General features: G+C 62.6%; 49 protein-coding genes and 3 pseudogenes. 29 read left to right on the top strand and 23 right to left on the bottom strand.

The genetic code is table 11. The annotated features are described in order from the left end of the window. Nucleotides 1–573: pseudogene (locus ACEW8Q_RS00360) on the bottom strand (hypothetical protein); the annotation flags it as partial. 287 nt (nucleotides 574–860) lie between these two features. Here ACEW8Q_RS00360 and ACEW8Q_RS00355 point away from each other — a divergent pair. Next, nucleotides 861–1286: a copper chaperone PCu(A)C gene (locus ACEW8Q_RS00355; protein WP_373502063.1), complete on the top strand. Its 426-nt coding sequence runs from the start codon at nucleotides 861–863 to the stop codon at nucleotides 1284–1286. 8 nt (nucleotides 1287–1294) lie between these two features. Here ACEW8Q_RS00355 and ACEW8Q_RS00350 read toward each other — a convergent pair whose 3' ends face one another. From ACEW8Q_RS00350 to ACEW8Q_RS00335, 4 genes are all read right to left on the bottom strand, one after another. Next, entirely contained in the window at nucleotides 1295–1690 is a 396-nt protein-coding gene (locus ACEW8Q_RS00350; RefSeq protein ID WP_373502062.1) for a hypothetical protein, read from the bottom strand. A gap of 105 nt (nucleotides 1691–1795) precedes the next feature. After that, the gene (locus tag ACEW8Q_RS00345; protein WP_373502061.1) at nucleotides 1796–2956 is read right to left on the bottom strand and encodes an iron-containing alcohol dehydrogenase; all 1161 of its coding nucleotides are present in this window, start codon (nucleotides 2954–2956) and stop codon (nucleotides 1796–1798) included. Nucleotides 2957–3005: 49 nt separating this feature from the next. Further along, entirely contained in the window at nucleotides 3006–4379 is a 1374-nt protein-coding gene (locus ACEW8Q_RS00340) for a glutamine synthetase family protein (RefSeq protein ID WP_373502064.1), read from the bottom strand. Nucleotides 4380–4403: 24 nt separating this feature from the next. Further along, on the bottom strand, nucleotides 4404–5153 hold the full coding sequence (locus tag ACEW8Q_RS00335; protein ID WP_373502060.1) for an N-formylglutamate amidohydrolase: 750 nt from the start codon (nucleotides 5151–5153) through the stop codon (nucleotides 4404–4406). A 105-nt stretch (nucleotides 5154–5258) separates the two neighbouring features. Here ACEW8Q_RS00335 and ACEW8Q_RS00330 point away from each other — a divergent pair, with 105 nt between their 5' ends. Both ACEW8Q_RS00330 and betA read left to right on the top strand, forming a co-directional pair. Then, nucleotides 5259–6125, top strand: a complete 867-nt coding sequence (locus ACEW8Q_RS00330; RefSeq protein WP_373502059.1) for a MurR/RpiR family transcriptional regulator — start codon at nucleotides 5259–5261, stop codon at nucleotides 6123–6125. Then, nucleotides 6122–7783, top strand: a complete 1662-nt coding sequence (gene betA / locus ACEW8Q_RS00325) for a choline dehydrogenase (protein WP_373502058.1) — start codon at nucleotides 6122–6124, stop codon at nucleotides 7781–7783. Before ACEW8Q_RS00330 ends, betA begins: the two co-directional genes overlap by 4 nt. A gap of 119 nt (nucleotides 7784–7902) precedes the next feature. On the opposite strand, the gene ACEW8Q_RS00320 is transcribed toward betA, so the two are convergent. After that, nucleotides 7903–8745 (bottom strand): D-amino-acid transaminase, encoded by an 843-nt coding sequence (locus tag ACEW8Q_RS00320; protein ID WP_373502057.1) that lies wholly within the window; start codon nucleotides 8743–8745, stop codon nucleotides 7903–7905. Between the two features lie 126 nt (nucleotides 8746–8871). Between ACEW8Q_RS00320 and ACEW8Q_RS00315 the strand changes: the two genes are divergently transcribed. Genes ACEW8Q_RS00315 through ACEW8Q_RS00300 form a run of 4 tightly spaced genes read left to right on the top strand, consistent with a single transcriptional unit; the run spans nucleotide 8872 to nucleotide 13367 of the window. Further along, a complete protein-coding gene (locus ACEW8Q_RS00315; RefSeq protein ID WP_373502056.1) occupies nucleotides 8872–10227 on the top strand; it encodes an aspartate aminotransferase family protein in 1356 nt (451 codons plus the stop codon). A gap of 15 nt (nucleotides 10228–10242) precedes the next feature. Continuing rightward, entirely contained in the window at nucleotides 10243–11619 is a 1377-nt protein-coding gene (locus tag ACEW8Q_RS00310) for a glutamine synthetase family protein (protein WP_373502055.1), read from the top strand. A gap of 15 nt (nucleotides 11620–11634) precedes the next feature. Next, nucleotides 11635–12414 (top strand): hypothetical protein, encoded by a 780-nt coding sequence (locus ACEW8Q_RS00305; protein ID WP_373502054.1) that lies wholly within the window; start codon nucleotides 11635–11637, stop codon nucleotides 12412–12414. Next, complete coding sequence (locus ACEW8Q_RS00300; RefSeq protein WP_373502053.1) at nucleotides 12411–13367, top strand: MBL fold metallo-hydrolase; 957 nt, start codon at nucleotides 12411–12413, stop codon at nucleotides 13365–13367. The genes ACEW8Q_RS00305 and ACEW8Q_RS00300 overlap by 4 nt, the downstream gene beginning before the upstream one ends. Nucleotides 13368–13421: 54 nt before the next feature. Here the strand turns inward: ACEW8Q_RS00300 and ACEW8Q_RS00295 are convergent, their stop codons facing one another. Continuing rightward, nucleotides 13422–13937: a TIGR00645 family protein gene (locus ACEW8Q_RS00295; RefSeq protein ID WP_373502052.1), complete on the bottom strand. Its 516-nt coding sequence runs from the start codon at nucleotides 13935–13937 to the stop codon at nucleotides 13422–13424. 66 nt (nucleotides 13938–14003) lie between these two features. Beyond that, on the bottom strand, nucleotides 14004–15011 hold the full coding sequence (locus ACEW8Q_RS00290; RefSeq protein WP_373502051.1) for a TerC family protein: 1008 nt from the start codon (nucleotides 15009–15011) through the stop codon (nucleotides 14004–14006). 163 nt (nucleotides 15012–15174) lie between these two features. Between ACEW8Q_RS00290 and ACEW8Q_RS00285 the strand changes: the two genes are divergently transcribed. The 9 genes from ACEW8Q_RS00285 to ACEW8Q_RS00245 all read left to right on the top strand — a co-directional run bounded on the left by ACEW8Q_RS00285 (nucleotide 15175) and on the right by ACEW8Q_RS00245 (nucleotide 22524). Then, on the top strand, nucleotides 15175–16212 hold the full coding sequence (locus ACEW8Q_RS00285; RefSeq protein WP_373502050.1) for a proline racemase family protein: 1038 nt from the start codon (nucleotides 15175–15177) through the stop codon (nucleotides 16210–16212). Next, nucleotides 16209–17120 carry an SMP-30/gluconolactonase/LRE family protein gene (locus tag ACEW8Q_RS00280; protein ID WP_373502049.1) on the top strand — a complete coding sequence of 304 codons (912 nt, stop codon included), beginning with the start codon at nucleotides 16209–16211 and terminating at the stop codon, nucleotides 17118–17120. The genes ACEW8Q_RS00285 and ACEW8Q_RS00280 overlap by 4 nt, the downstream gene beginning before the upstream one ends. A 50-nt stretch (nucleotides 17121–17170) precedes the next feature. Further along, nucleotides 17171–18169 carry an AraD1 family protein gene (gene araD1 / locus ACEW8Q_RS00275; RefSeq protein WP_373502048.1) on the top strand — a complete coding sequence of 333 codons (999 nt, stop codon included), beginning with the start codon at nucleotides 17171–17173 and terminating at the stop codon, nucleotides 18167–18169. 85 nt (nucleotides 18170–18254) lie between these two features. Beyond that, complete coding sequence (locus tag ACEW8Q_RS00270; RefSeq protein ID WP_373502047.1) at nucleotides 18255–19193, top strand: hypothetical protein; 939 nt, start codon at nucleotides 18255–18257, stop codon at nucleotides 19191–19193. A 48-nt stretch (nucleotides 19194–19241) separates the two neighbouring features. Further along, a complete protein-coding gene (locus ACEW8Q_RS00265; protein WP_373502046.1) occupies nucleotides 19242–20135 on the top strand; it encodes a 2-dehydro-3-deoxygalactonokinase in 894 nt (297 codons plus the stop codon). Next, nucleotides 20135–20764: a 2-dehydro-3-deoxy-6-phosphogalactonate aldolase gene (locus ACEW8Q_RS00260; protein ID WP_373502045.1), complete on the top strand. Its 630-nt coding sequence runs from the start codon at nucleotides 20135–20137 to the stop codon at nucleotides 20762–20764. Before ACEW8Q_RS00265 ends, ACEW8Q_RS00260 begins: the two co-directional genes overlap by 1 nt. Before the next feature lies 1 nt (nucleotide 20765). Next, nucleotides 20766–21506: an SDR family oxidoreductase gene (locus tag ACEW8Q_RS00255; RefSeq protein ID WP_373502044.1), complete on the top strand. Its 741-nt coding sequence runs from the start codon at nucleotides 20766–20768 to the stop codon at nucleotides 21504–21506. A gap of 122 nt (nucleotides 21507–21628) precedes the next feature. Further along, nucleotides 21629–21994 (top strand): ArsR/SmtB family transcription factor, encoded by a 366-nt coding sequence (locus tag ACEW8Q_RS00250; RefSeq protein ID WP_373502043.1) that lies wholly within the window; start codon nucleotides 21629–21631, stop codon nucleotides 21992–21994. Next, entirely contained in the window at nucleotides 21991–22524 is a 534-nt protein-coding gene (locus ACEW8Q_RS00245; RefSeq protein WP_373502042.1) for an SRPBCC family protein, read from the top strand. The genes ACEW8Q_RS00250 and ACEW8Q_RS00245 overlap by 4 nt, the downstream gene beginning before the upstream one ends. A gap of 59 nt (nucleotides 22525–22583) precedes the next feature. Here ACEW8Q_RS00245 and ACEW8Q_RS00240 read toward each other — a convergent pair whose 3' ends face one another. Genes ACEW8Q_RS00240 through ACEW8Q_RS00225 form a run of 4 tightly spaced genes read right to left on the bottom strand, consistent with a single transcriptional unit; the run spans nucleotide 22584 to nucleotide 24914 of the window. Continuing rightward, on the bottom strand, nucleotides 22584–23027 hold the full coding sequence (locus ACEW8Q_RS00240) for a DUF1178 family protein (RefSeq protein WP_373502041.1): 444 nt from the start codon (nucleotides 23025–23027) through the stop codon (nucleotides 22584–22586). After that, the gene (locus ACEW8Q_RS00235; RefSeq protein ID WP_373502040.1) at nucleotides 23024–23875 is read right to left on the bottom strand and encodes a carbon-nitrogen hydrolase family protein; all 852 of its coding nucleotides are present in this window, start codon (nucleotides 23873–23875) and stop codon (nucleotides 23024–23026) included. Before ACEW8Q_RS00235 ends, ACEW8Q_RS00240 begins: the two co-directional genes overlap by 4 nt. Nucleotides 23876–23878: 3 nt before the next feature. After that, complete coding sequence (gene grxC / locus ACEW8Q_RS00230; RefSeq protein WP_373502039.1) at nucleotides 23879–24145, bottom strand: glutaredoxin 3; 267 nt, start codon at nucleotides 24143–24145, stop codon at nucleotides 23879–23881. Between the two features lie 7 nt (nucleotides 24146–24152). Then, complete coding sequence (locus ACEW8Q_RS00225) at nucleotides 24153–24914, bottom strand: ComF family protein (RefSeq protein WP_373502038.1); 762 nt, start codon at nucleotides 24912–24914, stop codon at nucleotides 24153–24155. Between the two features lie 97 nt (nucleotides 24915–25011). Here ACEW8Q_RS00225 and ACEW8Q_RS00220 point away from each other — a divergent pair, with 97 nt between their 5' ends. After that, a complete protein-coding gene (locus ACEW8Q_RS00220) occupies nucleotides 25012–25836 on the top strand; it encodes an inositol monophosphatase (RefSeq protein WP_373502037.1) in 825 nt (274 codons plus the stop codon). Then, nucleotides 25836–26675 (top strand): methyltransferase domain-containing protein, encoded by an 840-nt coding sequence (locus ACEW8Q_RS00215; RefSeq protein WP_373502036.1) that lies wholly within the window; start codon nucleotides 25836–25838, stop codon nucleotides 26673–26675. Before ACEW8Q_RS00220 ends, ACEW8Q_RS00215 begins: the two co-directional genes overlap by 1 nt. Here the strand turns inward: ACEW8Q_RS00215 and mutT are convergent, their stop codons facing one another. From mutT to ACEW8Q_RS00200, 3 genes are read right to left on the bottom strand one after another with little or no spacing between them, the layout of a single operon-like run. Beyond that, nucleotides 26676–27074 (bottom strand): 8-oxo-dGTP diphosphatase MutT, encoded by a 399-nt coding sequence (gene mutT, locus ACEW8Q_RS00210; RefSeq protein ID WP_373502035.1) that lies wholly within the window; start codon nucleotides 27072–27074, stop codon nucleotides 26676–26678. Nucleotides 27075–27079: 5 nt separating this feature from the next. After that, complete coding sequence (gene argJ, locus ACEW8Q_RS00205) at nucleotides 27080–28318, bottom strand: bifunctional glutamate N-acetyltransferase/amino-acid acetyltransferase ArgJ (protein ID WP_373502034.1); 1239 nt, start codon at nucleotides 28316–28318, stop codon at nucleotides 27080–27082. Between the two features lie 41 nt (nucleotides 28319–28359). Further along, nucleotides 28360–29298 carry a peptidylprolyl isomerase gene (locus ACEW8Q_RS00200; protein WP_373502033.1) on the bottom strand — a complete coding sequence of 313 codons (939 nt, stop codon included), beginning with the start codon at nucleotides 29296–29298 and terminating at the stop codon, nucleotides 28360–28362. 361 nt (nucleotides 29299–29659) lie between these two features. Between ACEW8Q_RS00200 and secA the strand changes: the two genes are divergently transcribed. Further along, nucleotides 29660–32395, top strand: a complete 2736-nt coding sequence (secA, locus tag ACEW8Q_RS00195; RefSeq protein WP_373502032.1) for a preprotein translocase subunit SecA — start codon at nucleotides 29660–29662, stop codon at nucleotides 32393–32395. 35 nt (nucleotides 32396–32430) lie between these two features. Here the strand turns inward: secA and ACEW8Q_RS00190 are convergent, their stop codons facing one another. Then, nucleotides 32431–33879, bottom strand: a complete 1449-nt coding sequence (locus ACEW8Q_RS00190) for a multicopper oxidase family protein (protein WP_373502031.1) — start codon at nucleotides 33877–33879, stop codon at nucleotides 32431–32433. 261 nt (nucleotides 33880–34140) lie between these two features. On the opposite strand from ACEW8Q_RS00190, the gene ACEW8Q_RS00185 reads away from it, so the two are divergent. After that, entirely contained in the window at nucleotides 34141–34329 is a 189-nt protein-coding gene (locus ACEW8Q_RS00185; protein WP_373502030.1) for a Flp family type IVb pilin, read from the top strand. 12 nt (nucleotides 34330–34341) lie between these two features. Here the strand turns inward: ACEW8Q_RS00185 and ACEW8Q_RS00180 are convergent, their stop codons facing one another. The 3 genes from ACEW8Q_RS00180 to ACEW8Q_RS00170 are packed head-to-tail and all read right to left on the bottom strand — an operon-like array spanning nucleotide 34342 to nucleotide 36418. After that, nucleotides 34342–35295, bottom strand: a complete 954-nt coding sequence (locus ACEW8Q_RS00180; protein ID WP_373502029.1) for an acetyl-CoA carboxylase carboxyltransferase subunit alpha — start codon at nucleotides 35293–35295, stop codon at nucleotides 34342–34344. A gap of 54 nt (nucleotides 35296–35349) precedes the next feature. Further along, on the bottom strand, nucleotides 35350–36297 hold the full coding sequence (locus ACEW8Q_RS00175) for a site-specific tyrosine recombinase XerD (protein WP_373502028.1): 948 nt from the start codon (nucleotides 36295–36297) through the stop codon (nucleotides 35350–35352). After that, nucleotides 36275–36418, bottom strand: coding sequence for a histidine kinase (locus ACEW8Q_RS00170; RefSeq protein WP_373502027.1), 144 nt, complete (start codon nucleotides 36416–36418; stop codon nucleotides 36275–36277). Before ACEW8Q_RS00170 ends, ACEW8Q_RS00175 begins: the two co-directional genes overlap by 23 nt. 109 nt (nucleotides 36419–36527) lie before the next feature. On the opposite strand from ACEW8Q_RS00170, the gene ACEW8Q_RS00165 reads away from it, so the two are divergent. The 4 genes from ACEW8Q_RS00165 to ACEW8Q_RS00150 are packed head-to-tail and all read left to right on the top strand — an operon-like array spanning nucleotide 36528 to nucleotide 40614. Next, nucleotides 36528–37115, top strand: a complete 588-nt coding sequence (locus tag ACEW8Q_RS00165; RefSeq protein WP_373502026.1) for a shikimate kinase — start codon at nucleotides 36528–36530, stop codon at nucleotides 37113–37115. Next, nucleotides 37108–38244, top strand: coding sequence for a 3-dehydroquinate synthase (aroB, locus tag ACEW8Q_RS00160; protein ID WP_373502025.1), 1137 nt, complete (start codon nucleotides 37108–37110; stop codon nucleotides 38242–38244). Before ACEW8Q_RS00165 ends, aroB begins: the two co-directional genes overlap by 8 nt. Next, nucleotides 38241–39533 carry an HlyC/CorC family transporter gene (locus tag ACEW8Q_RS00155; RefSeq protein ID WP_373502024.1) on the top strand — a complete coding sequence of 431 codons (1293 nt, stop codon included), beginning with the start codon at nucleotides 38241–38243 and terminating at the stop codon, nucleotides 39531–39533. The genes aroB and ACEW8Q_RS00155 overlap by 4 nt, the downstream gene beginning before the upstream one ends. After that, nucleotides 39514–40614 carry an NAD(P)/FAD-dependent oxidoreductase gene (locus ACEW8Q_RS00150; protein ID WP_373502023.1) on the top strand — a complete coding sequence of 367 codons (1101 nt, stop codon included), beginning with the start codon at nucleotides 39514–39516 and terminating at the stop codon, nucleotides 40612–40614. The genes ACEW8Q_RS00155 and ACEW8Q_RS00150 overlap by 20 nt, the downstream gene beginning before the upstream one ends. Here ACEW8Q_RS00150 and ACEW8Q_RS00145 read toward each other — a convergent pair. Both ACEW8Q_RS00145 and ACEW8Q_RS00140 read right to left on the bottom strand, forming a co-directional pair. Beyond that, nucleotides 40586–40909: pseudogene (locus tag ACEW8Q_RS00145) on the bottom strand (GNAT family N-acetyltransferase); the annotation flags it as partial. The gene ACEW8Q_RS00150 and the pseudogene ACEW8Q_RS00145 sit on opposite strands and share 29 nt — an antisense overlap. Nucleotides 40910–41032: 123 nt before the next feature. Further along, nucleotides 41033–41311: pseudogene (locus tag ACEW8Q_RS00140) on the bottom strand (BolA family protein); the annotation flags it as partial. A gap of 61 nt (nucleotides 41312–41372) precedes the next feature. On the opposite strand from ACEW8Q_RS00140, the gene ACEW8Q_RS00135 reads away from it, so the two are divergent. The 4 genes from ACEW8Q_RS00135 (at nucleotide 41373) to ACEW8Q_RS00120 (ending at nucleotide 45963) form a co-directional block, all read left to right on the top strand. Next, entirely contained in the window at nucleotides 41373–41975 is a 603-nt protein-coding gene (locus ACEW8Q_RS00135; protein WP_373502022.1) for a J domain-containing protein, read from the top strand. 82 nt (nucleotides 41976–42057) lie between these two features. Beyond that, on the top strand, nucleotides 42058–43047 hold the full coding sequence (gene cobS / locus ACEW8Q_RS00130; RefSeq protein ID WP_373502021.1) for a cobaltochelatase subunit CobS: 990 nt from the start codon (nucleotides 42058–42060) through the stop codon (nucleotides 43045–43047). A 10-nt stretch (nucleotides 43048–43057) separates the two neighbouring features. Continuing rightward, nucleotides 43058–44950, top strand: a complete 1893-nt coding sequence (gene cobT / locus ACEW8Q_RS00125; protein WP_373502020.1) for a cobaltochelatase subunit CobT — start codon at nucleotides 43058–43060, stop codon at nucleotides 44948–44950. Nucleotides 44951–45027: 77 nt separating this feature from the next. Continuing rightward, a complete protein-coding gene (locus tag ACEW8Q_RS00120; RefSeq protein WP_373502019.1) occupies nucleotides 45028–45963 on the top strand; it encodes an esterase-like activity of phytase family protein in 936 nt (311 codons plus the stop codon). 4 nt (nucleotides 45964–45967) lie between these two features. Here the strand turns inward: ACEW8Q_RS00120 and ACEW8Q_RS00115 are convergent, their stop codons facing one another. Both ACEW8Q_RS00115 and rpmB read right to left on the bottom strand, forming a co-directional pair. After that, complete coding sequence (locus tag ACEW8Q_RS00115) at nucleotides 45968–46615, bottom strand: DapH/DapD/GlmU-related protein (protein WP_373502018.1); 648 nt, start codon at nucleotides 46613–46615, stop codon at nucleotides 45968–45970. A gap of 67 nt (nucleotides 46616–46682) precedes the next feature. After that, nucleotides 46683–46982: a 50S ribosomal protein L28 gene (gene rpmB / locus ACEW8Q_RS00110; protein ID WP_373502017.1), complete on the bottom strand. Its 300-nt coding sequence runs from the start codon at nucleotides 46980–46982 to the stop codon at nucleotides 46683–46685. A gap of 627 nt (nucleotides 46983–47609) precedes the next feature. On the opposite strand from rpmB, the gene ACEW8Q_RS00105 reads away from it, so the two are divergent. After that, nucleotides 47610–50526: helicase-related protein (locus ACEW8Q_RS00105; protein ID WP_373502016.1), on the top strand; the 2917-nt coding region annotated here is incomplete at its 3' end.

Below are 50526 nucleotides of genomic sequence, written 5' to 3'. Positions count from 1 at the left end.
TGCGAGCGACAGGCGCCGCGTGACGGTGAGGCCGGCGTGTGCCGCATCCGCATCGCCGATCACCATGGCGAGCGCGCCGGACTTCAGCGCCTCCTCCATGGTCCACAGCAGGGCCTGGGGCTTCTTCAGCGTGAGGGTGACGAAGCGCGGGCGCGGCAGGCCCAGGCGTTCGAGCCCATGGCCATAAAGCCTGCCATGTTCGCGCTCCTCCCTCTCCAGCCTGCACCACAGGAAGGGCCTCCGCTCCTGCGTGTCGGCAAGGCGGCGGAGTGCGAGGGCCAGCGTAAAGCCCATGGCGGCCGGCGCATCGCCATAGGCGCGCGGCGACACGTCATGCAGCCCGTTGCGCAGCAGACCCTGCTCGGGAAGATGGCGGTCGAGATCGGGCAGGCCCGTCATCCACGGCGCGCTCCGGCTTTTCTGCCGCTCGAACTGCGCCTGCGATTGCTCGATGCGCGCGATGTGCGAGCGCAGTGCCGCAATGAGCGGTGAAACGTCATCGCCGTGTCGAAAAGCGGCAGCGGCGGCACAAGTATCCCCGCCCCGCGCAAGATGTGCCGGTCCCATACGCATGACTGCAATATCCAGAATGTTCCTATTTTGTTCCATAGCGAGCCGCGAGAGTCAAGATGGGAAAATTGTCCCGAAGCGGCACATCGATTCACATCTTCGCAAATTACCCTGTGTATTGGGCTCTCGGGAGCGATATCCACAGCACGTATTTTTTGTCTCCGAACTGGAGCATGGTGCTGCTTGCGATAACATCGATTTATGGCAACGGACGGAGCATTGATCTTGCCCGGCCTGATTGCCGCAGGCTTCGCCACGCTGCGGTCACACCTTCGGGGGAAAGCGCTGACATGAGACGCAGAACACTCCTCGCCGGCCTGCTGGCCTTTCCCGCCAGCGCCCGCGCGCACTCCTACAAGCAGGGCAGCATCGCCATCGGCCATGCCTGGGCATTGCCAGCAGCATCGGGCGACGGGCAGATGTTCTTTCCGCTCGTCAACACGGGCAAGCAGACGGATGAGCTCGTGGCGGCACGCGCATCCGTCTGTACACTGATCGAACTGCGGCGGAACAACCGTTACGATGATCCGCCGCTGTCATCCTTCATTCTCGAGCCCGGCAAGCCCTTCCCGATGCGCCCTACAGCGCGGCATCTCCGCCTCATGGGGCTGCGCGGTCCGTTGGCGATCGATCAGCGCTTCACCGTCATCCTGGATTTCCTGAATGCAGGCGAAACCGAGATCGAGGTGCATGTCGAGCATGCACCGGGCGACTGACCTGGCCTCTAGACGAGTTCAGGCCGCCGTTCGCGCTTGCCTTCGATCTTCTCGTCGATCGGCAGCTTCACGGGTTCCGCAGGCACCAGTTCCATGGAGACGCCGGCTGGAATCTGCTGCAGGGAAAGCTCGACGCCATTCGAGAAGCGCAAACCATCGCGATAGGCCCCTGAGTCGAGGCGCACGAAAATCGCCTCTTCACGCTCGGTGAAACCATGGCGAGCCGCCAGTTCGGCCGGGATGTCCGAGACTGCGAGCCTGGTGTCGCATGCCATGCACACCGCCGTACCGGGCTGTCCCGGCGACGCCAGCCCCATCGATCCGCTGGAGAACCGGGTCGTTACGTAGCGTTCACCCTCACGGGCAGGACGCGAGCCATACATTTCCAGTGAGTAGTCACACATAGCTTCCTCCTGAAGCAGCCGCTTCAAAAACCACCCAGCCATTGTGTTGCCACTCGCTCTAATTCAGCTCACGCGCCTTGCGTTCCCAAGAATTTGTATTCCAGTTCAAAGATCGCCGGTGACGCACTTCTTGGCGAGCGCCTTGTACTGCTTCTCGGTGAAGGCGATCGGGTTGCCTCCTGCGGAGGGGTCCTTGATGGCCATCGCCGCCACTTCGTCCAGCCGCTTGGTGTCGATGCCGATGTCTTTCAGCGCGTGCGGAATGCCGATCTCCTTGCGCAATGCCAAAATCCATTTGAGGAAGCCGTTGAAACCGCCCTTGATGCCGAGATAGGCGGCAGCGCGCTCGATGTCCTTTTCGATCTTGCGGCGGTTGGCCTTCACCACATAAGGCATGACGATGCCGTTCAGCAGGCCGTGGTGGGCATCGTAAAGGCCGCCGAAAGGATGCGAGATGGCATGAATGGCGCCGAGGCCGCGCTGGAAGGCGGTGGCGCCCATGGTGGAGGCGACCAGCATGTTGCCGCGTGCGTCAAGGTCCTTCGGCTTCTTCACGGCCTTGGCGAGGTTCTCCTTCACCAGCCGCATGCCTTCGAGCGCAATGCCGGCGGACAACGGGTGATAGAAGGGCGCGCAATAGGCTTCGAGATTATGCGCCAGCGCATCCATTCCGGTGGCGGCCGTCAGCTTTGCCGGAAGCCCCACGGTCAATTCAGGATCGAGGATCGCCACCTTCGGCATGATGGCCGGGTGGAAGATGATCTTCTTCTCATGCGTGACGGGATGCGTGACGACGCCGGCGCGGCCGACTTCCGAGCCCGTACCAGCGGTGGTCGGCACTGCGATGATGGGAACGATCGCGGACGCATCCGCCCTCGTCCACCAGTCGCCGATGTCCTCGAGATCGAAGATCGAAATCTTCTGTCCCTGCATCAGCGCGATCATCTTGCCGACGTCGAGGCCGGAGCCGCCGCCGAAAGCGATGACGCCGTCATGCTTGCCGGCACGGAACGCCTCGCAGCCCGTGAGAACATTCTCTTCCACGGGGTTGGGGCGCACGTCGGAGAACATCTCAGCCTTGAGGCCGGCCTTCTTCAGGTCCGCCACGATCTCGACGACCATCGGCATGGAGGCCAGTCCCTTGTCGGTGACGAAGAGAGGGCGGTTGATGCCATTTGCCTTGCAATGCTCGGCCAGTTCCTTGATGCGGCCCGCGCCATACTTGATCGCGGTCGGGTAATTGATGTTGCGGTTCGGGATCGTCATGCCGTTTCTCCAGTGTCTCGGGCCGTCTTGATGACTTTCGGGCCCCGCGTCAGTATTGCTCGAAGCCGCGCTTCAGATCGAGATCCATCACGCGGCGGTCATACTCGAATTGCTCCCACTTCGCCGTGTGCACATAGTGGTCGACCACGTCGTCACCCAATGCACCGCGCAGGAAACTCGACTTGTCGAGCCGCTCGGTTGCGTCCCGCAGGGTCTTCGGAATGTCGCGCAGCTTCTTGGATGTGTCATAGGCATCGCCGGAGAACACAGGTTCCAGCGCCATCTTCTTCTCGATGCCGTCGAGGCCTGCGGCGAGCAGCGCGGCGAATGCGAGATAGGGGTTGAGGTCGGCGCCGCCCACGCGGCACTCCACGCGGATCGCCTTCGAGTCAGCACCGCAGAGGCGGAAGCCCGCGGTGCGATTGTCGAAGCTCCACACCGAGCGCGTCGGCGCGAAGGTTCCGGCGATGAAACGGCGGTATGAGTTCATGTAGGGCGCGAGGAAATAGGTGATCTCGCCCGAATGCTCCAGCTGGCCTGCCAGATAGTGCTGCATCAGTTCCGACATGCCATGGTCGCCCGTCTTGTCGAAGAACAGCGGCGTCTTGCCATCGGCCGACCACAGTGACTGGTGGATGTGGGATGAGCTTCCGGCGAGATTGTAGTTCCACTTCGCCATGAAGGTGATCGACTTGCCGAGACCGTAGGCGATTTCCTTGCAGCCATTCTTGATGATGGCGTGCCGGTCCGCCATGTCCAGCGCTTCGGCATACTTGACGTTGATCTCTTCCTGGCCTGGTGCGGCCTCGCCCTTCGAATTCTCCACCGGGATGCCCGCGCCATGAAGCCCGTTGCGGATGGCGCGCATCACGTCTTCTTCCTTGGAGGTCTGGAAGATGTGATAGTCCTCGATGTAATGCGCCGAAGTCTTGAGGTTGCGATAGCCCATCTCATGGGCATTCGCATAGCTGTCCTCGAACAGGAAGAATTCGAGTTCGGAGGCCATGTAGGCCTTCATCTTCATCGCCTCGAGGCGCTTCAATTGCTTCTTGAGTATCGCGCGCGGGCTATGCGGAACGTCCTTGTGCGTGTGGTGATCGAGAATGTCGCACAGCACGAGTGCAGTGCCCGGCAGCCAGGGAATTCGCCGCAGCGTCGCCATGTCGGGCTTCAGGACGAAATCGCCATAGCCCTTTTCCCAGCTTGAAGCCTTGTAGCCCGGCACCGGCTCCATCTCGACGTCGACGGCGAGCAGGTAGTTGCAGCCATGCGTCTCCTTATGCCCGCTCTCGACGAAGAACTTCGCATGGAAGCGCTTGCCGATCAGCCGGCCCTGCATGTCGACCAGCGCCGCGACCACGGTGTCGATGGTGCCCGCCGCCACTTCCTTCTTCAGCTGAGCGAGTGTCAGCATGCCTTCCATCATGTCGTTCTCCCCTGTGCTGTTCTATTTCGCGGCGGCCTGGATGAGCGGCACGGAAAGCCGCTGCGCCCACTCGTCCTGTCCCCGCTCGGTGTCGATCAGATCGTTGCGGATCTCGAGCATGGCATGTTGAAGGCCACGCGAGAAACCATGCATGTTGAGCGAATGGAGCACGCCGTCCTTCGGCCCATAGGGCTCGTTGAGGCGCGCATCGACATTCGGAAAGCTCTTGATCAGCCTCGATGAGAGCGAGGCGTCGCGGTCATGCAGGATGCCGAGTTCGACGCTGCGCGGCTTGTCCTTGTAGATCTTCGTGAAACTGTGAATGGAGACGACCAGCGACCGGACACCCGCCGCCGCGCGCTTGTCGAGTTGCAGCGATATCCCATCATGGAATGGCCGGTAGATCTCGCGGGCCCGCGCCAGCCTGTCGTCTGCCGAAAGCTTGCGATTGCCCGGAATGACGGTCGTCTCGCTCAACTCTGGAATTGCGTCAGCAGATTCGGGCGGACGGTTGCAGTCATACGCCAGCCGCGAATAGCGTTGGAGGAGGAGCGGCGCATCGATCAGGCGCGACAAGAGCCGCGCCACCTTCTCCGCCCCGATGTCCCAGGCGATATGCCGCTGCAGGTCGGCCTCGGACAAGCCCAGCGTCCCGAGCTTCCGCGGCATCAGCCGCGAGGCATGCTCGCAGATCAGCACATAGGGCGACCGGCCAGCTTCGTTCACGGCAATGAGAGGGCTTTCTTCGTCCTCTTGGAGCAAGGCTCCCATCAATCAAACTCCGGGGAAACAGTCGCGATATGAAGCAATGATTTCAGATTGTAACAGGGCTGTCAAATTCGTTACAATGCCCATGCACAGTTGAGGGAGAACATCATGCCGCAGCAGCGATCGACCACCGTTGCCGAACGCCTGCGCCTGATGGCGGGTGAGCTGACCGCGGCCGAGCGCAAGCTCATGGCGGCCCTGTTCTCGAACTACCCGATGGCCGGGTTGGGCAGCATCACGGATTTCGCCCGCGAGGCCGACGTCTCCACGCCCTCCGTGCTGCGCCTCGCCAAGAAACTTGGATTTTCCGGCTTCCCCTCATTCCAGGAAGAACTCCGGAGCGAACTTTCCGCCCAGCTCCAGAACCCCATTTCAAAGCACGACCGCTGGTCGGCGGATGCGCCCGACACCCATATCCTCAATACCTTTGCCAGCGCTGCCATGGAAAATCTCTCAGGCTCGCTGAAGCTCATGGACCACCGCGCCTTCGACGCGACCGTGGCGCTGCTCGCCGACCGCAAGCGGACGATCCACATCGCGGGCGGGCGCATCACCGAGGCTATCGCCTCCTATCTCGCCACCCACCTCCAGATGGCGCGCCCGGGCGTCAGCCTCATCCCCGCCACCCAGTCGTTCTGGCCGCAATACCTGCTCGACATCGGCAAGCACGACGTGATCGTCTTCTTCGATATCCGCCGATATGACGCCCGCATGCTGGAATTTGCCGTTTCTGCCAAAGAGCGGGGCGCCAAGGTCGTGCTCATTACAGACCAGTGGATTTCCCCGATAGCGAGACTGGCCGTGCACTCACTCCCCTTGCGCATTGAAGCACCTTCGAGCTGGGACTCGAACATCGTTCCGCTTTTCGTGGCCGAGGCGCTTGTCGCGGCCACCGTCAACGCGTCCTGGCATGAAACCGAGGCGCGCATCGCCGAGCTTGAGCGGCTGTCAGATTCAGGCCGCCGCGGCAAATGACAACGGAGACCTTCGACTTCATCATCGTCGGCGCCGGTTCAGCGGGTTGCGTCATGGCGAACCGCCTTTCCGAAGACGGCAAGAATTCCGTGCTGGTGCTGGAATATGGCGGCAGCGACCGCGGCCCCTTCATCCAGATGCCCTCGGCACTGTCCTACCCGATGAACATGAGCCTCTATAACTGGGGCTTCGAGACGGAGCCCGAGCCGCACTTGAACGGCCGCCGCCTCGCCACGCCGCGCGGCAAGGTGGTGGGCGGCTCGTCGTCCATCAACGGCATGGTCTATGTCAGGGGCCACGCGAAGGATTTCGACACCTGGGAAGAGATGGGCGCCAAGGGCTGGGGCTACCGCCATGTGCTGCCCTATTTCAAGCGCCAGGAAACCAGCCACGGCGGAGAGGACGGCTGGCGCGGAACCGATGGCCCCATGCACGTGAAGCGCGGCAGCCTCGACAACCCGCTCTATGCGGCCTTCATCGAGGCAGGCCGCGAGGCCGGTTATCCCGTGACACCCGACTACAATGGCTGCCAGCAGGAGGGCTTCGGCGCCATGGAGATGACCGTCCACAACGGCATCCGCTGGTCTGCCGCCAATGCCTATCTGAAGCCGGCCATGAAGCGCGGCAACATTCGGCTGGTCACCCACGCCTTCGCGCATCGCATTCTGCTCGAAGGCCGCAAGGCCGTGGGCGTCGAATATGATGTGCGCGGCAAGCTGAGGCAGGCCCACGCACGGCGCGAGGTCATCGTCGCGGCCTCATCGATCAACTCGCCGAAAATCCTGCAGATGTCAGGAATCGGCGCGCCCGAAACGCTCAAGGCCGCCGACATCGACGTGGTCCATGCGCTGCCGGGTGTTGGCGAGAACCTTCAGGATCATCTCGAAATCTATTTCCAGATCCGCTCCAAGGAGCCGATAACGCTCTATTCCCAGCTCAACCTCGTGTCGAAGGGCATGATCGGGGCTGAATGGCTGCTGATGAAGTCCGGCCTCGGCACCACCAACCATTTCGAATCCTGCGGCTTCATCCGCTCGCGCGCAGGGATCGAGTATCCCGATATCCAGTATCACTTCCTGCCCGCCGCCATGCGCTATGACGGCACCGCCGCCTTCAACGACCACGGCTTCCAGGTGCATGTTGGCCCCATGCGCTCGAAGTCGCGCGGCCATGTGCGGGTGAAGAGCAAGGACCCGCACGAGGCGCCGTCAATCCTGTTCAACTACCTCTCGCACCCGGAAGACCTGCCCGAATGGCGCGCCGCCGTGCGCCTCACGCGCGAAATCTTCCAGCAGTCCGCCATGCAGAAATACGCCGCCGAGGAAATCCAGCCGGGTGCGGCAGTCAACTCCGATGACGCCATCGACGCCTTCATCCGCGAGCATTGCGAGAGCGCCTATCACCCCTGCGGCACCTGCCGGATGGGCTCAGCGAATGACCCGATGTCCGTCGTCGATCACGAATGCCGCGTCATCGGCATCGAGAACCTGCGCGTGGCGGATTCATCGATCATGCCGCAAGTGACCAACGGCAACCTCAACGCCCCCACCCTGATGATCGGCGAAAAAGCCTCCGACCACATCCTCGGCCGCGAGCCCGTAGCGCCGTCCAATCAGGAGCCGTGGATCAACCCGGCGTGGATGACAAGCCAGCGATAAGTTCTTCACTCCGTCATGCCAGCGAAAGCTGGCATCCAGCTTCCTTCATCGGGAACTCATCGCACTCCATGAGAAGCTGGATCCCGGCTTTCGCCGGGATGACGCACCGTGGGCCGGAGCTACTTCCCCGCCTCTTCGAGGAAAATCTCCCGCAGCTTGCGGACCACTGGTCCCGGCTGTCCACCACCGATGCGCTTGCCGTCGATCTCGATGATGGGCATCACGAATTGCGAGGCAGACGTGAGGAAGGCTTCATCCGCCGCATAGGCTTCCTCGGCAGTGAACTTGCGCTCGACGATTTCGATGCCTTCTTCACTCGCCAGCCGGAACAGCGCGCGCCTGGTGCAGCCTGCGAGGATCGAGTTTGACAACTCCCGCGTGATGACCTTGCCGTCCTTCACGATATAGGCGTTGGACGAGGTGCCCTCGGTGATGAAACCGTCTTCCACCATCCAGCCTTCGGTGGCGCCCTTCTCGTAGGCTTCCTGCTTGCCGAGGACGGGCGCCAGCAGCATCACCGACTTGATGTCGCGGCGCGCCCAGCGAATGTCCGGAATGGTGACGACGCGAACACCCGTGGTGGCGTTGGGATTGTTGACGAGGTTCATCACCTGGGTGAAGGCGATGAGCGTGGGCTTGGACTCCTTGGGAAAGTTGAAGGTGCGGTCGGCAGCGCCCCGCGTCACCTGCATGTAGATGATGCCTTCCTTGAGGTCGTTGCGCTTCACCATCTCCAGATGCATGGCGAGCAATTCGTCCTTCGTGCAGGGCCAGTCGATGCGGAGTTCCTTCAGCGAACGCTCCAGCCGTTCCATGTGCGGGCCATAGTCGACGAGCTTGCCGTTTACCACGGCGGTCACTTCATAGACACCGTCAGCGAACAGGAATCCGCGGTCGAATATCGAGATTTTTCCTTCCGATTCAGGAAGATACTCGCCATTGACAAAAACCGTGCGGGCCATGCTCGAAGCTCCTTGATGCTGTGGCGCCCGGTAAATCAGATTCCCCCGCCCGAATCCATGGGGGTTGTGGAGCCACCCTGAAGGCGGCTAGGAGAGAACCTGTCGTCAATTGCCACGAAGGATATCATGGCGCGCAACGTGCCCGAAGCCAACATCAAGGCCATGCTGGCCCGCGAGGAATCCCTCTTCATCCAGCGCAACCCGAACTCGAAACGGCTTTCGGAAGACGCTGCGAAAAACTGGCTCAAGGGCGTTCCGATGCACTGGATGGTGGATTGGGGAACGCCGTTTCCGCTCTTCGTCGCCAAGGCCAATGGCGTCGACGTGACTGACGCGGACGGCAACACCTACATTGACTTCTGCCTCGGCGACACCGGCGCCATGTTCGGCCATTCACCGAAGCCCGTGGTCGACGCCCTCCAGCGCGAGGGCGCGAACGGCTTCACCACCATGATGCCTTCAACCGACGCGGCAATCGTGGGCCAACTGCTGCAAGAGCGTTTCGGCCTGCCCTTCTGGCAGGTGACGGCGACCGCGTCCGACGCCAACCGCGCCGTCATCAAGTGGTGCCGCGCCATCACCGGCCGCTCCAATATCCTCGTCTTCAATCACTGCTACCATGGCGCGGTGGACGAGACCTATGTAACGATCGACGGCGGCACGCCCCATGCCGATCCGGCACTGATCGGCGAGGTCCGCGACCTCACGCAATACACCAAGGTCATCGAATTCAACGACATCCCGGCACTCGAAGCAGCATTGGCCGACCGCGATGTGGCCTGCGTACTGGCCGAGCCAATCATGACCAATGTCGGCATGGTGCTGCCCGATGACGGCTACCACAAGGCGCTGCGCGAGATCACGCGCCGGACCGACACGCTGCTTATCCTGGACGAGACGCATTGCATGTCGTCAGGCCCCGGCGGCTACACCGGCGAGTTCGGGCTTGAACCAGATGGCTTCGTGCTCGGCAAGCCCATCGCGGGCGGCATCCCGGCCGCCGTCTATGGCTTTACAGACGGCGTCACCGCGCGCATCCGCAAGTTCCTCGAAACCCGCACGCCCGGCCATTCCGGCATCGGCACCACGCTCTCCGGATCGAAAATCCAGTTGGCGCTGATGCGCGCCGTGCTGGAAAACTACTTCACCAAGGAGGCTTTCGCGCCCCTGATCGCGCTCGCAAGGCGGCTCGAGAAGGGCATCGCGGATGTTATCATCAAACATTCAGCTCCGTGGCACGTCGTCCGTGTCGGCGCGCGTGTGGAGTTCATGTGCACTCCCCAGCGCCCCCGGAACGGCGGCGAGGCCGCGAAGGTGATCCACCGGCCCATCGACGAGGCCGTGCATCACTATCTTCTCAATCGCGGCGTGATCGTCACGCCGTTCCACAACATGATGCTCATCTGCCCGGCGACGACCGCGGCACATGTCGATCATCTGGTCGAGGGTCTCGACCGCTGCCTGACTGAATTGATGAGTTGAGACGGAGTAACTGACATGGCCCTTGTATTTCCCCGCCGCGAGGCAGAAGCCCAGGCGTTCCTCGATGCCAACCCCGACATCGATACCGTGCAGGTCGTATGGACCGACCTCTGCGGCGTCGCCCGCGGCAAGGTGCTGCGCCGCGACGAAGTGGTCCCGGCCTGGAAGGACGGCCGCTTCATGCCTATCTCGGCGCTGGTCCTCGATGTGACGGGGCAAGACGTGCCCGAGACGGGCCTCGTCTTCGATGAAGGCGACCGCGACATGCTGATGTGGCCCATCCCCGGCACCTTCGTGCGCGTGCCCTGGATGGAGAAGACCGCGCAATATACAGCAGCCGTCCATGATCTGGACGGCGTGCCGCATTACGCCGATCCGCGCAACGCGCTGGAAAAGGTGGTGACGCGGTTCAAGAAGGAACTGAACATGACGCCGGTGGGCGCGGTTGAGCTCGAGTTCTTCCTCATGGACCGGGAATCCGCCATGGCCGGCAAGCCGATGGCGCCGAAGTCGCTCATCAACGAGCACCGCCCGCAGCATTACCAGGCCTATTATCTTCAGGACACGGACGATTTCGCGCCCTTCTTCAAGGATCTCTATGCCTGGTGCGAAATCCAGGACCTGCCCGCCAAGACCCTGATCTCGGAATATGCACCTGGCCAGATGGAGATCGTTCTCCGCCACCGCGCCGACGTGCTCGATGCCTGCGACGAGGGCGTCATGCTGAAGCGCCTGATCAAGGCCTGCGCCGAGAAGCATGGCCTTGCCGCCACCTTCATGGCCAAGCCCTATTCGGAATGGACGGGCTCCGGCATGCACATCCACGTGTCGCTCGCAGACGAGGAAGGCAACAACCTCTTCGCGGCGGAAGACCCGCTGCAGAACGAACTGCTGATGCACTCGATCGGCGGCCTCAAGGCGTCGATGGCGGAATCGATGCTGATCTTCGCGCCCAACGCCAACTCCTACCGCCGCTTCCGCCGCAATTCCTATGCGCCGGTTTCGGCCTCCTGGGGCATCAACAACCGCACGGTCTCGATCCGCATTCCGGCGGGTGCTGCCAAGGCCTGTCACATCGAGCACCGGCCGAGCGGAGCGGACGCCAATCCCTACCTGGTGATGGCTGCGATTCTCGCTGGCATGCATCACGGCATTGTGGAAAAGGCCGAGCCCGGAAACCCTGTGACCGGCAACGGTTATGAAAAGCGAGCAAAGTACATCCCCGGGAACTGGCACGACGCCATCGACGCCTTCTGGCGCGCCTCGATCCTCAAGGAATATTTTGGCAAGGAATTCGTCGATACCTATTGCACGCTGAAGGAAGTTGAGGCCGACCGCTTCTATGCCGAGCCCACAGCGCGCGACTTCGAGTGGTACCTGCGAACAGTCTGAGGAACGACAAGGAACATGCCGCCCGATCTCCTCTTCACGATGCCACTGGTCGGCATGTTCTTCACCTTGCTGCTCACGGTAGGGCTGATTGCCCTTGCCCTTCATCTTCTGTTTGCATGGAAGCCAGTCCGCAGGGCCAGTGAACACCTCGCAGATCTCTCGCCGGTCACTATGACGCTGTGCGGGACCGTGTTCGGACTCTCGGTGGCCTTTCTGGCAAACTCCGTCTGGGCCATGGAGGACCGTGCCCGCGAAACGGTCAACGCCGAAGCCCGCAGCATCCGTGTCATGCAGGTCTATGTCAGCGCGATGACCGCGTCGACGCAGGACAGTTTCGCCCGCATCCTCCAGGGCTATGGCCAAGCCGTCGCTCGCGAATGGGATGACATGGCCGACATGGGGCCAAGCGCGGATGCAGAGAGCAGATTACGACATCTCTATGCGGCCGTCCTCCGTGGCTTTTCGGAGGGCGAACAGAATCGTGCCGTCCAGCAGAGGCTTCTGACCGCGCTCGACAGTCTCTCCACGGCGCGCCAGCAGCGGCTTTCCATCGCGCAGGATGTAGTGAGCATCGGGCAGTGGTTCCTTGTGACCGCACTGGGACTGTTGCTGCTGGTGGTGATTGCCATCGGCCATGCGCGCTTTCCCGTTCCGAGAACCGTGGCGCTCGCCAGCATGACCATGGCCATCACCATAGCGCTCTATGTGATCGCGGCGCATGACAGGCCTTTCATCGGACCGGCGGCCCAGTCGCCCTGGCCCATCCTCGACGCGACGGGCGTTGCATCCGAATGACGCGAGTCCTGCATGATGGACGGCGCTTCCGCATCGAGGGGCACAGGGGAGAAGCGGGCTTCCGCGACTTGTTGAAGTGGCAGATGAGCGGAAAACGCGCGCCCTGGCCAAGCCGCGTGGAGAACCGCAGCCATCCGCCGCCGCCCGCAAGGGTTCACGGTAAGGACCTGATGGCGACCTGGATCGGCCATTCGACCGTCCTCCTCCAGACTGCCAGCCTGAACATTCTCACCGATCCGTTTCTCTCCGAGCGCGCCAGCCCCTTGAGCTTCGCCGGGCCGAAGCGGGTGCGCCCGCCCGCGCTCACCGCGAAGACGCTCCCGCCGATCGACATCATCCTGGTCAGCCACAACCATTACGACCACATGGACCTCGCGGCGCTGCGCGAGATCGCGCGTCATCATGCGCCGCATGTGGTGACGCCGCACGGTAACGCCCGCTGGATCCGGCCCGCGGGCAAGAACTTCCGTGTCGATGAGTTGCACTGGGGACAGTCGCTCGAAAGCGGAGCACTCCGCATTCATCTGACGCCTGCGTTGCACTGGTCGAAGCGCGGACTGTTCGACGCCAATACCGCGCTCTGGGGCGCATTCCTGGTGGAGACGCCGGGCGGGCCTGTGTATTTCGCCGGCGACACGGGTTTTGGCGAAGGTGCAACCTTCCACCATATCCGCGAGACGTTCGGGCCGCCGCGCTTATCCCTGCTTCCCATCGGAGCGTATGAGCCGCGCTGGTTCATGCAGCCCCAGCACATGAACCCCGCCGAGGCCGTGAACGCGCACATGGCACTCGAAAGCACGACCAGCCTCGCCATCCACCACGGCACGATACAACTCACCGATGAAACCATCGACGCGCCGGCGCGGGCACTGGGTGAGGCGCTTTCCGAACGCTCAATTGACCCTGCCCGCTTCCTCGTGCCTGAGGCGGGCGAAGTGGTGACGATCGCCTGATCCTGATGCCGCTCCTCGACGTAATATCGCTGCAGTTCTTAGGGGCTTGACGGGCTACTCGCCCTTGTCCTTCTTGGTGCCCGCCATCACCCGATCGATATAGGCCAGAACCAGCGCCGAGACCACGAAGGTCAGGTGCATGATGGTGAACCACATCAGCTTGCCATCGGAGTACTGCTGGGCGTTGAGGAACACCTGCAGCAGGTGGATCGACGAGATTGCCACGATGGTGGATGCGACCTTGATCTTGAGCGAGCCGGCATCGACCTTGCCGAGCCAGGAGATTTCCTGGCCATCCGCATTGTCGAAACGGCTGACGAAGTTCTCGTAACCGGAGATGATCACCATCACCACAAGGCTGGCGACTAGGGCCGCATCGATCAGCGACAGCATCTTCAGGATCGTGTCGGTTTCTGCAAGGGTGAAGAGCTTGATGGAGAAATCAAGAAGCTTGCCGCCGAAAGACACCGCATAGAGCATGAGGGCAAGGGCAAGGCCGAGGTAGAAGACCACCAGCAGCCAGCGCGAGGCAAGAATGATGCCCTCGATGAAATGTTCGAGCTTCTTCATGAGAAAGGGACCCGCCGTTAGACGGGTCCCCTGATAGCGCATCCGCAATTCAAGGCAAGAGGGTGATCAGGACACTGCCTTGGGGCCGGGTGCCGGCTCCGGCATGTCGTTGCGGGTTTTCCACAGTGACCACAGGATGCCGGAGGCGAGCACACTGATGGTGACGGCCAGCGAGATCGTGGTATCGATCTTGATGCCCATGGGCACAAGGAATATCTTGATGCCGACCAGCACGAGGATCGTCGCCAGCGAGAACTGGAGATACTTGAACCGGTGCATCGCCGCAGCCAGCGCGAAGTAAAGCGCGCGGAGCCCAAGGATCGCGAAGATGTTCGAGGTATAGACGATGAACGGGTCCTGAGTGACGGCGAAGATCGCCGGAACAGAGTCGACCGCGAAGACCAGGTCCACGAACTCGACGATGATCAGCGCCACGAAGAGCGGCGTGATGAAGGTGGCGAGCTTGCCCGTCTTGGGGTCGATCTGCTTCACGGTGAACTTCTCGCCATGCAGCGTCTCGGTGACGCGGAAATTCTTCTTGATGAGGCGCAGCATCCAGTTGTCGTCGACCGACGGCTTCTCATGCGACGTCTTGAACATCTTGAGGCCGGTGAACACCAGGAAGGCGCCGAACACGAACAGGATCCACGAGAAGGACATGACCAGCGCAGCGCCGAGGCCGATGAGGATGGCGCGGAACACGATGACGCCCAGGATGCCCCAGAACAGCACCCGGTGCTGGTAGATGCGGGGAATGCCCAGAAACGCGAAGACCGTGGCGATGACGAAGATATTGTCCATAGCCAGCGACTGCTCGATCAGGTAGCCGGTGAAGAACTCAAGGCCCGACTGGGCGCCGCGCGCGTACCAGACCCAGGCGCCGAAGGCGAAGGCGATCGCCATGTAGCCGGCATAGAGGATGAAGCTTTCCTTCGCCTCGATCTCCTTCTGCCCCTTGTGCAGGAAGCCGAGGTCGAGGACGAGGAGGCCAATGACGATCGAGATGAAGATGAACCAGAAATAGGCGGGAGTGCCGAGAAAATCGGAAAATAGTACTGCCTGGATGAATTCCATTGCCGGACCCTTGTTGTCAGTTGAAGACTTGCAGCTCCGACATCGCGAGGTATGACCTCACCAGAGGGGCCCGGCGCCACTCTGGCGAAGTAAGGCGAATTGCGGCGAATTCAAGTGACCGCCAGATGACAAATCCGTAAGAAACTGGCGAGCGAGGGATGAAATGCGAAGCTTGAAGTCCGTGCAGATCGTCGGCTGCCAGGCCGAGGGGGAAGTGGGCGACGTGATCGTAGGCGGCGTGGCCCCGCCGCCGGGCGCCACACTGTGGGAGCAATCGCGCTTCATCGCATCTGACGGAAAGCTCCGGTCCTTCGTGCTGAACGAGCCGCGCGGCGGCGTCTTCCGCCATGTGAACCTGCTGGTCCCCCCTAAAAATCCCTCCGCCCAGATGGGCTTCATCATCATGGAGCCCGAGGACACCCCGCCGATGTCGGGCTCGAACTGCATCTGTGTGGCGACCGTGCTGCTCGACACCGGCATCATTCCCATGACGGAACCCGTGACGCACATGGTGCTTGAGGCGCCCGCCGGGCTGGTCGAGGTGGTGGCCCAGTGCAGCGGCGGCAAGGCGCAGTCGATCACACTGAAGAATGTCCCCGCCTTCGCCGACCGCATCGGCGTGCCACTCGACGTCGAAGGGCTGGGCACCATCATGGTCGACACAGCCTTCGGCGGCGACAGCTTCGTGATGGCGGATGCAGCATCGCTCGGCTTTGCGGTCACACCCGATGAAGCCCGCGACATCGCCGTCATGGGCCGCAAGATCGTCAAGGCCGGGAACGAACAGCTGGGCTTCACCCATCCGGAGCTTCCCGGCTGGACTCACTTTTCCTTCGCATTTCTCACCGGACCTCTTGAAACGGTGGATGGCGCGCTGTCGAGCCGCAATGCCTGCGTCGTGAAGCCGGGCAAGATCGACCGCTCGCCCACCGGCACCGGCTGCTCGGCGCTGATGGCGGTGCTCCACGCCAAGGGAATGCTCAGCCAGGGCCAGCGCTACATCGGCCGGTCCATCATCGAAAGCCGCTTCATCGGCGAGATCGTGGGCCTGACGACCGTCGGCAACCACGCCGCCGTCATCCCCACCATCACCGGCCGCGCCTGGATCACCGGGCAGTCGACCTTGATGCTTGACCCCGCCGACCCGTGGCCCGATGGCTACAAGATCTCCGATACTTGGCCGATGGATGTGAAAGAATGAACGTGACCGAAATCCCCGTCACCTGCCTTGTCGATTCGCGCGACAAGCTTGGCGAAGGCTGCTTCTGGGATGCCGATGCGCAGTGCCTGTGGTGGCTCGATGCCATCGTTCCCTCCGCCATCCACCGTCTGCATGTGGCAAGCGGTGCCTATCGCAGATGGCAGTTCGACGAGATGGTCACCGCCATGGCCAAGCGCACGGATGGCACGCTGGTTGTCGGCTCCTTCAAGGGTGTCAACTTTTTCAACCCCGAGACTGGCGCCCTCACGCCATGGACCCGCCTCGACTCGGACAAGCCTTTCAATCGCGGCAATGACGGCGCCTGCGATGCAAGGGGCCGTTTGTGGTTCGGCACTATGATGAACAATGTCGGAACCTACGGCGCCGACATGCCCATCACCGCCTCGACCGGAACGCTCTACCGCATCGATGTTGACGGAACCGCGACTGCCATGGAGCAGAACATCGGCGTCTCCAACGGCCCCTGCTGGTCGCCCGACAACAAGACCTTCTATTTCACCGACTCGATGGCGCAGATCATCTGGGCCTATGACTTCGACCTCGACGCCGGCACGATATCCAATCGCCGCGTGTTGAACGGCACGAAGGACTACGGCTACCCGGACGGCGCCACGGTAGATAGGGATGGATTCATCTGGAGCGCCCGTTGGGAAGGCTCCTGCGTGCTGCGGATCGACCCCAAGGGCCGCATCGACCGCATCATCCCCATGCCCGCGAAGCGCGTCACCAATGTCTGCTTCGGGGGATCGAAGCTCGACACACTTTATGTCACGACCTCGCGGCTGCATGTGCCGGAGGACCACCTCCGCCGCCATTCGCTGCAGGGTGGGTTGTTCTGCTTCGATCCGGGCGTCTCAGGCTTTGAAAAACACGCTTTCGCCGGCTGAGCGAAAGCGCTAATTGTCATACAAATAACAGTTCAATGGGAGATGCCGGCATGAACCTCGTCCAGATCGTCGATTCCAAGGGCAAGCGCCGTGTCGGCCTTGTCGGTGGCGGCAGCATCGTGCTGCTGAAGAAGGTGGCAACCACCCTCGACCTTGCCCGGATGGCGCTGAAGGAGGGCAAGAAGCTCGCGGCCATGGCCTCTTCGCTCGCCACGTCCTCAACCGAGGACTACGCGCAGGCGCTGAAGGAAAGGCGCGTCCTCACCCCCGTCGACCACCCGGACCCGGCCCATTGCATCATTACCGGAACCGGCCTCACGCATCTGGGCTCGGCCTCGGCGCGTGACGGCATGCACAAGAAGCTCTCGGGCGCCGCGGAAGAACTCACCGACAGCCTCAAGATGTTCAAGATGGGCCTCGAGGGCGGCAAGCCGAAGGCCAAGGGCGAGGCGGGCGTGCAGCCTGAATGGTTCTACAAGGGCGATGGCTCATGGCTTGTGGGGCCGGGCCAGCCGCTTCCCAAGCCCTCCTTCGCGCTCGATGGCGGCGAGGAGCCGGAACTTGCTGGTCTCTACATGATCGATGACAAGGGCAAGCCAGTGCGCCTTGGCTTTGCGCTCGGCAATGAATATTCGGACCATGTCACGGAGCGCCAGAACTATCTCTACCTTGCGCACTCAAAGCTCCGTCATTCCTCGATCGGGCCTGAGATGGTGATGGGAAAGATCCCCGGCTCCATCGAAGGCATGAGCCGCATCCTGCGCGGCGGCAAGGTGATCTGGGAAAAGCCCTTCCTGACGGGCGAGGCAAACATGAGCCACACGCTCGCCAATCTCGAATACCACCACTTCAAGTATGACGGCTTCCGCCGTCCGGGCGACCTGCACATCCACTATTTCGGCACAGCCACACTTTCGATTGCCGATGGCGTCAACACCGAGGATGGCGATGTGTTCGAGATCGTGGCGGACCCGTTCGGAGCACCGTTGCGCAATCCGCTGAAGGCCATGAAGCCCGGCTTCAAGCCGGAAGGTGTCAAGGCGCTCTGAGCGCGGGCTTAACGGGATATTCAGCCGACTGCGCTAATCTCCGGGTTTCCGTGGGAACTCCGGAGGACCGATTATGCCTGCTGCCATGCCCGAATCCTTGTCGAAGATCGCCGCCGCCGGCCGCATCGGCCCGGAGGACGTAATGGCAATCCGGCGTGCTATCTATCATCCGGACGGCCATGTCGGGGCGGACGAGGCCGAATGGCTCTTCGCGCTCGATACCGCCGTCCGCGAACGCGACCGCAGCTGGGAGGTGCTTTTCGTCGAGGCGCTGACCGACTACACCGTTCACCAGATGCAGCCCGATGGCTATGTGAGCGAGGCGAATGCCCAATGGCTGATGGCGCGCATCGGCCATGACGGCCATGTCGAAACCCGCAGCGAACTTGAACTTCTCGTCAACATACTCGAGGAGGCGACGTCCTGCCCGAACAGCCTCGCCAGCTTCGCCCTTGGGGAAATCAAGGCCTCGGTCCTGAGCGAGGTCCGCGTCTCCGCCGCCAACGCGGTGCTGCTGCGCCGGGCGCTCTATGCCATGGGTGGACAGCAGAACATCGCGATCACGCGCGCCGAGGCCGAAGTCCTGTTCGACATTCACGATGCCGTAGCAAATGCTGCCAATGATCCCGCGTGGGACGACCTCTTCGTCAAGGCCATCGCCAATCACATGATGTTTGCTTCGGGCTATCAGGTACCGGCCCGCGAGGAAGCGCTCCGCCGCGACGCATGGCTGGACGACGCGAACACGAATGTCGGCGGCTTCTTCGCCCGCATGGCCTCAGGCCTCAGCGATGTCTTCAGGCTCTATTCCGCCCCCGGAGCCCAATCGGCACAGGACCGTTCGCGCCACATTGACGAGGCCATCGCGGAGCGAGTCACCGAGGACGAGGCCCGCTGGCTTGCGGCACGCATTCTGAAGAACGGTGTGGTCGACGGGCCGGAAGCAGCGCTCCTCGCCTTCATCCGTGCGGAATCGCCCGAGATTCATCCCGCCCTGAAGGCCGCCCTGGACAAGGCGGCCTGAGCCCACTTCACCCGTGCAATCGCCGTGGCCCCGCGCTATTGAAGGGCCATGACGACCGCATTCATAGCCCTTGACTGGGGAACGACCTCCTTCCGCGCCTACAAGGTGGGAGTGGATGGCGTGGTGCGTGACACGATCTCGGCGCCCCACGGTATTCTCTCGGTCACCGATGGCGATTTCGAATCGGCGCTGGAAAGCCACATCGGAGCGTGGGAGACCTCGCTCCCCGTGATGGCGGCCGGCATGATCACCTCGCGCCAGGGCTGGATCGAACTTCCCTACCTCCCCTGCCCGGCCTCGGCCGCCGATCTGGCCAAGGCGCTGCATCGCCACGAGACGAAGTCTGGCCGGAACATCGCCTTTGCGACGGGCCTCAGCTACCGCGCGCCCAATGGCATGCCTGACGTGATGCGGAGCGAGGAGGTTCAGGTCTTCGGCTCGCTCGATCTGGGCATCAACCACTTCGTGACGCCCGGCACACATTCCAAATGGATCACGACGAAAGGCGACCAGCTTGTCCGCTATTCGACCTATGTCACGGGCGAGGTCTATGCGGCGCTGAAGAACCACACCATCCTGGGCCGTCTCATGAAGGACGGTCCCGACGACGAGGAAGCCTTCGCCATGGGTGTGAGGGCAGCACTCGAAGACCCGGCGGGATTCCTTCATCGCATCTTCTCGGCCCGCTCCCTGGGGCTGTTTGGCGAACTGGCCCCTGAAGCCATCGCGTCCTATCTGTCGGGACAGGTCATCGGAACGGAAGTGGCCCATGCCATCCGAGACAATCCGAAGAATGCCGAATATGCCGTGCTAGCCTCTCCGGGCATCGGCGGCCGCTACGTGAAGGCGATCGAGATTGCCGGGCTGAAGGTCCGCTACGGCGATCCGCAAGCCATCGTGAAGGGACTGGCCATCATCGCAAGACAGGCGGGGATCATCTGATGAAGTTCGAAGACGCGGCAGATGAATGCGGCATCGTCGCCATCCTGCGCGGCGTGAAGCCTTCCGAAGTGTTGGACATCGGCAACGCTCTTCATGCGGCGGGAATCCGTGTGGTGGAGGTGCCGCTCAATTCGCCCGATCCCTTCGTCTCGATCGCCGCACTCGCCGACCATTTCAAGGGCCGCATGGTGGTTGGCGCCGGCACGGTGCTCGACGTTGCGAGCGTCGACAACCTCAAGGCGGCCGGCGGCGAGATATCGGTCTCGCCCGACTGCAACGGGCAAGTCATCGCACGCGCGGTGGAGCTTGGCATGGTGCCGCTTCCCGGCGTCTTCACGCCGACAGAGGCTTTCACAGCCGTTCGCGCCGGTGCAACGCATCTCAAGCTATTCCCGGCGGAAGCTGCCAGCCCCGCTACAGTAAAGGCCTGGAAGGCCGTCCTGCCGAAGCATGTGAAAGTTTATGCGGTGGGCGGCGTGACACCTTCGAACATGAAATCATGGGCCGATGCAGGCTGCGCAGGCTTCGGCATCGGGTCGAACATTTACAAACCGGGCGCAAGTCCCGATGATGTGGCAAAAGCCGCGGCGGAATTCGTTGCGGCATGGAATGGATTGAAGGGGAGATAGCATGAAGGTCGCGGTCGTAACGGGTGCCGGTTCGGGAATCGGCAAGGCAGTGGCGCAAGCCTTCGGGCGCGAGGGTTATGCCGTCGTGCTGGCAGGCCGCCGCGCCGACCTCTTGAACGACGTGGCAAAGCTGATTGGCCCCAATGCGCTTCCCGTGCCGACGGATGTGGCGGACGCCAATTCGGTGAAAGCGCTGTTTGCCGCCGCGAAGGAAAAATTCGGCCGCGTCGATGTCGTCTTCAACAACGCTGGCACCGGCGCTCCGGGCACCATCATGCTCGAGGATATCTCGATCGAGATGTGGCAGAACGTCGTGAGCGTGAACCTGTCGGGCGTGTTCTACTGCATGCAGGAAGCCTTCCGCGTGATGAAGGACCAGAACCCGCGCGGCGGCCGCATCATCAACAACGGTTCGATCTCGGCCCACGCCCCGCGTCCCAACTCGGCACCCTATACCTCGACCAAGCACGCGGTGACGGGCCTCACCAAGTCGGGTTCGCTCGATGGCCGGAAGTACGACATCGCCGTATGCCAGATCGACATCGGCAATGCCGGCACCGACATGACGGAAAAGATGAAGACCGGCATGCCGCAGGCCAATGGCACGATGGCGCCGGAACCGACCATGGATGTCGAGAACGTCGCCCGCACGGTCATCTACATGGCGTCGCTGCCGCTCGAGGCCAATGCGCAGTTCGTAACCGTGATGGCGACGAAGATGCCCTACGTCGGGCGGGGCTGACCGGAAGACATCTCACTGCGGCGATTCTGACCGGCCGGGCCCCGAAAGCCCGGCCGAATCTTTTCACAGATATATTCAACCAATCGGTTGACAATCAGTCGGAGTCGGATACGTTCAACTGTATGGTTGAATATCAGACACAACAGCTCGACACCGTCTTCCACGCCCTGGGCGATGGCACCCGCCGCCGCATGCTGCGCGAGCTTTCGCAAGGCGAACGCACCGTCGGACAGCTGGCGGAACCGTTTGCAATCTCGCTGGCCGCTGCCTCCAAGCACATCAAGGCGCTGGAACATGCGGGCCTCATCCGCCGCGAGGTGAGGGGGCGCACCCATGTCTGCCGCCTCGAACCCGGCCCTCTCGCCAGCGCCCATGACTGGCTGACCTTCTACGAACGCTTTTGGACCGGACGGCTGGATGCCCTCGAACGGCTCCTCAGCGAGGAAGATTCGAAACCCGCCCCCAAACCCAAAGGAGACAGGACATGAACGACATTGCCATGGAACAGGGCTACGGCGTGCTGACGGAACCGGCCACTGTGAAGATCGAGCGGCTGCTGCCCGGCCCCGCCGAGCGCATCTGGTCTTATCTCACCGACAGCGAGCTGCGCCGCAAATGGCTGGCCTCCGGCCTCATGGAGGCAAAGCTGGGCTCAAGCGTCGAGCTCGTCTGGCACAACGATGACCTCACCGATCCGCCCGGCAAGCGCCCGCCCAACTTCCCGGCCGATCACCGCATGGAGGTGACAATCACGGCATGCGAGCCCAACCGCAAGCTCGCCATCTCCTGGGGCCGCAGTGGCGGCGTCACCTTCGAGCTTGAGCCGAGAGGCAAGGACGTGCTGCTCACGGTGATCCACAGCCGCCTGCCGGACCGGGAATCGCTCCTGAACGTCAGCGCTGGCTGGCACGCGCATCTCGACATTCTGGTGGATGTGCTGACCGGAGCCAAGTCCGGCCCGTTTTGGGATGACTGGGCGGCCTTGAAGGAAAGCTACGAGGCCCGCATCCCGGGCTGATGACCGCACCCAGCATGGCCGGGCCCGTCCCGGCCATGCGCTGATCCGGTGAGCTGGTATCAGTTCCCGTCTTCCGGCAATCGCGGCAACGCATGAACGGCGATGCCTTCCTCGATCAGGGCCTTCGCCTCGTCAGGCGAGGCTTCGCCATAGATGCCGCGGTGCTCAGCCTCTTCGTAATGGATCTTGCGGGCTTCCTCGGCGAACTTGTCGCCGACATAGTCGGCGTTCTCCTCCACCGTCTTTCGCATCTCACGCACCATCTGCATCATCATGGCAAGGCGCGGATCGACCGGGCCGGCAACCATCTTCTGCGGCCCGCTGTCCTTCGCGTTCGACTTCATGGGGATGCCCGGAGACATCAACTGCTTCTCGACCCTCGCCGATCCGCACACCGCGCAGGACACAAGTCCTTGCGCGGCTTGCGCGTCATAGGCGGCGCTGTCGCGGAACCAGCCGTCGAAGCAGTGGCCCTTGTCGCATATGAGGTCATAGTGGATCATCTAACAGACGTAGCAACGCCAGCGGGTGGATTCAAGATTTCCAGATCGAAGCTGCAGTCATGTGTCAGCACCGGGATGCGCCGCCGCGCATGATGGACTGTGGAGAGGTCGAGGTCCGCCACCACCACCTGCGGCTCTGTTCCCGCCTCTGCAAGCACCTCGCCCCAGGGTGAGGCGATGAGCGAATGGCCAAAGGTCTGGCGCCCCGACTCATGCGTTCCGCCTTGCGCGGCGGCGAGAACGAAGCCGCCCGTCTCGATGGCCCGCGCCCGCAGCAGCACCTCCCAATGGGCCTGGCCCGTTGGAACGGTGAAGGCCGATGGCACTGTAAAGAGGGTGGCGCCAGCCTGCGCGAGCGAGCGATATAGCTTCGGAAACCGCATGTCGTAGCAAATGGTAAGGCCCAGCTTGCCGAAAGGCGTGTCCGCCAGCACGGCAGCATGGCCCCCTTCATAAGCATGCGACTCGCGCAAGGTCTCGCCAGTCGGAAGGTTTACGTCGAACAGGTGAATCTTGTCGTACCGGGCGGCAACCGTGCCATCGGGCCGGAACAGGAGCGAGCGGTTCAGCAGCTTCTCTCCCGGCCCCTTGAGGGCCAGCGAGCCGATGTTGAGCCACAGACCAAGCTCCGCCGCCAGCTCCGAAAAAGCCTGGACACTCGCATCTTCGTCTTCCGTCCTCGCAAGCGACTTCAAGCGAGGACGGTCGGGTTCAAGGATATTGGTCATCTCCGGCGTGGAAACGAAATCGGCGCCGTCGGCTTTCGCAGCACGAATCATCGTCGCTGCATCAGCGATGTTTCGGGCCATGTCGCGGCCCGAACGCATCTGTATGAGAGCGGCGCGCAAGCCTCAGGCCGGTTGAAGCAGCGTGTCGAGTTCGCCGCGACGGTCAAGCTCGTGAATGTCGTCGGAGCCGCCAACGTGCCTGTCGCCGATGAAGATCTGCGGCACGGTGCGTCGGCCACTGGCCCGCAGCATCATCTGCTGGCGGCGCGTGTGGTCCTGCACATCGATTTCATCATAGGCAACGCCCTTCCTCTTCAGCAGCGCCTTGGCTGCGTGGCAGTAGGGACAATAGGGCGTGGTGTAGATCGTGACTTTCGGAGCTGAGTTCATGGTGATTTCAAATATGTAGCTTCGCAGGCGCCGGGACAAGTGCGAAACTGAGCAGACTGACCGACCGGGCACCGGCAGCCTTCAGCACCACGGCACACGCCTCCGCCGTGGCCCCCGTGGTCCGCACATCGTCCACCAGCAACACGGACTTGCCCGCAATCGAGACGGTGCTCGCTTCCGATATCAGGAAAGCACCCTTCACATTTTTCCGCCGCTCGGCGTGGTCGAGCCCGACCTGGCTGCGGGTCCGCCGCCCGCGCATGAGAAAGCCTGGCTCCCACGCTTTGCCCGAGAGGCGCGAGAGTTGCTGGGCCAGATAGGCCGACTGGTTGAAGCGCCGCCGCCACAGGCGCCAGCGGAAGAGCGGTACCGGAAGGATGACATCGGCATCGCGCAGTATCTGGCGTCCAGCCCGCGCCATCATCCGCGCCATCAGCTTTCCCGCCTCCTGCCGGTCCTGGTATTTCAAGGCATGGACAAGCCCGCGCGAGGCCTCGTCAAAGATCACGGCGGCGCGCGACCTGTCCCACACCGGTAGATCGGCAATTGCGGCAGCGCTCAGCGTGCCTGGGCCCTGCTCATAGGCAAAGGGCGTTCCCAGCATGTCGCAGACCGGTTCGTCGATGTGCTGGAGCTTTCCCCAGCACGGCACGCAGAGGCTGGCAGGTTCGCCCACCGGTACGCCGCAGCCGAGGCATTGGCTGGGTGTCACCAGATCGACGAAACCCCGCCAGGCGAGTTGCGGCAGGCGTGTCAAAGGCAGTTCCATGACGCAACGGTAGCACAGTTGCCGGAAGGAGGTGGAATCGTGGATTCGGGAAGCGAATTCGTTTAACAGCGGCGCCGAACACCTGACTGGAGCCCAAATGTCCTTCACCCGTGCCGATCTCGACCGCTTGTCGTCCATCATGGCAGAAGCCGCCGAAACCGAAATCATGCCGCGTTTCCGCGGACTGGAACTGGGTGGCATCCGCGAGAAGACCGGCGCGCTCGACCTCGTGACGGACGCTGACGAACAGGCCGAATGGCGCATCCGCGATGCCTGCAGGGACGCCTTCCCGCACGCCCTCTTCGTGGGCGAGGAATCGGTCGCGCGCGATCCGTCTCTGCTCGCGAAGATCAAGGATGCCGATTTGTGCATCATTGTCGATCCGGTGGATGGCACGTCCAATTTTGCCTGGGGCCTGCCGCTGTTCGGCGTCATGGCGGGCGTCGTCTCGAAGGGGCAGACGGTCGCGGGCCTCATTCTCGATCCCGTGGGCCGCGACTGGCACAAGGGCCTGAAGGGCTATGGCGCCTGGGCCGAGAGCGCAGCGGGCAAGACGCGCGACCTTGCCGTTGCAAAGCCCGACAAGCTCTCCGAAATGACGGGCCTCTCCTCCTGGTACCTGATGCCGGAACCGCAGCGCTCGAAGACGGTGGCAAGCCTCGCCAAGACCAAGGCTTGCTTCAACTATCGCTGTGCGGCTTATGAGTATCGCCTGATTTCCGAAGGCCTCGTTCATTTCTCGCTGCACTACAAGCTGATGCCGTGGGATCATGCAGCGGGTGTCCTCATCCATGCCGAGGCCGGTGGCTTTTCCGCGCTGCTCGATGGCACGTCCTATGACGCGACAAAGCATGAAGGCGGCATCGTCTCGGCTCCCGACCGCGAGACCTATGACCTGATCCTGCGCGAGCTGGTGGGCTGATGACGGACGGCGCGCCGCTGTTCGACCGTCGCCTGTTGGCCGAGCGGGCAAGGCGCAAGCGCAAGCCCGAAGCCAATATAATGACCACCACGATTGCGGAGGAGCTTGCCGAACGGCTGGGCTTCGTCAATCGCAGTTTCGAAAACGCCTGCCTCATCGCTTCGGAGCCGGAGGCAATCGCGGCGCGGCTGAAACAAGCGGGGCAGGTTAAGAACGTCGAATGCCGCACGCCTTCAACGAGTGACGATCTGGCGCTCCCGCCTGAACGCTATGACGCCCTGTTCAGCATCCTTGACCTGCAAGCCTTCAACGATGTTCCGGGCGCGTTGATCCAGATGCGCCGCGCCCTGAAGCCCGATGGCTTGCTGCTCGCCTGCCTCTTCGCGGGCGACACACTGGCCGAGCTCCGCCAGTCATGGCTTGCGGCTGAAACCGTGGTGGCGGGCGGTGTCTCGCCGCGCGTGGCTCCCATGGTCGGCATGCGCGAACTGGGGGGCCTGTTGCAGCGCGCGGGCCTTGCATTGCCCGTGGCCGATCTCGACCGCACCATCGTGCGCTATGCCGATGCCATCGGATTGATCCACGAGATCCGCGAGCTGGGATTGTCCAACAACCTGCACGGCCGCTCGCGCAAGCCCGTCACGCGCGGGCTGCTTGGTGCCGCCGTCAACACCTATCAGAACAATTTCGCCGATGCCGATGGCCGAATCCGTGCCACCGTCGAAGTCGCCTGGCTCACCGGCTGGGCGCCGCATGAAAGCCAGCAGCAGCCCCTGAAGCCCGGCAGCGCCAAGGCAAGGCTGGCGGATGCGCTGAAGGTGGACGAGAAGAAGCTCTGATCAGAGCAACTCGACGAGATGCGGAATCAAGGGAACATCCGCCGGCGGCATCGGGTAGTCGCGGAGCTTCAACGGCTTGATCCATGCCAGCGCCTGCCCCTCGGCCCCGATCACCTGCCCCTTCCAGCGGCGGCAGACATAAAGCGGCATGAGCAGGTGAAAGTCCGGATAGGCATGGCTCGCGAAGGTGAGCGGTGCGAGGCATGACTCGGCAACGTCGATTGCCAGTTCTTCCTTCAGTTCACGGATCAATGCGGTCTCCGGCCGCTCGCCGGCCTCGACCTTGCCGCCCGGAAACTCCCACAAGCCGCCCAGCTGCTTGTCCATCGGCCGCTGCGACAGAAGCACGCGCCCATCGGAATCGATGAGCGCCACGGCAGCCACCAAAACGATCTTCATGCGATCTAGCTGCGGTACGAGCCGTTGATGTCGATATAGCGATGCGTGAGGTCGCAGGTCCAGACCGTCGCCTTGCCCTTGGCAACGCCTACGTCCGCTTCGATCACGATATGCCGGCCCTTCATGTGCGGCATGATCTCGGCTTCCTTGTAGGTTGGGTCGCGCATGCCATTCTTCGCAACCGTCACACCGCCGATCCTGATCTTCAGCTTGTCGCGGATGGCCTTCTCTCCGGCCTTGCCGATGGCCATGACGACACGACCCCAGTTGGCGTCCTCGCCCGCGATCGCGGTCTTCACCAGCGGTGAATTGGCAACCGACATGGCGATCCTGTGAGCCGCCTTGTCATTCTCGGCTCCGGTGATTGCGATTTCGATGAATTTCTCGGCCCCCTCGCCATCCTTCGCCACCTGGTGCGCCAGGTCCATGCACAAGGTGTCGAGCGCTTTCGCGAAGCCCTTGAGGCGCACATCATCCGGCGAACGCAATCCGGCGAGAGCGTTGCCAGCGGCACCCGTGGCGAACATCAGCACCGTATCCGACGTCGAGGTATCGCCATCGACCGTGATGCAGTTGAAGCTGGGATTGACGCTCCGCGTGAGGAGCTTCTGCAGGATCTTCGCAGGCACCGCCGCATCGGTGAAGATGAAGACCAGCATCGTCGCCATGTCGGGCGCGATCATGCCCGACCCCTTGGCAATGCCATTGATGGTGATTGTCTTGCCGCCGAGTTTCACCTTCACCGTCGAGGCCTTGGGGAACGTGTCGGTGGTCATGATGGCGCGCGCCGCCGCCGGCCAGCGATCGGGATCCGCCTCGGCATTGAGGCCTGCGAGCGCCCCGGTGATGAAATCCGGGTTCAGGGGCTCGCCGATCACGCCCGTCGAGGCCTGGAAGATTTCACCAGGCCTGCACTTCAGGAGCTTGGCTGCCGACTTTGCGACCGCCGTGACGGTGGCAACCCCCGCCTTGCCGGTGAAGGCGTTGGCGTTGCCCGCATTGATCACGGCCGCGCGGGCTGTACCACCCGACAGGCTGTTGACGCACCAGTCGACGGGCGCGGAGCGGGATTTAGACTTGGTGAAGCAGCCGGCAACGGTGGTGCCCGGTTCCATGACCGCGAGCAGCACGTCGGGGCGGTTCTTGTAGCGGATGCCGGTCTCGGCCGCCGCCAGCCTCACGCCTGCAACCGGCGGAAGCTCCGGGAACGCCGCTGGTGCCAGCGGCGAAACCTCATGTGCCATGAACAGCCCCCCTCAAGGATGTCTGGACGTGCTTGTCCGTTTTATTGCTGCGGAAGAAGCAGGTCGCCCTTGCCGCTGGTGTCGCCGCCGGTTCCGGCATCGGCAGCGCCGCCCTGCTCCAGCGCCTTCTGCTGCTTTTCCTGGAAGGCCTTGGCGGCCTTGGCAGCGTCGTCGGCATATTTCTTGAGATCCTCGTCGACGATCTCGACTTTCGATGCGGCGCGGATCTTTTCCATCGTGTCCGCCACCTTCTTGCGCAGCAGCACGTTGCGGATCGCCGACTTCACCTGGTCGAATGGCTGGGCCACGCCCTGCTTGCGGTCTTCCAGGCGGATGATATGCCACCCAAAGTCGGTCTTTACCGGCTGTGAGGTCTCGCCCGCCTTGAGCGCAAAAGTGGCCTTGGAGAACTCCGGCACCATTTCAGGCGCCGTGAAATAGCCGAGGTCGCCGCCGTAGTCCTTGGAGCCGTCGAGGCTGAACTGCTTTGCGAGGTCCTCGAACTTCTCGCCCTTGGCGAGGCGGGCAAGGATGTCTTTCGCCTCTTGCTCGGTGCCAACCAGGATATGGCGGGCCCGCACACGCTCGGTCTGCTGCAGCTTGGCAGCTTCCCCGTCATAGACTGCCTTCATTTCCTCTTCCGTCACCTGCGGGCGGATCTTCTGGAAAAAATAGGCGTCACGGAGCGCCTTGGCCTGGTAGAGGGCGAGGCGGCGCTTGTATTCATCCGTGTCGGCAATGCCCTCCTTGACGGCATATTGAGCCAGCAGGTGGCGCTCGACGAGATACTCGACCACGAAGGGAAAACGGAGCTTGGGCGGGAGATCGGGCAGCTGGCCGATGATGTCGTCGGTTGCCATCTGTACTTCGGAAACCCGGATCTCGTGGCCGTTCACGATGGCGACAACCTTGTCCTCCTTGGGCTCTTCTTGCGCCGCAGCGGGAAGCGCAAGCGCCAGCCCCAGAAGCCCGGCAGCCATGGACGTATTCAGCAAACGACGAGAGAACGACATCAAATCCACCGTTTCAAAGTTCCTTCGACCGGCCCGCATGAACGTTGCTCTTTGACGTCCAAAGAAGGCAAGAATAAGCCTCTCGCGATCATGAAGAGGGCCGCAAATCGAGGCGCACATTGGTCCGGTTGCAACCCTGTGGCAAGGGGAGCGGCAGAGATTGAGGGCCCTGTTGCGCGGAAGCAACACATTGAAATCGCGCGATCTTGGCCCCATCTCACCGCCGGGCCACCGATTTAATTGACGGGTGCTGATTGCCCCCGCCCCATAACTTGACTAGAAAGCGCCTCGACGCCGGGGCCATTGCCTCCCTGAAGGATCGAATCATATGTTCGGATTGCGCGGTATTGCCGCAAAGATTTTCGGCTCCAGCAACGAGCGCAAGGTTGCGAAGTACCGCGGCCGGGTCGCCGAAATCAACGCGCTGGAGCCCGAAATCTCCGCACTCTCCGATGTGGCGTTGCGCGGACAGACCGCCATGTTCCGCGAGCAGCTGGCTGCCGGCAAGAGCCTCGACGACATCCTGGTGCCCGCCTTCGCCACCGTGCGCGAGGCTGCCAAGCGTACCCTGGGCCAGCGCCACTTCGACGTCCAGCTGATTGGCGGCATGGTGCTCCATGAAGGCCAGATCGCCGAAATGAAGACCGGTGAAGGCAAGACGCTGGTTGCCACTCTTCCCGTCTATCTCAACGCGCTCGCGGGCAAGGGAGTCCATGTCGTCACCGTCAACGACTACCTCGCCAGCCGTGACGCTGGCTGGATGGGTCAGATCTACGGTTTCCTCGGCCTCACCACCGGCGTCATCGTTCACGGCCTGACCGACGAGCAGCGCCGCGCGGCCTATGCCTGCGACGTGACATATGCCACCAACAACGAACTTGGCTTCGACTATCTCCGCGACAACATGAAGTATCATCTCGAGGAGATGGTGCAGCGCAGCCACAATTTTGCGATCGTCGACGAAGTCGATTCGATCCTGATCGACGAAGCGCGCACCCCGCTCATCATCTCCGGCCCCGTCGACGACAAGTCCGACCTCTACAATGCAGTGGACCAGTTTATTCCCGCGCTGACGGCCGAGGACTATGATCTCGACGAGAAGCAGCGCTCCTGCACGCTGACCGAGAAGGGCAACGTACACTTGGAGCAGGTGCTTGGCGAAGCCGGGCTGCTGCGCGGCACCAACCTCTACGATGCCGAGAACGTGACGATCGTGCATCACGTCCAGCAGGCGCTCCGTGCCCACAAGCTGTTCCAGCGCGACAAGGACTATATCGTCAAAGACAACGCCGTCATCATCATCGATGAGTTCACTGGCCGCATGATGCCTGGCCGGCGCTATTCCGAAGGCCTCCACCAGGCGCTGGAAGCCAAGGAGCAAGTGCAGATCCAGCCCGAGAACGTGACGCTCGCCTCGATCACCTTCCAGAACTACTTCCGCCTCTATGGCAAGCTTGCCGGCATGACCGGAACGGCGGCTACCGAAGCCGAAGAGTTCATGGACATCTACAAGCTCGACGTGCTCGATATTCCGACCAACGTTCCCGTCGCCCGCAAGGACGAAGACGACCAGGTCTTCAGGACAGCGCGCGAGAAATACGCAGCGATCACGGACGTGATCGAGGAAGCCCGCGTGCGCGGCCAGCCGGTGCTGGTCGGCACCACCTCGATCGAGAAGTCCGAGATCCTCGACCAGATGCTGAAGGCGAAGAACATTCCGCATGCGGTGCTGAACGCCCGCTTCCACGAGCAGGAAGCAGCGATCGTTTCGCAGGCCGGCGTTCCGGGCGCCGTCACCATCGCCACCAACATGGCCGGCCGCGGCACCGACATCAAGCTTGGCGGCAATCTCGAAATGCGCGTGGCGACCGAACTCGCCGATGTTCCGCCGGGGCCCGGGCGCGATGCCCGCATCGAGGCGATCAAGGCCGAGATCGAAGCGAACAAGCAGAAGGTCCTGGCCGCAGGCGGCCTCTTCGTCATCGGCACCGAGCGCCATGAAAGCCGCCGCATCGACAACCAGCTGCGCGGCCGTTCGGGCCGTCAGGGCGACCCTGGCCGTTCGCTGTTCTATCTCTCGCTCGAAGACGACCTGATGCGGATCTTCGGGTCGGAGCGCATGGATTCGATGCTGCAGAAGCTTGGCCTCAAGGAGGGCGAGGCCATCGTCCATCCATGGATCAACAAGGCGCTTGAAAAGGCCCAGCAGAAGGTCGAGGCGCGCAATTTCGACATCCGCAAGAACCTCCTGAAGTTCGACAACGTGATGAACGACCAGCGCAAGGTGATCTTCGAGCAGCGCATCGGCATCATGAAGGGCGAGGAGGTGGCGGAGACCATCGACGACATGCGCCACCACGTGATCCACGATCTCGTGTCGAAGTTCATGCCCGAGAATGCCTATGCCGAGCAGTGGGATGCACCGGGCCTGCGCGAGCGGCTGCGCGAGGCCATCGGCATCGACTTCCCCATCGAGGACTGGGCCAGGGAAGAAGGCATCGCGGACGAGGAAATCCGCGAACGCGTCACCAGGTCGGCTGACGAACTCTATCTCGGCAAGCGCCAGAAGTATGGCCCGGACATCATGAACCAGGTGGAAAAGACCTTCCTTCTCCGCACCCTCGACCAGCTCTGGCGCGATCATATCATCACCGTCGAACAGCTGCGGCAGGTCATCCACCTGCGCGGCTACGGCCAGCGCGATCCGCTGAACGAATACAAGACCGAGGGCTACACGCTCTTCGAGGCGATGATCAACAAGCTGCGCGAGAACGTGACCGCGCAGGTCATGCGCGTCGAGATCCAGATGCGCGACGCGGCCGAGATCGACGACCTGCCCGACGAGGACGAGCTCCCCTTCATGGAGGCGCACCACATCGACGCCACGACGGGCGAGGACGATGTGGGCGAAGGCCTGCTGCTGGTCGACATGGGCGAGGACGAAGACCTCAAGACCGCCGTAGACCCGAAAGACCCCGCAACCTGGGGCCGGGTTGCCCGCAATGACGCCTGCCCTTGCGGCTCCGGCAAGAAGTACAAGCATTGCCACGGGGCCTTTGCCTGAACAGGCTGGAGCGGCCCAGGTTCTCAAGACCTCCGTTACGCGGCGCTCGAATAGTTGATCGTGCCCATCATGCCTGCATTCATGTGGTAGGCGTGATGGCAGTGGAAGGCCCAGGTGCCGGGATTGTCGGCATCGAAGGTGACGGTCACCGTCTCGCCCGCGGGCACCAGCACGACATCGCGGATGGCTCCGTCGATGGCCATATTGCCGATGGCGGTGACCTTGAAATAGTGACCGTGAAGATGCATCGGATGGGCCATGCCCGTCATGTTGTGCATCATCACCGAGATGCGTTCGCCCTGCCTGACGGTGAAGATCGTGTCATGCATCATCGATTTCCCGTTGAGGCCCCAGACATAGTCGCTGCCGCCGCCCGTGAGCATGAGCATCTCGGTGCGGGTCACGGGCTCGTCCGGCGGCCTTGCGACGGCGCGATATAGAAGCTCCTGCGCGAGATCGAGCGCCGGGGCCGTGTCGCCGGCCTCTGAAATCTTCGGGATCGCAGCGCCTTGCGTGGCGAGGACCACGCCCGTTCGCATGTCCACGCCTTCGGGCCGGAACAGCACAGGAAAGGCACCGCCTCCGCCGGGAATCCGGATGCGGAGATCGGCACGCTGGGCGATGGCCAGCGGAAACATCGAACCGCGGACAGGATAGATGGCGCTGCCATCAACCGCGATCAGTTCGCCCTCGAGCGTCCCGAGATCGATCCACATGTTGCTGGCTGCCGCTCCGTTGATGATGCGGAGCCTGATCTGGCCACCCTTCTCCACCGTGACGACTTCCGGATCGTCCAGCGTGCGGTCGTTTGCGAGATAGGCGTCATAGACAATGTCGTTCAGCATGGCGCTTGCATCAGCCGAGGGCATTTCGCCCGTGCTGGAATGGTCCATCTGCGAGTGGTCCATCTGCGTTTGATCCATGGCATGACCCGCGTGAGCGCCACCCCCGCCCTGCAACTCCGACAGAATTTCCACCGGATCGCGGAACGTGAAGTCATGCAGCAGCACGACATGCTCCTGCCCGTCGAACAGCGGTTCCCTGGTCTCGCGCACGATCAAGGGGGCGGCCAGCAATTGCTGTTCCTGCAGTCCCATGTGGGAATGCATCCAGTGGGTGCCGGAGCGCGTGTTGATAAAGTCGTAGTCGTAGGACTGGCCGGGCCCGATGGGATCCTGCGAAATCATCGGCACGCCATCCTGTGCCGAGGGGGGCGTAAGGCCGTGCCAGTGGATGAGCGTCTCGGTATCGGTGTTGTTGAACAGTCTCACCCGGAATGGCTCACCCAGCAGCATGTCGAGTCCCGGCTTTCCATCCGGGCCGGTGAGGCCATAGACCGTGGCAGCCTTTCCCTTCACATCGAGCGTGCGCTTTGACACCGTGACGAGGCGCGGTGCTTCCTGGGCCCGAATCTTCCCTGGCATCAAAGGCAGGATCGCCGCCCCGGCCAGTCCGGCGACCAGTCTTCTTCTGTTCACGATCATGATGTTTCCATCCCTTGGCAGAGTTTCTTTGCCTGAACATGGGCACACCTCCCGCAAAAGCAAGATGGGCAACCCGCCACGCTGCCGGGCCCGGCGCGTAACCTTAACAGTACGAAGTGGAGCGCGCAGCGTATCAGAGTGGCGAAACTTTCAGCCAATCACTCAATCTTAGCGTTCGCCTTAACGACCCGTTCACGCGCGGCATGTTTAAGTCTCCGTCAATAACCGGCAGTGCCGCGCAGCACCTTGGAGCAAACCCCTGTGATCCACGCCCTCCACATCTGGAAGACCTTTCTCAAGGAGGACAAGGGGGCCACGGCGATCGAGTATGCGTTGATCGCCTCTATCCTGGGCATCGCACTGCTGCCGGTGCTGACCGACACCTCCACGGGTGTCGCCTCGCTCTACACCCGCGTTCAGGACTACTTCGACATCGTCAACGGCACGTAAGGCCAGAGAGCCTCAGATGCCGCGGCCGATCGACAGGAACTTCTCGCGCCGCTGCGTCCTCAGCACGTCTCCCGACACCCCTTCATAGGCCTTGAGCGCCCTCGCGATCGCCTGACCCGTGGCGTCGATGGCATCCGCCCGGCCACGATGCGCGCCGCCCTTGGGCTCGGCCACGATCTCGTCAATGACGCCAAGCTTCTTCAGGTCCTGCGCGGTGATCTTCATGGCTGCGGCGGCGTCCTTGGCGCGTGCCGCATCGCGCCACAGGATCGAAGCGGCACCCTCCGGCGAGATCACGCTGTAGATCGCGTGTTCCAGCATGAGTACCACGTTCGCCGTGGCAATCGCGATGGCCCCGCCTGATCCGCCTTCGCCGATGACCACCGAAACCGTCGGCACGCCGAGCGACAGGCAGCAATCGGTGGAGCGTGCGATGGCCTCGGCCTGGCCGCGCTCCTCCGCGTCGATGCCCGGGTAGGCGCCGGCCGTATCGACAAACGAAATGACCGGTAGCCCGAAGCGGTCGGCCATTTCCATGAGCCGCACGGCCTTGCGATATCCTTCAGGCCGCGCCATGCCGAAGTTGCGCTTGAGCCTGGACGTCGTGTCGTTGCCCTTCTCTTGGCCAATGACCATGACTGGCTGGTCCTGGAACCGGCCAAGCCCCCCCACCACGGCAAAATCCTCGGCGAACTTGCGGTCACCCGCCATCGGCGTGAACTCGGTGATGAGTGTGTCGATGTAGTCGACCGCATGGGGGCGCTCGGGGTGGCGGGCCACCTGGGCCTTCTGCCACGGATCGAGGTTGACATAGAGATCGGACAGGAGCTTGGCGGCCTTCTTCTCAAGCCCCTTCACCTCATCGGCGATCGAAACCGAATTCTCGCCGGCGGCCAGCGTGCGCAACTCGGCAATCTTGCCTTCGAGTTCGGCAAGAGGTGCTTCAAAATCGAGATATGTGGGCATTGGGCCTCAAGGGTCTGTGTCTGGCGCGGAAACTGGCCGCTGGGACGCGGGAAGTCAACTTTTCTTGGCAAGCGGATGGTGGGTCTCCACCACCTCCCGCAGCCGGTCGGCTTGCACATGGGTGTAGATTTGTGTCGTGGAGATGTCCGCATGTCCCAGCATCTGCTGGACGGCACGAAGGTCGGCGCCGCCTTCCAGCAGGTGGCTGGCGAAGCCATGCCGGAGGACGTGGGGAGACACCTTCGCAGCATCAAGGCCCGCCTCGTGGGCCAAGGCCTTGAGATCGAGCGCGAAATGCTGGCGCGTCAGGTGGCCTGCCGCCCCGAAGGAGGGGAACAGCCACTTCGATCCACCGCCATCGGCCTTGGCAAGGATGCCCAGATAGTCCTTGAGGGCGGCGCGTGCCGGGCCAGACACCGGCACCAGCCGCTCGCGCCCGCCTTTGCCCTTGACCAGGATGAACTGTTGCTCGGACGTTGCCGCCTGCACCGTGAGCCCGACGAGCTCCGACACGCGGAGGCCGGTTGCATAGAGCAATTCGAGCAGGCATAGCATGCGCCACGCTTTGAGAAGCGCCTTTCCCTCTGCCTTATCCAGCCGGGCGCGGGCTGCCGCCACGAGCCGCCCGACGTCGTCCTCCGAGATCATCTTGGGCAGCGGCCTGGCCGCCCGCGGGCTCTCGATGGCCGTTGCCGGATTGTCATGGCTGAGGCCGTCGCCATGAAGGAACCGGTGGAACTGCCGGATGGCCGACAGCTTCCGCGCAGCCGAACTCCGCGCCATGCCGGAGGCCTCGAGCCCCGCAAGGTGCCTGCGGATCTCGTCCGGCCCCGCAGCCTTGAGATCGGGCGTTTCTTCCGCATAGGATTCGAGGTCGCGGCGGTAGGCGGCAAGTGTGTTGGCCGAGGCACCGCGCTCGGCCGCCATCATCTCGAGAAACCGCTCGATGAGCCTGTGCCCGCGCGCGCCTGGCGGGGCTTCACTTTGCGCGGAGTTTTTCACTGGACAGCGGCTTCACGATTTCGGTCTGCTCCGGCGGGAAGTGCGCCAGCGCCCATGCGCCGCCATAAATGGCGCCGCCGAGGCACGCGATGACCAGAAGGAATTTGATCGTATCGGGCATGGGTCCAACCGTTGAAGCGCGAGTCTAGCGGTTAAGGCCCGCTTCGGAAAGCCTTTGCGATGCCTGGGCATGCGCGATAGAACCGGGCCAAGTCGGGAAGCAGAGCAGGATGGCACGCCGTTCGATCGCAAAGGAGGCCGAAGCCGTGCGGCAGCGCTTGGGGACGCACCCCATCGTGCTCGTGGGGCTCATGGGCGCGGGCAAGACCAGTGTCGGGCGCCGGCTTGCGGAAAAGCTGGGCATTCCCTTCATCGATGCCGATCACGAGATCGAGGCGGCGGCGGGCAAGTCGATCGCCGAAATCTTCGCCGATCATGGCGAGCCCTATTTCCGCGAAGGAGAGCGCCGGGTCATCCAGCGCCTGATCAGCAATGGCGCGCAGGTGCTTGCAACCGGTGGCGGCGCCTACATGAATGACGAGACCCGCGCGCGCATCCAGGAGCATGGCATATCGGTCTGGCTCAAGGCCTCGCTGCCTTTGCTTATGAAGCGTGTCATGAAGCGGCAGGACCGGCCCCTGCTCAAGACCGAGGACCCCGAGGCGGTGATGAGGGCGCTGATCGAGAAGCGCTACCCCGTCTATGCGCAGGCCGATGTCACGGTTGAAAGCCGCGACGTGCAGCACGGCCAGATGGTGAACGATGTGATCCGCGCGCTGGCGCAATGGAACGGCTGGGACGGCCAGAAGGATGAATGACGTGAAGGACGCCGAACGGCGCGAAACCGTGCCTGTGTCGCTGGGCGACAGAAGCTATGAAATCGAGATCGGCGAAGGCCTGCTCGCCCGCGCGGGCGACATCGTGGCGCCCCTGCTGCGGCGGCCGATGACGGCCATCGTGACCGACGAGAATGTGGCGGCAGCCCATCTGGCAACACTTGAGCGCGCGCTGGCCGCCCGCAGCATCCGCTCCACCGCCATCATCATGCCGCCCGGCGAGGGTACCAAGAGTTTCCGTCATCTGGCCGATCTCTGCGATCGCCTGCTTGGCGCCGGTGTCGAGCGGCGCGACCGCATCATCGCCTTCGGCGGCGGCGTCATCGGCGACCTCGCAGGCTTCGCGGCGGCAATCCTGCGGCGCGGCGTGGACTTTATCCAGATCCCGACGACGCTGCTCTCCCAGGTCGATTCATCAGTGGGCGGAAAGACCGGCATCAACTCGTCCCACGGCAAGAACCTGATCGGTGCCTTCCATCAGCCGCTGGCCGTCATCACCGACATTGCGCTGCTCAACACCTTGCCGAAGCGCGAGTTGGCCTCCGGCTATGCCGAAGTCGCGAAATACGGACTGCTGGGCGACGCGGGCTTCTTCGAATGGCTGGAGGGTGCGGCGCCGGCCCTCATGCGCGGCGATTCGCAGGCCCGCATCCATGCCATCCGCAAGTCCTGTGAAGCGAAGGCGAACATCGTCGCGGAGGACGAGACCGAAACAGGCGTCCGCGCCCTGCTCAACCTCGGCCACACCTTCGGCCATGCGCTTGAATCCGCAACCGGCTATTCGCAGCGCCTGCTTCACGGCGAGGGCGTATCGATCGGCATGGTGCAGGCCTTCCGTTTTTCCGAACGCCAGAAACTCTGCGCGCCGGGCACGGCAGAACGCGTGGCGAAGCATCTGAAGGGCGTGGGGCTTCCCATCCACGCCTCGCAGATTCCGGGTGAGCTTCCGCCGCCCGCGACACTTCTCGACATCATGCGCCAGGACAAGAAGGCCCAGGCGGGCCGGCTCACATTCATCCTGGCGCGCGGCATCGGCGAGGCCTTCATCGCGAAGGACGTCTCCGACCATGATGTGCTTGATTTTCTCACGGAGGATCTTCGACAGCGATGAGTCTCGATCTCGGGTTCACGATCGCAGCAATACTGTTTCTTCTGGTTCTTTCAGGTTTCTTCTCCGGCTCGGAAACGGGCTTGACCGCCGTTTCCCGCGCAAGGCTCACCGAACTCGAGCGGCGCGGGAGTGCCAGGGCGACGATGGCTCTGGCTCTCACGGCGACACGCGAACGCCTCATCGGCGCGCTGCTGCTTGGCAACAACGTCGTCAACATATCCGCCTCCGCGCTGGCAACCGTTGCGCTTGTCCGCATCTTTGGCGACTCGGGCGCCTTTGTGGCCACGATTGCCATGACCGCACTGGTCCTGATCTTCGGCGAGGTTCTGCCCAAGACCTATGCCATTGCCTATCCGGATCGCGTGGCGCTGGCCGGTGCTCCCATCATCCGTGTGCTGGTAGCTGTCTTCGGCCCCGTCGTGATGCTGGTGCAGTACATCGTCAAGATGGTTCTGCGCGTGTTCGGCGTCGACATTGACGGCGCGCAGAACGTGCTGTCGGCTCACGAGGAATTGCGCGGCGCCATCAATCTCCATCACAAGGAAGGAACGGTCGTCAAGAACGATCGCGACATGCTGGGCGGTATCCTCGCGATGCAGGATCTCGAGGTGGCGGACATCATGGTTCACCGCACGCGAATGACCATGATCGACGGCGACGAAGATCCCAAGGACATCGTCGGCATGGTGCTGAAAAGCGGCCACACCCGCATTCCCGTCTGGAAGGAAACACCCGACAACATCATTGGCGTGCTGCATGCAAAGAATCTCTTCGCCGCACTCCAGAAGCACAATGGCGACGCCACGAAGCTGAACATCGAGGACATCCTGTCGCCGCCGTGGTTCGTGCCCGACACGCGCGCCATTCCGGACCAGCTCAATGCCTTCCTCAAGCGCAAGAGCCACTTCGCCATCGTGGTCGACGAATATGGCGAGGTACAGGGCCTCATCACGCTCGAAGATATCATCGAGGAGATCGTCGGCGACATCAAGGACGAGCACGATGCCGTTGCCATGGGCGTGCGTCCGAAGCCAGACGGCTCCTATCTTGTCGATGGCGGCGTGGCGATCCGCGACCTGAACCGCGCCTTCGACTGGGCGCTGCCCGACGACGAGGCCAACACCGTCGCAGGCCTCGTCATCCACGAGGCGCGGACGATTCCAGAGGTAGGCCAGGCCTTCAGCTTTCACGGCTTCCGCTTCGAGATCCTGAAAAAGCGCCGGCATCAGGTGACGGCGATCCGCATGGCGCCTCTCAAGCGGGACATCGATGAGTCCCAGAGCGGTTGACCTCGTCATCGTCGGCGCAAGCTTTGCAGGACTGATCTGCGCACGGACGGCTGCACTGCGCGGATTGAAGACCGTCGTCATCGAGGCCAAGGAAGAGCCCGGCGCCCGCATCCACACCACGGGCATCCTGGTGAAGGAGGCCGCCGACGAAGTCGACACGCCGCCGCAATTCTCGCGCGCCATCCACGGCGTCCGGCTGTATTCGCCATCGCTCAGGCACATAGATCTCTCGTCGCGCGACTACTACTTCCTGACAACCGACACGGCCGGGCTGATCCGCTGGTTCGCCGACGAGGCGCGGCGCGCCGGAGCAGACATCATCTGTGGCCAGAAGGTGGAGCAGGCTACGCGAGTGGAGGGTGGCGTGAGCCTTCCGCAATTCAATCTCGAAACGCGCTATCTGGTCGGGGCCGACGGAACCCGTTCGACGGTGGCGAAGCTCTTCAATCTTGGACGCAACGAGCGATTCCTCACCGGACTCGAGATTGAATATCACGACCTGCCGAAAGCCGATCCCGATCTGCTGCACTGCTTTCTCGATACGAAGCTGGCGCATGGCTATCTTGCCTGGGTGGCGCCGGCACCGGGATTCTTTCAGGTCGGTCTCGCCACCAACGACCGCGTGAAGCCAGACCTGAAGGCGTTTCTCGCTCACACTGAAAATGTGTTCGGCTATTCGGCGGCCACAGTGAAGGAGCGACGCAGCGGCCTCATTCCCTGCGGCGGTCCCGTCTCGCCCTTTGCTGCGCCCAACGTGTTGCTGATCGGCGATGCCGCGGGGCACGTCTCGCCCTTGACCGGGGGCGGCATCAGGCTCGCCTTCCGCTATGGCCGCCGCGCCGGGCAGCTCATTGCGGACCACCTGACGCGCCACGGGCCGCCGCCCGGGCAAGTGCTATCGAAAGAGATGCCGGGATTCGGCAAGAAGTTGCTGCTGCGAAAGGTCATGGACATCGGCCCGCCGAACTGGCTCTACGACATGATCATCGGAACCGCCCCGATGAGCTGGTTCGCCCGGCAGGTCTATTTCCATCGCCGGAGTGAAACGCCCGTCAAACCGGCTTCAGAACCTGAACCATAGGCTGGGCGGAGGCACAAGTGGTGCCACTGAACTGGCTTGTTCCCGCGATGGGCGCGGGAACGCGCGCGCGGTCGATCTTCTGGAACCCCAGCCGCTCGAAAAACCCGGCAGCCGATTGTGTGAGCAGATAGGCCGCCTGCGCGCCGCCGTTCCGCGCTTCCGCCAGAAGCTTCAGCGTGATGGTGGAACCTAGGCCACCCTTCTGTAATGTGGGCTGCACCGCAATGGAGCGCAGCAGCACGGCATCGCCCCTCCGTTCAAGACCGCCACAGGCCAGAAGCGCTCCGGCCCCATCCACAATGCCGAGGATGGACTTGCCCGAAAGGTCGTCTGCGGGAAGCTTCGCTCCTTCGAGGAGTTCGAGCAATCGCGCGTCATCATCCTTCAGAACGGCGAATGCCAGTTGCGGCTCTGCCTGTGGTGCGGATGCCTGTATCGCCAGGGCGTGAACACGCTCGCGGAGTTCCTCCGCAAGCGCTGCATTGACCATGCGATGCTGATCGACGCGTGACTTGCCGCGGAAGGCTTCCGCTACGATCTTCACCCTGAAATGGCTTTCACCATCGGGCCGCGAGCCCGAATGGCCGGCATGCTGGTGAGACTCGTCGATGACCTCCAGCGCCGCAGGCGAAAATCTTTGCATGAGCTTTGCGGAGATTGTTTGTCCAACGGGTCCCAGTTCGGTCTCAGGCGTCATCTTGTCTTCCATTCATGCCAAGGCTTGCTTGCGGGCGCCTCTATCATCATAATCACACGCGATGAAGCTCGATTCAAAATACTTCGACAAGATCCGCGTGAAGCCCTCTGCTGAGAAGAAGGCTGCCGAATCCATTCCGCAATGCGAATGGCCGGACTGCCCGCGCCCCGGCCGCCACAAGGCCCCCATGGGCCGTGGACACGAGGGCAAGTTCTTCAACTACTGCACCGTGCATGTGCAGGAGTACAACAAGACCTACAACTACTTCTCGGGCATGAAGGACGACGAGATGCAGGATTTCCAGAAGGAATCCCGCCTCGGCCACCGCCCCACCTGGAAACTCGGCCAGAACGCCACTGCAACCGCCTCAAGCGTGCGCCGCAAGGCTGCCCAGATGCGGTCCGATCCCTTCGGCCTCAACAGCACCGCCGAAAAGCAGCCAGGCCGCCACACCTCGGGCCGCGCCCTGCGGTCGACCGAGCTGAAAGCCCTGCAAACGCTGGGTCTGGACGATGCCGCAACGGCTGATCAGGTGAAAACCCAGTACAAGACACTGGTGAAACGCCTTCACCCCGATGCCAATGGTGGCAGCCGCGCGAACGAGGACACCCTCAAGGCAGTGATCCAGGCCTATGACCATCTGCGTTCCAGTGGGTTCTGCTAGTCGGGCAGGAAGCTTGCCCTCGCCTGCCTGAACGTCTAAAACCCGCCGCCATCGAACCCCCGGAAGATGAAGATCTCATAACATGAATGCAAAGGCCAATGGCGAGGCGAACGGCATGCCCGACATCAAGGTGTCGGTGAAGCAGCTTTTCGGCTTTGAATCCAATCTCGAAGTCCCCGCCTATTCCAAGACGTCGGAACATGTTCCGGACCTTGACGAGGACTATCTTTTCAACCGCGAGACGACCCTCGCCATCCTGGCGGGCTTTGCCTACAATCGCCGCGTCATGGTGACCGGCTATCACGGCACCGGCAAGTCGACCCACATCGAGCAGGTCGCCGCCCGCCTCAACTGGCCGTGTATCCGCATCAACCTCGACAGCCACATCAGCCGCATCGACCTGATCGGCAAGGATGCGATCGTGCTGCAGGACGGCAAGCAGGTGACCGAGTTCCGCGAAGGCATCCTGCCCTGGGCCTACCAGCACAATGTGGCATTGGTGTTCGACGAATACGACGCCGGCCGCCCGGATGTGATGTTCGTGATCCAGCGCATCCTCGAGAGCTCGGGCAAGCTCACGCTGCTCGACCAGTCGAAGGTGATCCGCCCGCACGCCGCCTTCCGCCTGTTCTCGACGGCCAACACCATCGGCCTTGGCGACACGACCGGCCTTTATCACGGCACGCAGCAAATCAACCAGGCCCAGATGGACCGCTGGTCGATCGTGACGGCGCTGAACTACCTCCCGCACGCGCAGGAAGTGGGCATCGTTCTGGCGAAGTCGAAGCAGTACCAGAACGACAAGGGCCGCAAGATCATCTCGAACATGGTCCGCGTGGCCGACCTGACCCGCAATGCCTTCGTGCAGGGCGATCTTTCGACCGTGATGAGCCCGCGCACCGTCATTACCTGGGCGCAGAACGCCGAGATCTTCGACGATGTCGGGTTTGCCTTCCGCGTCACCTTCCTCAACAAATGCGACGAACTTGAGCGCAGCGTGGTGGCGGAGTTCTACCAGCGCTGCTTTGGCGAGGAACTGCCCGAGTCCTCCGCCCACGTCGCGATTGCGTGAGTGACAGGCGGTGGCCGCTGACAAGGATTCACCGTCGAACGAGTTCAAGCGCGTCCTCACCGTCGCGATGAAGACCATTGCCGAAGACCCGGAACTCTCCGTGGCCTTCGGCAACGAGCAGCCCACGATAGCGGGCAACCGGGCAAAGCTGCCGCAGATCTCGAACGAGCTGAAGGCTTCCGACATCGCCATCGTGCGAGGGCTTTCCGACAGCTTCGCGTTGCGCGTCGCCAATCACAACGACAAGGTTCACGCGCACTACCAGCCGCAGGGCAAGAACGCGCGCGCCGTATTCGAGTCCGTCGAGCAGGCCCGCATCGAGGCGCTGGGCGCCAATGCCATGCCCGGCATGAAGAACAATCTGGCAGCCATGCTGGACGACCGCTACCGCAAGAAGGACGTCGCCCGCTACACTGACCGCAAGGATGCCCCGCTGGACGAAGCCGTGGCCCTTCTGGTGCGCGAGAAGCTGACAGGTGAACTGCCGCCCGAGGGCGCCCGCACCATGGTCGACCTCTGGCGGCCATGGATCGAGGAGAAGGCGGCCCAGCAGCTCGTTCATCTCAACGAGAACATTCACGACCAGGCCTCTTTCGCCCGCATGTCGCGCGACATCATCGCGGCCCTCGACATGGCGGATGAGCTTGGCGATGACCCCGACCAGTCCGACCAGAGCGACGAGGACAACCAGCCCGACGAGGATTCTGGCGAGCGACAGGAGACACCCGAAGGCGAGGAGCAGGAAAGCTCCCAGCAGTCCATGGAGGAGATGCAGGACGCCGAGGGCGAATCCGAAGCAGCCGAAATGGACGCCCGCCAGATGGATGTCGACGAACAGCCCGATGACGAGGCTGGCGAAGAAGAATCCGAAGGCGAAGAGCCGTGGCGTCCGCAACTGCCGTTCTCGTCACTCGCGAACGAAAATTTCTACAAGGTCTTCACCAACCAGTTCGACGAGGAAATCTCGGCGGAAGAACTCTGCGATGCCGAGGAACTGAACCGGCTCCGCAGCTATCTCGACAAGCAGCTCTCGAGCCTTCAGGGCGTTGTCGCGCGGCTGGCCAACCGGCTGCAACGCCGCCTGATGGCGCAGCAGAACCGCTCATGGGATTTCGATCTGGAAGAAGGCGTGCTCGACGCCTCGCGATTGACCCGCGTGGTCATCGACCCCATGCACGCGCTCTCCTTCAAGATGGAGCAGGACACGGAGTTCCGCGACACCGTGGTGACGCTGCTCCTCGACAATTCGGGCTCGATGCGCGGCCGCCCGATCACGGTAGCCGCAACCTGCGCCGACATTCTGGCCCGCACGCTGGAACGCTGCGGCGTCAAGGTCGAGATCCTCGGCTTCACGACGAGGGCCTGGAAAGGTGGGCAGGCGCGCGAAAAGTGGCTGGCATCGAACAAGCCCGCCAATCCCGGCCGCCTCAACGACCTCCGCCACATCATCTACAAATCGGCAGACCTGCCGTGGCGCCGTGCGCGCCGCAACCTCGGGCTCATGATGCGCGAGGGTCTCCTCAAGGAGAACATCGACGGCGAGGCGCTGATCTGGGCACACAACCGGCTGCTGGCCCGCCAGGAGCAGCGCCGCATCCTCATGGTCATTTCCGACGGCGCGCCGGTCGATGATTCCACGCTGTCGGTGAACTCGGGCAATTATCTCGAAAAGCATCTCCGTCAGGTGATCATCGACATCGAGACGCGCTCGCCCGTTGAACTGATCGCCATCGGCATCGGCCATGACGTGACGCGCTACTACAAGCGCGCCGTCACCATCGTCGATGCCGAGGAACTTGGCGGCGCCATGACCGAGAAGCTGGCTGAACTCTTTGCCGAAAAGGCCGGCCCCGAGACGCGGCGCTCCGCCCGCCCGCCCGCGAAGAAGCGCGCCAAGGCTTGAGCCTTTCACGCACTCGCCGGGCAGTTCTGACTGCAAGCTTGTGTGGCCTTGTCGCCTTTGGCGTTTTCGGTTCGCGCATGTCCGGAGACGCTGCCGGGAAGTCCCGGCTGGAAGTTACAGCTACGCAGATCTCGTCTTTCAACACGATTGGAATAGGCACCGAGTTTGGTCCCTTCGCATGGCGCGGCGGTCTGACGCTCACTGGCAACACGGATGACTTCGGAGGTCTGTCCGGCATTACCCTGGGCATGAATTGCGAAGAACTGCTGAGCGTCAGCGACAGGGGTAACTGGTTTCAGGCCAGATTGTCTTACGAGAATGGTCAGCTTGCCGGCGTGTCCGAGCCTCGCATGACTCCGGTGCTTGACAGCAAGGGCAAGCCGCAGCGCAACAAGTCCTGGGCGGATGCCGAGGCCCTGGCACCTCTGGGGAACGGAAAGATCGGTGTCGCTTATGAGCGCAAGGTCCGTTTCGGCGCCTATGACTTCGCCTCGAAGGGCACGTCTGCCTCCTTCGAAGTGATCGTCCATCCAGCCGAGATCGACCAGGGGAAAGAGAACGGTGAAGTCGAGTCCTTCGGGCTGCTGCCGACTGGCCGTTACATTGCAATCGCAGAGAGACAGCGGGATACCAATGGTAACATCCGTGCGTGGATTTGGCGGGACAAAGATGCGCTTGCCTTCAGCATCGCGCGTTATGGCTCATATAATGTCACCGATCTCGCGGTTCTCCCCGACGGGACGATACTGACGATGGAGCGAAGCTTCACGCGGCGTTCGCTGCCCGGCATGGTGATCCGCCACTTCGACCCCAAGGACGCAAAACAGGCCGGTACCATCCACCCCACTCTGTTGCTGGAGGCGAGCGTGCCCTTCTATGCGATCGACAACATGGAAGGCATCGCGGTCTGCGACCGCGATGGCGAGACGCGCGTCACGCTCCAGTCCGACGACAATTTCAACGCAGGCATACAGAGCACCATCCTGCTCCAGTTCGCCTATCGGCCGAACTGAAGCCCTATTCGTATTTTTCGAGGAACGCCTCGACGCTCAAGGCCCGCATGTCATCCACTGCCTGACCAAGCCGGTTGTGCGGCCAGTCCCACCAGCCCAGCGCGATGATCCGTGCACTGATCTCAGGTGGAAACCGCCACTTGATGCGCCGCGCGGGAATACCGCCAACAATGGCGTGAGGCTCCACGTCCTTCGTCACCACGGCACCTGCCGCTACGACTGCGCCATGCCCGATGCTGACGCCCGGCAGGATGATCGCCCCATGCCCGATCCACACGTCATGCCCAATCGACACGGCATCGGCGATCCGCAAGGCGCGGAAATCCTTGTCGAGTTTTGCGCCCACGAAATACTCATTCGGCCTGTAGGTGATCTTGTGCTGGCTGATGCGGTCCATCGGGTGGTTCAACGCATTGATGCGCACGTCTGCGGCGACGGCGCAGAACTTTCCGATGGTCGAGTAGATCACTTCCGAATGCCTTTCGACATAGGAGTAATCACCCAGCGTGGAGTCGCAGAACTGCACGCGCTCTTTGAGTTCAGTGAAGCGCCCCAGTGTGGCGTTGCGCAGCGAGACAGAGCCGTGAACGCGCGGCTCTCCGTCACGAGGGGCAGAGGGCGGCAGCCGACGAGGCTCGCTGGGAACGGTCATGTGGCATACATAAAGGAAAAGCCGCCCCGGTTGGAGCGGCTTTGTAAGACTTTGAGTTTCTGACGGATCAGGCGGCGGCCTTCGCGGCCTCGACCTTCTTGGCGATCGAACGCTTCAGGCGCAGCGCCTTCTCGGAAAGCTGGTCATTGCCAGCCTTCAGCAGGAACGCGTCGAGACCGCCGACATGCTCTATCGACTTCAGCGCGATGGCCGAGATGCGCAGACGATAGGTGAGGCCCATCGTGTCGCTCATCAGGCTGACGTCGCACAGGTTCGGCATGAACCGCGTCTTGGTCTTGTTGTTTGCATGGCTGACCTTGTTGCCAACCAGGGCGTTCTTTCCCGTCAATTCACAACGGCGAGCCATAAGCGAAACTCCACAATAAATATAAGTCCGGACGGCACGACGCCTCCGGCTCGGATGGGCGGTCTATAGTGGGAGTGGCCGTGGCGGTCAAGTCGCCCGGCTCGGATTTTCGTGTCTCCCGGCGAAATCCATGCTGTCCCATTTTGGCACAGCATGGTTAACGGAAAATCGTGTGGGGTGGAGGCCACACCCTTAAAACAGGAACGCTCTTGTGGGTCAGAAGGACAAAATCTACCACATCTTGCGAGAACAAAAGAAGAAAATGCCGTGAGCAGCGATTCGGGCACCCTACGTTCCCCTTTGCTGGCTCTTCCTTAAGTTCTGAAGCAGGCCACCGCCTGATCTCTAAAGATTTCGGAAACCATAACCGGCCAAAGATAAATGCCGGTGCCCGATATTGCCTGGTTTCCAGCATCTGACAGCCGGTTCAGCTCGCTATCCTCCGGCACCAAAGTGTGGATTTGCTGGGGAACAAAACCGGAATTTCAATCGGTCAGCGATTCGGGCCAGCTTCGTTCTGGTTTGAATCCAGACCCTAATGGTGTGGTTCAGAACGAGGCAAAATTCCTTGACCTTCAGGGACATGAGTCCCAAGTGTTCAATAACGTTTTTCAAAGCCCGTTGTTGATGCCGCCTGCCAAGACCGTGACTGCTGTGCTGGGTCCGACCAACACGGGGAAGACCCACCTCGCGGTGGAACGCATGCTGGGCCACGGCAGCGGCATGATCGGGTTGCCCCTTCGGCTGCTGGCGCGCGAAATCTATGACCGGGTGAGGCTGCGAGCGGGAGATGCTGCCGTAGCGCTCGTCACCGGTGAAGAGAAGATCATTCCCGTCAATGCGCGCTACTGGATCTGCACGGTGGAAGCCATGCCGTCCGACGTGAATGTCCCGTTTCTCGCAATCGATGAAGTGCAGCTCTGTGCGGACTTTGAGCGCGGCCACATCTTCACCGACCGCGTGCTCAACCGGCGCGGCCGGGAGGAAACCATGTTGCTGGGTGCCGGCACCATGCGGCCCATTCTGGAGAAACTGCTGCCCGGCATCAGTTTTGTGGCTCGCCCTCGCTTCTCGCAACTTCTCTATGCTGGCCAGAAGAAGATCACGCGTCTCCCACGCCGCTCGGCCATCGTCGCCTTCTCGGCTGACATGGTCTACGCCATGGCCGAATTGATCCGCCGCCAGCGCGGCGGCGCTGCCGTGGTTCTGGGTGCCTTGTCGCCCCGCACCCGCAACGCGCAGATCGCGCTCTACCAGTCAGGCGACGTCGACTACATCGTCGCGACCGATGCCATCGGCATGGGGCTCAACATGGACGTGGACCATGTGGCCTTCGCGTCGACCCGCAAGTTCGATGGCTTCCAGTACCGGCAGTTGAACCCCTCCGAGCTTGGCCAGGTCGCGGGCCGTGCGGGCCGCTACATGAATGACGGTACCTTTGGCGTCACCGGCGAGGCCGATCCATTCGACGACGAAACTGTCCAGCGCCTTGAAAGTCACAACTTCGATTCCGTGCGGATGCTGCAATGGCGCAACCGCGATCTCGATTTCTCGACGCTGGAACGGCTGAAGCTGTCACTCAACCTTCTGCCGCAGGCCCAGGGCCTCACCCGCGCGCAGCCCAACGCCGACCTTCTGGCCCTGGAAGCCCTCGCCCGCGACCCGGCGACCCGCGACCTCGCCCAGAGTCGAAAGGATGTGGAACGGCTGTGGGACGTCTGCCAGATTCCTGACTACAGAAATATTTCGAACTCGGAGCACGCCTCGATCGTTTCGCGGATCTATCAATATCTGCAAACCGGCAACGGTTTCATCGATGAGGACTGGTTCGTGCGGCAATTGAAGTTCTGCGAGAACACGCAAGGCGACCTGGATACGCTGTCGAACCGCATCAGCCACGTCCGCACATGGACCTTCGTCGCTAACCGTCCCGACTGGCTCAAAGCGCCTCTCTATTGGCAATCCTACGCGAGAGAGATAGAGGACAAGTTGTCGGACGCCTTGCATGAGCGCCTGACACAGCGTTTTATCGACCGCCGTACCAGCGTGCTGATGAAGCGCCTGGCCCAGAAGGAAGAATTGATGTCGACTGTTGAGGAAGATGGCGCCATCCACGTGGAAGGCGAATACGTGGGCCGGATCAAGGGCTTTCTGTTCGTGCCGGATGGCACGGCAGAAGGTGCCGAGGCCCGCGCGCTGAAAGCCGCGGCCTTGTCCGCGGTCGCCGCCGAGATCACGGCGCGCGCCAAGGCGGTCGCCGGTTCCTCCGATACGGCCCTGAAGCTGACCCGGGACGGCCAGATTATCTGGAACCATGCGCCCGTGGGCCGGATCGAGCCGGGAGCGACACTCTTGAAGCCGCGCGCAACCGTCATCGCCGGAGACCAGCCCTCGGGGGGTGACCGCGAAGAGGTTCAGGCCCGGCTGCAGAAATTCGTCGACCGCCACATTGCGGCAACGCTCGAGCCGCTCATCAAGCTCGAAGAAGGTGAAGGCCTCGAAGGCATCGCACGCGGCATCGCCTATCGGCTGGTCGAGACGCTGGGCGTGCTGCCGCGTGACCAGGTGACCGAGGAAGTGAAGGGCCTGAGCCAGGAAGACCGCGCCAAGCTCCGGTCGTTCGGCGCCCGCTTCGGCGCCTTCAATGTCTATGTGCCGGCCCTCCTGAAGCCCGCGCCGACTGAACTCCGACTGCTGCTCTGGGCCCTGAACCTTCAAAAAGAAGGCAAGCTTGACCCCGCCAATCTGCATCAGCCTCCCGGCCAGGGCCTGACGTCGGCCAATTTCGACCGCTCGACGCCCAAGGGTTTTTACGGCGTGTGCGGCTATCGCATCTGCGGCTCCCGCGTCGTCCGTATCGACATGCTGGAGCGCCTCGCCGACATGATCCGCGATCGGGTCTTCTGGCGGCCGCGCTTTCCCGAGGAGCAGCGCCCCGCAGGGTCGGTCGAAGGGGGCGGATTTACCGTCGTGGCCGACATGATGTCGCTCGTCGGCTGCTCGGGCGAGGACTTCCTCGGTATCCTCAAGAGCCTCGACTACAAGATGCAGAAGAAGATGGTGAAGAAACCGGTGGCAAGCGCCGGGACTCCCGGAAAGAACCCGCAGGAAATCCCCGTCGTCCCCCCCGACGAAACACCGCCACCTGCACCGCTGGAAGACCCGCAACCCCCGGAACCCACCGCTCCCCCGGCGGAACCGCCAGCCGAGCCGGCGACGCCCGTCGAACTCCCGCCGGCACCAGCTCAGGACATAATGGCTGCCGAAACAATCCCGGAGCCTGCGGTTTCGGAGTTGCCAGCCGAGGCGTCTGCGGAAGCCGTAACCGAAACAACCACGCAGGAAGCGACCGCCGAGGAAGCGCCTCCCCAGGAAGTGGCTACAGAAGAGGTCGAGATCGAGATCTGGTGGCCCAAGGACACCGGACCCTTCCGGCACCGGCCCGAGCGGCAGAAAGAGCAGAACCGCCGCCCGCCGCAGCGCGCCCGTGAGGCGTCACCGGTCAAGCCTGCGGAAGGTTCGGAAGCCAAACCGGAGGGTGAGC

Source organism: Aestuariivirga sp. (genome assembly GCF_041738905.1).
Lineage (GTDB): Bacteria > Pseudomonadota > Alphaproteobacteria > Rhizobiales > Aestuariivirgaceae > Aestuariivirga.
The sequence above is the reverse complement of the archived record's forward strand: the minus strand, read 5'-3'. Positions and strand labels throughout refer to the sequence as shown.

Coding starts and splice junctions, on each gene's coding strand:
- ACEW8Q_RS00200 (WP_373502033.1), bottom strand. CDS start 29,298: ATGGCTGCCGGGCTTCTGGGGCTGGCGCTTGCGCTTCCCGCTGCGGCG.
- ACEW8Q_RS00295 (WP_373502052.1), bottom strand. CDS start 13,937: ATGAAGAAGCTCGAACATTTCATCGAGGGCATCATTCTTGCCTCGCGC.
- ACEW8Q_RS00350 (WP_373502062.1), bottom strand. CDS start 1,690: ATGTGTGACTACTCACTGGAAATGTATGGCTCGCGTCCTGCCCGTGAG.
- ACEW8Q_RS00190 (WP_373502031.1), bottom strand. CDS start 33,879: ATGATCGTGAACAGAAGAAGACTGGTCGCCGGACTGGCCGGGGCGGCG.
- ACEW8Q_RS00285 (WP_373502050.1), top strand. CDS start 15,175: ATGCGAAGCTTGAAGTCCGTGCAGATCGTCGGCTGCCAGGCCGAGGGG.
- secA (WP_373502032.1), top strand. CDS start 29,660: ATGTTCGGATTGCGCGGTATTGCCGCAAAGATTTTCGGCTCCAGCAAC.
- araD1 (WP_373502048.1), top strand. CDS start 17,171: ATGAACCTCGTCCAGATCGTCGATTCCAAGGGCAAGCGCCGTGTCGGC.
- ACEW8Q_RS00355 (WP_373502063.1), top strand. CDS start 861: ATGAGACGCAGAACACTCCTCGCCGGCCTGCTGGCCTTTCCCGCCAGC.
- ACEW8Q_RS00300 (WP_373502053.1), top strand. CDS start 12,411: ATGACGCGAGTCCTGCATGATGGACGGCGCTTCCGCATCGAGGGGCAC.
- ACEW8Q_RS00240 (WP_373502041.1), bottom strand. CDS start 23,027: ATGATCCACTATGACCTCATATGCGACAAGGGCCACTGCTTCGACGGC.
- ACEW8Q_RS00270 (WP_373502047.1), top strand. CDS start 18,255: ATGCCCGAATCCTTGTCGAAGATCGCCGCCGCCGGCCGCATCGGCCCG.
- ACEW8Q_RS00335 (WP_373502060.1), bottom strand. CDS start 5,153: ATGGGAGCCTTGCTCCAAGAGGACGAAGAAAGCCCTCTCATTGCCGTG.
- ACEW8Q_RS00220 (WP_373502037.1), top strand. CDS start 25,012: ATGTCCTTCACCCGTGCCGATCTCGACCGCTTGTCGTCCATCATGGCA.
- ACEW8Q_RS00165 (WP_373502026.1), top strand. CDS start 36,528: ATGGCACGCCGTTCGATCGCAAAGGAGGCCGAAGCCGTGCGGCAGCGC.
- betA (WP_373502058.1), top strand. CDS start 6,122: ATGACAACGGAGACCTTCGACTTCATCATCGTCGGCGCCGGTTCAGCG.
- ACEW8Q_RS00135 (WP_373502022.1), top strand. CDS start 41,373: ATGAAGCTCGATTCAAAATACTTCGACAAGATCCGCGTGAAGCCCTCT.
- ACEW8Q_RS00345 (WP_373502061.1), bottom strand. CDS start 2,956: ATGACGATCCCGAACCGCAACATCAATTACCCGACCGCGATCAAGTAT.
- ACEW8Q_RS00260 (WP_373502045.1), top strand. CDS start 20,135: ATGAAGTTCGAAGACGCGGCAGATGAATGCGGCATCGTCGCCATCCTG.
- ACEW8Q_RS00265 (WP_373502046.1), top strand. CDS start 19,242: ATGACGACCGCATTCATAGCCCTTGACTGGGGAACGACCTCCTTCCGC.
- ACEW8Q_RS00290 (WP_373502051.1), bottom strand. CDS start 15,011: ATGGAATTCATCCAGGCAGTACTATTTTCCGATTTTCTCGGCACTCCC.
- ACEW8Q_RS00330 (WP_373502059.1), top strand. CDS start 5,259: ATGCCGCAGCAGCGATCGACCACCGTTGCCGAACGCCTGCGCCTGATG.
- ACEW8Q_RS00155 (WP_373502024.1), top strand. CDS start 38,241: ATGAGTCTCGATCTCGGGTTCACGATCGCAGCAATACTGTTTCTTCTG.
- ACEW8Q_RS00245 (WP_373502042.1), top strand. CDS start 21,991: ATGAACGACATTGCCATGGAACAGGGCTACGGCGTGCTGACGGAACCG.
- ACEW8Q_RS00225 (WP_373502038.1), bottom strand. CDS start 24,914: ATGGAACTGCCTTTGACACGCCTGCCGCAACTCGCCTGGCGGGGTTTC.
- ACEW8Q_RS00310 (WP_373502055.1), top strand. CDS start 10,243: ATGGCCCTTGTATTTCCCCGCCGCGAGGCAGAAGCCCAGGCGTTCCTC.
- rpmB (WP_373502017.1), bottom strand. CDS start 46,982: ATGGCTCGCCGTTGTGAATTGACGGGAAAGAACGCCCTGGTTGGCAAC.
- ACEW8Q_RS00305 (WP_373502054.1), top strand. CDS start 11,635: ATGCCGCCCGATCTCCTCTTCACGATGCCACTGGTCGGCATGTTCTTC.
- ACEW8Q_RS00215 (WP_373502036.1), top strand. CDS start 25,836: ATGACGGACGGCGCGCCGCTGTTCGACCGTCGCCTGTTGGCCGAGCGG.
- mutT (WP_373502035.1), bottom strand. CDS start 27,074: ATGAAGATCGTTTTGGTGGCTGCCGTGGCGCTCATCGATTCCGATGGG.
- ACEW8Q_RS00250 (WP_373502043.1), top strand. CDS start 21,629: ATGGTTGAATATCAGACACAACAGCTCGACACCGTCTTCCACGCCCTG.
- ACEW8Q_RS00180 (WP_373502029.1), bottom strand. CDS start 35,295: ATGCCCACATATCTCGATTTTGAAGCACCTCTTGCCGAACTCGAAGGC.
- ACEW8Q_RS00255 (WP_373502044.1), top strand. CDS start 20,766: ATGAAGGTCGCGGTCGTAACGGGTGCCGGTTCGGGAATCGGCAAGGCA.
- cobS (WP_373502021.1), top strand. CDS start 42,058: ATGAATGCAAAGGCCAATGGCGAGGCGAACGGCATGCCCGACATCAAG.
- ACEW8Q_RS00115 (WP_373502018.1), bottom strand. CDS start 46,615: ATGACCGTTCCCAGCGAGCCTCGTCGGCTGCCGCCCTCTGCCCCTCGT.
- ACEW8Q_RS00320 (WP_373502057.1), bottom strand. CDS start 8,745: ATGGCCCGCACGGTTTTTGTCAATGGCGAGTATCTTCCTGAATCGGAA.
- ACEW8Q_RS00120 (WP_373502019.1), top strand. CDS start 45,028: ATGTCCGGAGACGCTGCCGGGAAGTCCCGGCTGGAAGTTACAGCTACG.
- ACEW8Q_RS00150 (WP_373502023.1), top strand. CDS start 39,514: ATGAGTCCCAGAGCGGTTGACCTCGTCATCGTCGGCGCAAGCTTTGCA.
- ACEW8Q_RS00315 (WP_373502056.1), top strand. CDS start 8,872: ATGGCGCGCAACGTGCCCGAAGCCAACATCAAGGCCATGCTGGCCCGC.
- ACEW8Q_RS00170 (WP_373502027.1), bottom strand. CDS start 36,418: ATGCCCGATACGATCAAATTCCTTCTGGTCATCGCGTGCCTCGGCGGC.
- ACEW8Q_RS00340 (WP_373502064.1), bottom strand. CDS start 4,379: ATGGAAGGCATGCTGACACTCGCTCAGCTGAAGAAGGAAGTGGCGGCG.
- grxC (WP_373502039.1), bottom strand. CDS start 24,145: ATGAACTCAGCTCCGAAAGTCACGATCTACACCACGCCCTATTGTCCC.
- argJ (WP_373502034.1), bottom strand. CDS start 28,318: ATGGCACATGAGGTTTCGCCGCTGGCACCAGCGGCGTTCCCGGAGCTT.
- aroB (WP_373502025.1), top strand. CDS start 37,108: ATGAATGACGTGAAGGACGCCGAACGGCGCGAAACCGTGCCTGTGTCG.
- ACEW8Q_RS00280 (WP_373502049.1), top strand. CDS start 16,209: ATGAACGTGACCGAAATCCCCGTCACCTGCCTTGTCGATTCGCGCGAC.